Annotated in this window: 56 protein-coding genes (2 of these 56 cut by a window edge); 26 read left to right on the forward strand and 30 right to left on the reverse strand. The window is 70.8% G+C overall.

The features are described from left to right. From ABEA82_RS19700 to ABEA82_RS19720, 5 genes are all read right to left on the reverse strand, one after another. A protein-coding gene (locus ABEA82_RS19700) for a HelD family protein (RefSeq protein ID WP_345662852.1) crosses the window boundary here: on the reverse strand, positions 1-1827 show its 5' portion. 195 nt of this gene lie to the left of the window's left edge; only the first 1827 of its 2022 coding nucleotides appear in the window; its start codon is at positions 1825-1827; its stop codon lies beyond the left edge, outside the window. Between the two features lie 40 nt (positions 1828-1867). After that, positions 1868-2491 carry a TetR family transcriptional regulator gene (locus tag ABEA82_RS19705; protein WP_345662853.1) on the reverse strand — a complete coding sequence of 208 codons (624 nt, stop codon included), beginning with the start codon at positions 2489-2491 and terminating at the stop codon, positions 1868-1870. A 106-nt stretch (positions 2492-2597) separates the two neighbouring features. Continuing rightward, the gene (locus ABEA82_RS19710) at positions 2598-4682 is read right to left on the reverse strand and encodes a phosphotransferase (protein WP_345662854.1); all 2085 of its coding nucleotides are present in this window, start codon (positions 4680-4682) and stop codon (positions 2598-2600) included. Between the two features lie 230 nt (positions 4683-4912). Then, the gene (locus ABEA82_RS19715) at positions 4913-5650 is read right to left on the reverse strand and encodes an HAD family hydrolase (RefSeq protein ID WP_345662855.1); all 738 of its coding nucleotides are present in this window, start codon (positions 5648-5650) and stop codon (positions 4913-4915) included. Then, positions 5650-6501 (reverse strand): FadR/GntR family transcriptional regulator, encoded by an 852-nt coding sequence (locus ABEA82_RS19720; protein WP_345662945.1) that lies wholly within the window; start codon positions 6499-6501, stop codon positions 5650-5652. Before ABEA82_RS19720 ends, ABEA82_RS19715 begins: the two co-directional genes overlap by 1 nt. 197 nt (positions 6502-6698) lie before the next feature. Between ABEA82_RS19720 and ABEA82_RS19725 the strand changes: the two genes are divergently transcribed. Then, positions 6699-6887 (forward strand): hypothetical protein, encoded by a 189-nt coding sequence (locus ABEA82_RS19725; protein ID WP_345662856.1) that lies wholly within the window; start codon positions 6699-6701, stop codon positions 6885-6887. A gap of 1 nt (position 6888) precedes the next feature. Here the strand turns inward: ABEA82_RS19725 and ABEA82_RS19730 are convergent, their stop codons facing one another. From ABEA82_RS19730 to ABEA82_RS19740, 3 genes are all read right to left on the reverse strand, one after another. Further along, positions 6889-7806 (reverse strand): winged helix-turn-helix domain-containing protein, encoded by a 918-nt coding sequence (locus ABEA82_RS19730; protein ID WP_345662857.1) that lies wholly within the window; start codon positions 7804-7806, stop codon positions 6889-6891. Positions 7807-8056: 250 nt separating this feature from the next. Then, positions 8057-9322 (reverse strand): GNAT family N-acetyltransferase, encoded by a 1266-nt coding sequence (locus tag ABEA82_RS19735; protein ID WP_345662858.1) that lies wholly within the window; start codon positions 9320-9322, stop codon positions 8057-8059. A 78-nt stretch (positions 9323-9400) separates the two neighbouring features. Beyond that, positions 9401-10033 (reverse strand): RsiG family protein, encoded by a 633-nt coding sequence (locus ABEA82_RS19740; protein WP_345662859.1) that lies wholly within the window; start codon positions 10031-10033, stop codon positions 9401-9403. Positions 10034-10245: 212 nt separating this feature from the next. Between ABEA82_RS19740 and dtd the strand changes: the two genes are divergently transcribed. After that, on the forward strand, positions 10246-10671 hold the full coding sequence (gene dtd, locus ABEA82_RS19745; RefSeq protein ID WP_003991219.1) for a D-aminoacyl-tRNA deacylase: 426 nt from the start codon (positions 10246-10248) through the stop codon (positions 10669-10671). A gap of 41 nt (positions 10672-10712) precedes the next feature. On the opposite strand, the gene ygfZ is transcribed toward dtd, so the two are convergent. The 3 genes from ygfZ to ABEA82_RS19760 are packed head-to-tail and all read right to left on the reverse strand — an operon-like array spanning position 10713 to position 12718. After that, a complete protein-coding gene (ygfZ, locus tag ABEA82_RS19750; RefSeq protein ID WP_345662860.1) occupies positions 10713-11678 on the reverse strand; it encodes a CAF17-like 4Fe-4S cluster assembly/insertion protein YgfZ in 966 nt (321 codons plus the stop codon). A gap of 10 nt (positions 11679-11688) precedes the next feature. Beyond that, positions 11689-12126: a Fur family transcriptional regulator gene (locus ABEA82_RS19755; RefSeq protein ID WP_345662861.1), complete on the reverse strand. Its 438-nt coding sequence runs from the start codon at positions 12124-12126 to the stop codon at positions 11689-11691. Positions 12127-12142: 16 nt separating this feature from the next. Then, complete coding sequence (locus ABEA82_RS19760) at positions 12143-12718, reverse strand: heme-binding beta-barrel domain-containing protein (RefSeq protein ID WP_345662862.1); 576 nt, start codon at positions 12716-12718, stop codon at positions 12143-12145. A 203-nt stretch (positions 12719-12921) separates the two neighbouring features. Between ABEA82_RS19760 and ABEA82_RS19765 the strand changes: the two genes are divergently transcribed. Further along, positions 12922-13284 (forward strand): DsrE family protein, encoded by a 363-nt coding sequence (locus ABEA82_RS19765; RefSeq protein WP_345662863.1) that lies wholly within the window; start codon positions 12922-12924, stop codon positions 13282-13284. Here ABEA82_RS19765 and ABEA82_RS19770 read toward each other — a convergent pair. The 8 genes from ABEA82_RS19770 to ABEA82_RS19805 form a co-directional block, all read right to left on the reverse strand. Then, the gene (locus ABEA82_RS19770; protein WP_345662864.1) at positions 13278-13664 is read right to left on the reverse strand and encodes a VOC family protein; all 387 of its coding nucleotides are present in this window, start codon (positions 13662-13664) and stop codon (positions 13278-13280) included. The two genes, ABEA82_RS19765 and ABEA82_RS19770, sit on opposite strands and share 7 nt — an antisense overlap. Positions 13665-13701: 37 nt before the next feature. Next, complete coding sequence (locus tag ABEA82_RS19775; protein ID WP_039933016.1) at positions 13702-13962, reverse strand: DUF3099 domain-containing protein; 261 nt, start codon at positions 13960-13962, stop codon at positions 13702-13704. 85 nt (positions 13963-14047) lie between these two features. Beyond that, the gene (locus ABEA82_RS19780) at positions 14048-14335 is read right to left on the reverse strand and encodes a DUF1416 domain-containing protein (RefSeq protein WP_003991226.1); all 288 of its coding nucleotides are present in this window, start codon (positions 14333-14335) and stop codon (positions 14048-14050) included. A gap of 43 nt (positions 14336-14378) precedes the next feature. After that, positions 14379-15224, reverse strand: coding sequence for a sulfurtransferase (locus tag ABEA82_RS19785; protein WP_345662865.1), 846 nt, complete (start codon positions 15222-15224; stop codon positions 14379-14381). 445 nt (positions 15225-15669) lie between these two features. Continuing rightward, on the reverse strand, positions 15670-16413 hold the full coding sequence (locus ABEA82_RS19790) for an LmeA family phospholipid-binding protein (RefSeq protein WP_003991228.1): 744 nt from the start codon (positions 16411-16413) through the stop codon (positions 15670-15672). A gap of 287 nt (positions 16414-16700) precedes the next feature. Beyond that, complete coding sequence (locus ABEA82_RS19795) at positions 16701-17816, reverse strand: hypothetical protein (RefSeq protein ID WP_345662866.1); 1116 nt, start codon at positions 17814-17816, stop codon at positions 16701-16703. Between the two features lie 2 nt (positions 17817-17818). Then, complete coding sequence (locus ABEA82_RS19800) at positions 17819-18073, reverse strand: MoaD/ThiS family protein (RefSeq protein ID WP_003991230.1); 255 nt, start codon at positions 18071-18073, stop codon at positions 17819-17821. Positions 18074-18129: 56 nt separating this feature from the next. Beyond that, on the reverse strand, positions 18130-18981 hold the full coding sequence (locus ABEA82_RS19805) for an alpha/beta hydrolase (protein WP_345662867.1): 852 nt from the start codon (positions 18979-18981) through the stop codon (positions 18130-18132). A 173-nt stretch (positions 18982-19154) separates the two neighbouring features. Here ABEA82_RS19805 and ABEA82_RS19810 point away from each other — a divergent pair, with 173 nt between their 5' ends. From ABEA82_RS19810 to ABEA82_RS19845, 8 genes are all read left to right on the forward strand, one after another. Further along, positions 19155-19934 carry a winged helix-turn-helix transcriptional regulator gene (locus tag ABEA82_RS19810; protein WP_345662868.1) on the forward strand — a complete coding sequence of 260 codons (780 nt, stop codon included), beginning with the start codon at positions 19155-19157 and terminating at the stop codon, positions 19932-19934. Positions 19935-20049: 115 nt separating this feature from the next. Further along, on the forward strand, positions 20050-21072 hold the full coding sequence (locus ABEA82_RS19815) for a LacI family DNA-binding transcriptional regulator (protein WP_345662869.1): 1023 nt from the start codon (positions 20050-20052) through the stop codon (positions 21070-21072). A 100-nt stretch (positions 21073-21172) separates the two neighbouring features. Next, positions 21173-22228 carry a S1C family serine protease gene (locus ABEA82_RS19820; protein WP_345662870.1) on the forward strand — a complete coding sequence of 352 codons (1056 nt, stop codon included), beginning with the start codon at positions 21173-21175 and terminating at the stop codon, positions 22226-22228. A gap of 32 nt (positions 22229-22260) precedes the next feature. Continuing rightward, positions 22261-22446: a hypothetical protein gene (locus ABEA82_RS19825; protein ID WP_345662871.1), complete on the forward strand. Its 186-nt coding sequence runs from the start codon at positions 22261-22263 to the stop codon at positions 22444-22446. An 82-nt stretch (positions 22447-22528) separates the two neighbouring features. Then, complete coding sequence (locus ABEA82_RS19830) at positions 22529-23266, forward strand: response regulator transcription factor (RefSeq protein WP_345662872.1); 738 nt, start codon at positions 22529-22531, stop codon at positions 23264-23266. Next, positions 23263-24735 (forward strand): sensor histidine kinase, encoded by a 1473-nt coding sequence (locus ABEA82_RS19835; RefSeq protein ID WP_345662873.1) that lies wholly within the window; start codon positions 23263-23265, stop codon positions 24733-24735. The genes ABEA82_RS19830 and ABEA82_RS19835 overlap by 4 nt, the downstream gene beginning before the upstream one ends. Positions 24736-24810: 75 nt before the next feature. Then, on the forward strand, positions 24811-25143 hold the full coding sequence (locus tag ABEA82_RS19840; RefSeq protein ID WP_345662874.1) for an ArsR/SmtB family transcription factor: 333 nt from the start codon (positions 24811-24813) through the stop codon (positions 25141-25143). Between the two features lie 56 nt (positions 25144-25199). Continuing rightward, positions 25200-25880, forward strand: a complete 681-nt coding sequence (locus ABEA82_RS19845; RefSeq protein ID WP_345662875.1) for an NAD(P)H-dependent oxidoreductase — start codon at positions 25200-25202, stop codon at positions 25878-25880. Between the two features lie 15 nt (positions 25881-25895). Here ABEA82_RS19845 and mshD read toward each other — a convergent pair whose 3' ends face one another. Next, positions 25896-26834: a mycothiol synthase gene (gene mshD, locus ABEA82_RS19850; protein WP_345662876.1), complete on the reverse strand. Its 939-nt coding sequence runs from the start codon at positions 26832-26834 to the stop codon at positions 25896-25898. Positions 26835-26978: 144 nt separating this feature from the next. On the opposite strand from mshD, the gene ABEA82_RS19855 reads away from it, so the two are divergent. From ABEA82_RS19855 to ABEA82_RS19870, 4 genes are all read left to right on the forward strand, one after another. Next, positions 26979-28808 (forward strand): bifunctional metallophosphatase/5'-nucleotidase, encoded by a 1830-nt coding sequence (locus ABEA82_RS19855; RefSeq protein ID WP_345662877.1) that lies wholly within the window; start codon positions 26979-26981, stop codon positions 28806-28808. A gap of 58 nt (positions 28809-28866) precedes the next feature. After that, positions 28867-30117, forward strand: a complete 1251-nt coding sequence (locus tag ABEA82_RS19860) for a DUF2993 domain-containing protein (protein ID WP_345662878.1) — start codon at positions 28867-28869, stop codon at positions 30115-30117. Positions 30118-30276: 159 nt separating this feature from the next. Then, a complete protein-coding gene (locus ABEA82_RS19865) occupies positions 30277-31077 on the forward strand; it encodes a hypothetical protein (RefSeq protein WP_345662879.1) in 801 nt (266 codons plus the stop codon). A 156-nt stretch (positions 31078-31233) separates the two neighbouring features. Beyond that, the gene (locus tag ABEA82_RS19870; protein ID WP_345662880.1) at positions 31234-32268 is read left to right on the forward strand and encodes a glycoside hydrolase family 5 protein; all 1035 of its coding nucleotides are present in this window, start codon (positions 31234-31236) and stop codon (positions 32266-32268) included. Between the two features lie 63 nt (positions 32269-32331). On the opposite strand, the gene ABEA82_RS19875 is transcribed toward ABEA82_RS19870, so the two are convergent. The 3 genes from ABEA82_RS19875 to ABEA82_RS19885 form a co-directional block, all read right to left on the reverse strand. Further along, positions 32332-34413, reverse strand: coding sequence for a pectinesterase family protein (locus tag ABEA82_RS19875; protein ID WP_345662881.1), 2082 nt, complete (start codon positions 34411-34413; stop codon positions 32332-32334). A gap of 124 nt (positions 34414-34537) precedes the next feature. Further along, positions 34538-34813, reverse strand: coding sequence for a hypothetical protein (locus ABEA82_RS19880; RefSeq protein ID WP_345662882.1), 276 nt, complete (start codon positions 34811-34813; stop codon positions 34538-34540). Beyond that, the gene (locus ABEA82_RS19885; RefSeq protein WP_345662883.1) at positions 34810-35037 is read right to left on the reverse strand and encodes a hypothetical protein; all 228 of its coding nucleotides are present in this window, start codon (positions 35035-35037) and stop codon (positions 34810-34812) included. Before ABEA82_RS19885 ends, ABEA82_RS19880 begins: the two co-directional genes overlap by 4 nt. A 135-nt stretch (positions 35038-35172) precedes the next feature. Between ABEA82_RS19885 and ABEA82_RS19890 the strand changes: the two genes are divergently transcribed. The 3 genes from ABEA82_RS19890 (at position 35173) to ABEA82_RS19900 (ending at position 36605) form a co-directional block, all read left to right on the forward strand. After that, the gene (locus ABEA82_RS19890; protein WP_345662884.1) at positions 35173-36006 is read left to right on the forward strand and encodes a helix-turn-helix domain-containing protein; all 834 of its coding nucleotides are present in this window, start codon (positions 35173-35175) and stop codon (positions 36004-36006) included. Next, positions 36003-36221 carry a DUF397 domain-containing protein gene (locus ABEA82_RS19895; protein WP_345662885.1) on the forward strand — a complete coding sequence of 73 codons (219 nt, stop codon included), beginning with the start codon at positions 36003-36005 and terminating at the stop codon, positions 36219-36221. Before ABEA82_RS19890 ends, ABEA82_RS19895 begins: the two co-directional genes overlap by 4 nt. A gap of 195 nt (positions 36222-36416) precedes the next feature. Beyond that, complete coding sequence (locus tag ABEA82_RS19900) at positions 36417-36605, forward strand: DUF397 domain-containing protein (protein ID WP_345662946.1); 189 nt, start codon at positions 36417-36419, stop codon at positions 36603-36605. Positions 36606-36619: 14 nt separating this feature from the next. Here ABEA82_RS19900 and ABEA82_RS19905 read toward each other — a convergent pair whose 3' ends face one another. Beyond that, the gene (locus ABEA82_RS19905) at positions 36620-37549 is read right to left on the reverse strand and encodes a LysR family transcriptional regulator (protein WP_345662886.1); all 930 of its coding nucleotides are present in this window, start codon (positions 37547-37549) and stop codon (positions 36620-36622) included. Positions 37550-37637: 88 nt separating this feature from the next. Between ABEA82_RS19905 and dnaE the strand changes: the two genes are divergently transcribed. Continuing rightward, entirely contained in the window at positions 37638-41261 is a 3624-nt protein-coding gene (dnaE, locus tag ABEA82_RS19910) for a DNA polymerase III subunit alpha (protein WP_345662887.1), read from the forward strand. A 165-nt stretch (positions 41262-41426) separates the two neighbouring features. On the opposite strand, the gene ABEA82_RS19915 is transcribed toward dnaE, so the two are convergent. Genes ABEA82_RS19915 through ABEA82_RS19935 form a run of 5 tightly spaced genes read right to left on the reverse strand, consistent with a single transcriptional unit; the run spans position 41427 to position 45814 of the window. Continuing rightward, positions 41427-42074, reverse strand: a complete 648-nt coding sequence (locus tag ABEA82_RS19915) for an ABC transporter (RefSeq protein ID WP_345662888.1) — start codon at positions 42072-42074, stop codon at positions 41427-41429. Continuing rightward, positions 42062-43585, reverse strand: coding sequence for an ABC transporter permease (locus ABEA82_RS19920; RefSeq protein ID WP_345662889.1), 1524 nt, complete (start codon positions 43583-43585; stop codon positions 42062-42064). The genes ABEA82_RS19915 and ABEA82_RS19920 overlap by 13 nt, the downstream gene beginning before the upstream one ends. Continuing rightward, positions 43582-44442, reverse strand: coding sequence for an ABC transporter ATP-binding protein (locus tag ABEA82_RS19925; protein ID WP_345662890.1), 861 nt, complete (start codon positions 44440-44442; stop codon positions 43582-43584). The genes ABEA82_RS19920 and ABEA82_RS19925 overlap by 4 nt, the downstream gene beginning before the upstream one ends. Then, entirely contained in the window at positions 44439-45275 is an 837-nt protein-coding gene (locus ABEA82_RS19930; protein ID WP_345662891.1) for an anti-sigma factor, read from the reverse strand. Before ABEA82_RS19930 ends, ABEA82_RS19925 begins: the two co-directional genes overlap by 4 nt. Further along, the gene (locus ABEA82_RS19935; RefSeq protein WP_345662892.1) at positions 45272-45814 is read right to left on the reverse strand and encodes an RNA polymerase sigma factor; all 543 of its coding nucleotides are present in this window, start codon (positions 45812-45814) and stop codon (positions 45272-45274) included. The genes ABEA82_RS19930 and ABEA82_RS19935 overlap by 4 nt, the downstream gene beginning before the upstream one ends. Before the next feature lie 1028 nt (positions 45815-46842). On the opposite strand from ABEA82_RS19935, the gene ABEA82_RS19940 reads away from it, so the two are divergent. The 7 genes from ABEA82_RS19940 to pstB all read left to right on the forward strand — a co-directional run bounded on the left by ABEA82_RS19940 (position 46843) and on the right by pstB (position 55027). Then, positions 46843-49074: an RNA degradosome polyphosphate kinase gene (locus ABEA82_RS19940; protein WP_345662893.1), complete on the forward strand. Its 2232-nt coding sequence runs from the start codon at positions 46843-46845 to the stop codon at positions 49072-49074. Beyond that, positions 49055-50197, forward strand: a complete 1143-nt coding sequence (locus ABEA82_RS19945) for a CHAD domain-containing protein (RefSeq protein ID WP_345662894.1) — start codon at positions 49055-49057, stop codon at positions 50195-50197. The genes ABEA82_RS19940 and ABEA82_RS19945 overlap by 20 nt, the downstream gene beginning before the upstream one ends. After that, complete coding sequence (locus ABEA82_RS19950; RefSeq protein WP_345662895.1) at positions 50194-50643, forward strand: NUDIX hydrolase; 450 nt, start codon at positions 50194-50196, stop codon at positions 50641-50643. The genes ABEA82_RS19945 and ABEA82_RS19950 overlap by 4 nt, the downstream gene beginning before the upstream one ends. A 253-nt stretch (positions 50644-50896) precedes the next feature. Further along, positions 50897-52018, forward strand: coding sequence for a phosphate ABC transporter substrate-binding protein PstS (gene pstS / locus ABEA82_RS19955; RefSeq protein ID WP_345662896.1), 1122 nt, complete (start codon positions 50897-50899; stop codon positions 52016-52018). 106 nt (positions 52019-52124) lie between these two features. Beyond that, a complete protein-coding gene (gene pstC, locus ABEA82_RS19960) occupies positions 52125-53126 on the forward strand; it encodes a phosphate ABC transporter permease subunit PstC (protein WP_345662897.1) in 1002 nt (333 codons plus the stop codon). Then, positions 53123-54181, forward strand: coding sequence for a phosphate ABC transporter permease PstA (gene pstA, locus ABEA82_RS19965; protein WP_345662898.1), 1059 nt, complete (start codon positions 53123-53125; stop codon positions 54179-54181). Before pstC ends, pstA begins: the two co-directional genes overlap by 4 nt. A 69-nt stretch (positions 54182-54250) precedes the next feature. After that, a complete protein-coding gene (gene pstB / locus ABEA82_RS19970; RefSeq protein WP_345662899.1) occupies positions 54251-55027 on the forward strand; it encodes a phosphate ABC transporter ATP-binding protein PstB in 777 nt (258 codons plus the stop codon). Positions 55028-55160: 133 nt separating this feature from the next. Here the strand turns inward: pstB and ABEA82_RS19975 are convergent, their stop codons facing one another. Next, positions 55161-55588 carry the end of an inorganic phosphate transporter gene (locus ABEA82_RS19975; protein WP_345662900.1) on the reverse strand. 571 nt of this gene lie beyond the right edge of the window, so only the last 428 of its 999 coding nucleotides appear in the window; the start codon falls outside the window, past its right edge; it ends in the stop codon at positions 55161-55163.

The raw sequence follows: 55588 nt of genomic DNA on the forward strand, positions 1-55588 counted from the left end.
GCCCGCCGCCTCGATACCGGCGGCGTCCAGTGCGGCCCGCACCCCGGGGACGTCAGCGTCCGCCGCCACGACTCCGACGGACCCCTCGCGCCCGAGGGCGTCCCGTACGGCGGCCACGACCGCCGCGGGCACCCCGTCCGCGGTGGTCTCCCGGATCCGCAACTCCCCGTCGCCGCGCAGCGAACGGGCCGCCGGCACGTCCACGTCCAGCCGCTCCAGCAGCCGGTTGGCGAACCCGACGACCGCCTGCGGCACGCGGAAGCCGGTGGTCAGCGCGATCACGGGCGCGTCCGGCTTCCCCAGGTGCGCGAGGACCGTCCGCCAGGACCGTGCCGCCCACGGCGTCGTCCCCTGGGCCAGGTCGCCCAGCACCGTCAGTGAACCGAAGGAGGCCCGGCGGGCGATGGCGCGGCACTCCATCGGTGACAGGTCCTGCGCCTCGTCGACGACGACGTGCCCGTACCCCTCCGGGTGCTCGATCAGCCCGGCGGCCTCGTCGAGGAGCACCAGATCGGCGGCCGACCAGCGCGCCGACTTCCACGACCGGGGCGGCTTCCGCCACCGCAGCGCCTCCTGCTCGGCGGCGTCCAGCAACCCCTCGGCCGCCTCCGCCAGGGCCCCGTGGTCGCCGAGCAGTCCGGCCACGACCTCCTCGGGCCGCACCCGGGGCCAGACGGCGTCGAGGTACGCGGACACGGGCCGGGCCCGCTCGACCCGGCGCACCCAGGCGTTCGTGGGCGGCCCGGCCCGCCGCTCCACCTGCTCGCGCAGGCACCTCACGATCCGCGCCCGCACGCGCTCCCGCCCGACCCCGTACGGGGGTTCCTCCTCCCGTACGGTCGCGACGATCCGGGCCAGTTCCGTATCCGGGACGCGCCAGCGGTACGACCCGTCCGGCACGGCGAGCGAGCCGGCCCCCTCGGTGCGCACGCGCGCGTACAGCGCCCGCCGCAGCACCTCGGCCATCCGGGCGTCGTGTTTGACGACGGCTGCCGCGGGCTCGTCGACGCCCCTGACCGGATGCCGCGCGATCTCCTCGGCGAGTGTCGACTGCCGTACCCCGCTCTCGCCGAGGGCCGGCAGGACCTCGGCGATGTACGACAGGAAGGTGCGGTTGGGCCCGAGGATCAGCAGACCGCCGCGGCGGATGCGCTGGGGGTGGGTGTAGAGCAGATACGCGGCCCGGTGCAGGCCGACCGCGGTCTTGCCGGTGCCGGGCGCCCCCTGCACGCACACCGACACCGCCAGGTCCTCCCGGACGAGGTCGTCCTGCTCGGGCTGGATGGTCGCGGCGATGTCCCGCATGGGCCCGACACGTGGCCGCTCGATCTCGCGGGCGACGATCTCACTGGCCCGGGCCTCGCCCTGCGCCAGGTGCTCGTCCTCCAGGCCGGTGAGGTCGCCGGAGTCGCCCCGGCTGCCGGGCGCCCAGCCGAACCGGCGGCGCACGGCGACGCCCTGCGGGTCACGCGCGGATGCCTGGTAGAAGGCGCGTGAGACGGGAGCGCGCCAGTCGACGACGAGGGGCGGTTCGGCAGGGTGCTCGCTGATGCGCAGCCGCCCGATGTGCAGCCGCCCACCGGCCCCCTCGAACTCCAGGGCCCCGAAGAACAACGGCCCCTCGGGCAGTTCCCGCAGCTCCTTGGCCCGGCTGCGCAGCCGGTGTCCGAGGACCTCGGCATCGGCACCGGAGGCGGATACGTCTTCCCCGATGACGACCTGTTCACCGGCGCCCTCGACCATCGCGGCGAGGGCGTCCCGGCAGCGCTCGTGATGGGCGCGTTCCCGGTCGAGTACGTGCTGGAGGGCAGGCTCGGTCGACGTCATTCCACCGAGGATAGACGAAAATGTAACCGAGTTAAATTTATTACCGAGTTCCGCCCTGGAGGTTCGGCGGCAGCCCGGCCGCCAGCCACCCGAAGGCCCGCTCGGCCGCGGCCACCGCGTCCGGCCGTACGTCCGCCACCCGCTCCCCCGCCGCGATCCGCCGCCAGTTCTCCATCGCGAGGATCCGCAGCACGGCCATGATCTGCCCGGCCGCGAGCCGCGCGTCCAGATCGCCCCCGAGCACCTCCGCGAGCGCGGCCTCGGACCGCTCCTGGTGCGTGTGCGCCCGGGCGACCAGGGAGGGCGTCTCGTAGAGAAGGCCGTGGAAGGCGAGGACCTGGGGGTGATCGCTGAGCCCGGTCACGGGATCGGACCGTTCGAGTCCGTCCAGGAAGTGCCGCCGCAACGCCTCGACCGGGGGCTCCTCCGCCTCGGCCACCACCCGCGCGGCCTCCCCCTCGTGGTCGGCGATCCGGTGCAGCACCAGATCCTCCTTGGCCGGGAAGTACCGGAACAGCGTCGGCTTCGAGATCTCGGCCGCCGCCGCCACCTCGGCGACGGACACCGCGTCGAACCCCTTCTCCAGGAAGAGCCGGATCGCGATGTCCGACACGACCTGGTACATCCGCTGCCTCTTGCGCTCCCGCAGCCCGATCTCGCTCATGCGGCGAGCCTACGCAGTGCCGCGCCGCGCCCGCCCGGGCCCGGGACCGGCCCCACGCCCAGGCCTGTGCCTGTGCCTATGCCTATGCCTATGCCTATGCCTATGCCTATGCCAGGGTCCGGGCGAGATAGGGACTGGCGGTGGACCGGGCCGGCAGACCGAGGGACGCGGTGGCGGCCGCGAGGGTCATGGCGTAGGAGTCGACGGCCCGCCGGACGTTCGGGGCGTCCAGACCGGCGCCGGTCACCAGCCGGTCGAGGTCGACGTAGGCGGACCGGACGATCTCGACCCAGCGGTAGACCCGCCAGTCCCGCTGCCAGTCCCGGGTGTACGCGCCGGGCAGTGTGTCCTCCCATCGCCGGAGCATGCGTTCCCGGATCTCCGGCCTGGTCGGGGTGAGGTGGAAGTGCCGGACCAGGTCGTACAGCGGGTCGCCGACCATGGCCATCTCCCAGTCGATGATGGTGAGGGCCAGACGGTCACGCTTGGAGTGGCGGACGAGGTTCCAGGGGTTGAGGTCCCCGTGCAGCAGGGCGTGCTTGCGCGGGGTGACGCGGTGCCGGGCGAGGATCTCGCTCAGCCGGTCGGCGTCCGGCAGGCCTAGCGCCTTGGCCACCTGCTGCGACTCCTTCGGCAGTGCCCGGACCAGGGCGACCAGCTGCTGGCTGAGCCAGGTGTAGAAGTCCCACGACCCGGCGAGCGGGTCGAGTCCGGCGTGGTCGACCCGGGTCAGCTCACCGAGCTGGTAGACGAGCCCGTCCGCCTCGTGCGGCAGCAGGCCGTTCACCGGGTGGCTGGGGGGCCGGTCGCTGTGCCGCGGTCCGACGTAGGTGTGGACGGCGAAGTCGTCCCCGCCGTGGCTCCTGCCCAGCGCGAGCACCCTGGGGGCCGTCACGTCGACGTCGGAGCGCGCGATGGCGCGCAGTACGGCGTGCTCGCTGAGGTGGCTCGGCTCCAGGCGGCAGAACGAGGCGATCCTGCGCCGCACCACCACGGGGAAGTCGACGTGCGGGACGCGGACGACGGAGTTGAGGTGCGCGGTGCCCTTGAAGACCCGGCCGGCCGGAGCCGTGCCCTCCGCGACCAGGGCGGCGCGCACCGCCGGGTGCGGGAAGCAGGGGTCCTCCGGGACCCGTTTGTCGGGGAGCCAGGTGAGGGCCGGGACCGGCCGGAAGGCGGTGGGCCGGCGGTGCCGGGAGGTCTGCCGGCGCAGCAGCACCCGCTCGACCTCCGTCTCGCCCGGGACCCGCGCGAGCCCGAGCGGCTCGGCGGCGGTGGTGAGCGCCCGGTGCACGGTGGCGGTGGCCTCCGCGAGGCTCCGGTCGTCGAGCCGGTCGTCCAGCGTCTTGGCGGCACGCATCACGTCCGGGTACACGGACTGGGCCCGTTCGAAGGCCACGTAGTGCCGCAGGTCCTTGGTCAGGCCGTTGACCGCCGAGGGCCGTGACTCCTCCATGGCCACCGCCCAGGCCTGCCGCACCTCGTCCCACTGGGACGCGGGATAGCGCATCCGGACCAGGTGGGTCGCGAGCTCGTGCAGCGGATCGCCGAAGGTCGCGAGTTCCCAGTCGACGCAGGCGATCGACCGGTCGTCCGCGGCGACGATGAGGTTGTCGCGGTGCAGATCGGTGTGGAGCAGGCCGTACGGGCGGCGCGTCATGGCGGGGATGCGCTCGGCCAGTCTGGTCAGGGCGTCGGCCGGGACGCCCAGGGCCTCGAACAGCCCGCCGAACTCGTTCCAGTTGGGCTGCCGGACCTGGCGGTCGGCCTGCTGGACGAGGGTGCGCAGGAAGCCGCGGCTGTCCTTGTCGCCGCCCGTCCGTACGCCCGGCACCGGCGGCAGGGTCTCCTTGCGGACCTGTGCCATGTGGGCGACCGTCCGCATCAGTGACGTGATGAGGGGGCGTTCGACCGGTTCGCCGTCCTTGCTGACGCTGGAGAGCGGAACGCCCTCCACATAGCTGTGGACCGCTGAACCGTTCCGCCTGGCCAGGCATTCCGGTGCCCTGGGCAGCGCGCCGCGGATGGCCCGGAGCACGTCGGGTTCCCTCCAGGTCCGGATCACCACGGGCAGGGCGTCGAGGGTCCGCAGCCGCACTATCGCCGGGGTGCCCGTCTCGCGTCCCACGTACCGGGCCATGGGCTCGGTCAGGGGCAACACGAAGTTCCGGTTGTGATGGCCGTCGTACATCACGCCGTCTGTCGTCGCCCGCCGCACGAACTCCCCGTAAGGATCGTGCGCGGGGGCCCTCCCCGGGGGAGGTGGGGAAACCGGCTGCGGGTGCACCGGCTGCTCCTGGATCAAAGTGCGAGGCTCTGGAAAGTGTTGCAGAGCCTAGCGGCGCGCCGGTGCCCACACGACTCGAGTCCGGTGATCGGTGGTCTCAATGAGGTAACCGTGACAGTCGGGTACTTGTGCGATTACGCCCCCCGCAGGGTGATCAGGACTTCCTCCATGGAGCGGACGATGTGCGACGGCTCCACGCCGACGGCCACCAGCCGGTCCAGTTGGCGCTGGTTGCGGGCGTAGCCGAGGAAGGGGACGCCCAGCTTCTGCGCCGCCTCGTAGTCCGTGCCGGCGTCGCCGAGCATGAGGGCGTGTGACGGGTCCGCTCCGAGCGCCTTGAGGGCCTGGGACAGGCAGTGCGGGTGGGGCTTCATCTGGTCGAGGTCCTTGGTGCGCCCGTAGATGTAGGGGAAGCACGCCTTGAGGCCCCGGCTCTCCACGTAGGCCGCCGCCGCGAGTGCCGAGTTGTTCGTGGTGATGGCGAACCTGGCCCCCAGGGCCGACCAGGTCCTGATGAGCGGGTCCACGTACGGCGTGGGCATCGCGCCGGGCACGGCCGTCAGCTCCTGCTGGGTGAGCCACTCCTCGAGCAGGGTGATCAGGTCGCTCTCCGGATGCCGCTTGTTGACGCCGAGCAGCACGGCCTGCGGATCCGGGTCGAGACGTTCCTCCTCCCTCAGCAGTCCGCCCAGACCGCGCTGCTGTATCAGGTTCACCAGCTCCCGTGCCACACCGGCCGCCGGGTGGCCGGCGAACAGCCGGCAGATCGGCCCGTCGAGATCCCAGAGGACGTATCGAACGGGAGCGAGCAGTTCGCGCAGTTCCCCGGCCGGTGCCGTCACCGCACCAGTCCGCGTCGTATCAGAGGTCACTAGGAGAGTGTCAGGTCCGTCGTGATGGTTTCCCAGAGGGCGTCGAACCACTTCTGGGATTCCTTCACGAACGCCGCGTCCCGCTGACCCGCCCGTTTCACGAAGGAGAACAGCAGGGACTGGGAGCCGAGGACGTCGTACATGTCCAGGGTCTGGCTGCCCCACTCCTCCGCGCGCCTGGTGAGCATGTAGTAGCCGATCAGCGCCTCCTCCTGGTTGAGGAGGTACAGCTTCACCGGCGGGGTGAAGGGCAGCGCGCGGAAGCGGACGCGTACGTCCATGCCGTGGGTGGAGCGCAGGGCCAGCAGGTTGTGCTGGAGGACCTGGCCCTGGGCGTTGCGCATGGACAGCCAGCGCTGGTGGACGGGGTTGTCGTCGCCGTGGGCCTCCACGGGGACGGGGAAGGCCAGCTCGATGTCCCGGGAGGGGACGAGGATGCGGACATCGATCGACTCGGGGTGGAGGCGGCCCTCGTGGATCAGGCGGAGCGGCTCGCCGATGGCGACCATCAGCGTCTCCGCGGTGTGGCAGACGACGTCGACCCGCACGCGCCGGGCCGAGAACGCCTCGGTCAGCCGGGGCGCCAGCCCCACCATCGTCGGCTGCGGCTCCCCCCGCGCCGGCGTCGGTTCCGCGATCCGCGGCGGGCTGCCCTTGCTGACATTGGTGAGGAGGCCGTCCTCCTGGAGTGCCCGCACGGCCTGGCGTACGGTGCCGCGTTCCACACCGAACTCCTCCGCGAGTTCGGCCTGGGTGGGCAGCCGGTCCCCGGGCCTCAGCTCACCGGAGCGGATGCGTTCCCGCAGGCGGTCGGCGATCTCCTGGGGCGTGAGCCTTCTGCTGCCGTTCACTGCCACGTTCTCCGCCACGCTCTCCCCACCGTCTGCTGGGCCACGACCGAACGCTACAACTCTGATCCATCTGACGGGAGTTGTTTGAAAGTTGTTTATAACCAGTAGCCAAGTGGGGACAACTTAATCAGAGTTGGTTGCCAACTTCTCGGAGTTGGCGGAAGTTTTGCTTCCGAACTTCCGAAGGGGGAACCCCGATGCCCACCCTCGCTCTCCTCTCCGCCGCCTTCGTCGTCGCCTTCGAGCAGCTCGTCCAGTGGAAGTACGGCCCGGTCGGCATCGTCGGCCTGCTCCTGCTCACCGTGGGCATCAAGGCCAAGAGCCCGGCGGTCAGCTCCGCCGGAGCGGTCGTGCTCGCCCTGCTGATGACGGGACCCGCCCGCTGAGTCAGCCCGTCAGCACCAGCTCCGAACTGATCGTCTCCCACAGCGCGTTGAACCACAGGTGGGACTGCTCCACGAACGTCGTGTCGCGCAGGCCCGGACCCTGCCGGAAGGAGAACAGCATCGACCGCGTGCCCTGGGCGTCGTACATCTCCAGGTGCTCGTGGTCGATCTCGGTCTCCCTTCGGGCCAGCGTGTAGTAAGCGAACAGCGCCTCCGCGCCGTTGAGGAGGTAGAGCTTCACCGGCGGCGTGAAGGGCAGCGCGCGGAACGTGACCTGTACGTCGATGCCGTGCGTGGCGCGCAGGGCCAGCAGGTTGTGCTCCAGCACCTGCCCCTGGGCGTTGCGCATCGCGACCCATCGCTCGTGCACCCAGTCGTCGCGGCGCCCCTCGACCGGCACCGGGAAGGCGAGGTCGATGTCCCGGCTGGGCAGCAGGACACGGACATCGACCTTGGCCGGTTTCAGCCGCCCGGCGTGGATCTGCCGCAGTGGCTCACCGATGGCGAGCGTGAGGGAGATGGAGGTCAGGCACACGGCGTCGATCTCGACGTGCTCCGCCGCGAACGCCTCCGCGATCCGGGGCGCGAGGGCCACGGTCGTCGGCAGCGGCGGCGCTTCCGGGCCGGTCAGCGCCCGGGTGAGGTCGGCGGCGACGGTCGCCGGGGCACCCTTGGACACATTGGTGAGCAGCCGCTCGGACTGGAGGATGCGCAGCGCCTGACGCACGGCACCGCGCTCGACGCCGAACTCGTGAGCCAGCTGGGCCTGGGTGGGCATGCGTTCACCCGGCCGCAGCGCTCCTGACCTGATCCGGGCGCGCAGCTCTTCGGCCACCTCGCGATGTGTTCTCTGTGGCCGTTGCGACCTCTTCCGTCCAGTGACGGAGGCGTGTTCCGGGTCCACATCTGCACGGTACAACTTCCCGCCATCTTTGGGCAGTTCAGGGCAGGGTGGTTATGAGCCGCTTCCAAGCGGAGATAAGTACAGAGAAGTTGGTCGCCAACTTGAGCGACATGGTCAGCTCTTCAGGAGGTTGGCCATCCACCCACGGGACTCCCTTCCGGAGGGGAGCCGGGAGCCCCGCTCGACCAGAGCAGCACCGCACCACAACCACAACAGAACAGCTCGCTACGGATGCGGGTCCCCGTCGTCGGCAGGAGGGAGCGGTTCAGAACATGTCCGGGCACCAAGGCCGCCTGGACGTACGCAGCAGGGCGTCGGCCTTCCGGGCGGCGCCCGCTCGTTCTTCCCGGACCCTGCCCAGCGCGGCCAGCCGCACCGCCGACTCGTCCCCCAGATACAGCGCCCCCAGGTCGCCCAGTCCCACCGCGACGTCCGCGCTCTCGGTGGTCGGCGTGCAGGACGCCCCGTCGGCAGAGGCGTCCAGGCGGTAGCGCCCGCCGGTCAGCCCGTCCACCCCGGCGACCTCCAGCACCAGCGTGCCCTCCCCCTCGTACGTCCGCGCCTCCAGGGCCCGTTCGACATCCAGGATCCGCACCCACAGCCAGTCCGCCAGCGACGTGATCCTGGCCGCCCTCGGGTCGGGCAGGAGGTGCGGGAGCAGGTCGTCCGGCGCCCGATAGCCGCTCTTCACCTTCACGACCCAGTCGATCGAGCAGAGGTACTGCCACAGGGCCCGCTCCGCGGCCGGTGTCACGCCGGTCAGCCAGTTCACGGTCGCGGTGTTCAACGGCTGCTTGGCGTCACCCCAGTTGTCGTCCACCTTGTACGCGGCCAGGCCCTCGACCTCGCCGGACGCCGAGCGGTACACGGCGAAGAAGGGCTGCTCCCACGACGGGTCGAACCGCACGGCGCCGGTCTCCAGGCGCCACCACAGCTCGTCGCGGTCGATCGCACCCGGCTGGGTACGGCGCAGCCGGTCGTGCAGTTCGGGGCCGAGCTTGCGGACCTCCTCGCCGTCCACCAGGTCGATCCTCCCGCCGTCCGCCGGGCCCGCCCAGCGGGCGTCGAGACCGGTCCGCGGCACGTCGACCGTCCACTCGGCCGTCCAGGTCGCCGGCCCGAAGCCGTACCGGCCGTAGATCGGGTACTCGGCGGCGATCAGCGTCGCGACGACGTCCCCCCGCTCCTTCGCGGCCGCCAGGTCCCGCGCCATCATGCCGCTGAGCAGCCCGCGGCGGCGGTGGGTGGCGTGGACGGTGACGCCCGAGACGGCGTCGGCCGGGACGGTCGCCCCGCCCACGACCGTCAGTTCCTGGTCGAAGGACCGGAACGTCGCCACACACCGTCCCCCGTCGAAGGCTCCGAGGTAGCGGCCCGGCACGAACCTCCGGCGGCGACGCTCCTCGCGCTCCTCCTCGGAGACGGCCGGCGCCCGCAGGAAACCGGTGTTCACGGCACGCAGCCAGTCGCCGAACTCGGCTTCGGTGATCGGGCGTATGCCGATGCCGTCGGCTCGGGGCGTGGGGGTCATGGACTCACGCTAGGCGGAGGGCCGGTCGGTGTCGCGCGGATTTCCGCGCACCGGCCCTCCCCACCCCGGGGGGGCGGCTCACACCAGCAGGTCGTCGACCTGCGCCTCGCCCTCGCGGTACCGGCGGGTGATCTCCGCGCTGCACTCGTCGGCCGTGCGCTGGAGCCGCTGCCGCCGCCGGGAGACCTGCTGCTCGTAGCGCACGAGCCGTCCCATCGCGGTGGTCAGCTCCTCGTCCGTGCGCGCCTGGAGATCGGACAGCTCGACCTCGGAGAGCATCTCCGAGGCCAGCCGCCGGTACTCCTCGCCCTGCGGTGTGCCCAGGGTCACGTGCCGGGCGGAGGAGCGGTTGCGGGCGGGGGCGTCCCGCAGGATCTCCGCCAGCCGCTCGACCACGGACGCCTCCGCGGGCACGTCGACGGAGACCGGTTCCGCCGGGGTACGTCGCGCCAGCTCGGCCCGCAGGATGTCGATCCGTCCCTGGAGCAGCCGCCGTACGTAGCTGAGGTCGGCCTCGTCGCGCTGGGCCTCGCGGCGCAGGGTGCGCAGCTCGGGCAGGCTCCGCGCGGCCGCCCCGTCCCCGGGAGCGTCCGACGGCAGCCGCGGGCTGTCGGTGCGCTGTGTGGGCGGCCGGTGGTACTCCGTCGCCGCGATCCCCGTGTACGCCGACCAGACAGCCCCCGACTGCTGCCCGGTGCTTGATGTGCTCATGTGCCTCAACCGTCCCCTCGACCGGTGCGTGAAAGCATCGTGCCACCCCAAGTGGCCGCTATGGGAACGAGTGCCCCCGATAGACCCCAGATGGGCGGATAGGCAGCAAAATACGTCCCAGCGCGGTCCGTTGGCGCCCGATGCAAACCACCCGTTCGTGCCATGCGCGAACCGCCCGCGGCCCCGCGGTCACCGCCCTGCATGATGGATGTATGCGAGCAGTGGTGCAGAGGGTGGACGGCGCGAGCGTCGTCGTGGACGGCGAGACCGTGGGCGCGATCGAGGGCGAGGGGCTGTGCGTCCTGGTCGGCGTGACCCACGAGGACACCAAGGAGAAGGCGGCCCAGCTGGCCCGCAAGCTCTGGTCGATCCGCATGCTGCACGACGAGAAGTCGTGCAGCGACGTCGACGCCCCGCTCCTGGTGATCAGCCAGTTCACGCTCTACGGCGACGCCCGCAAGGGCCGCCGCCCCACCTGGAACGCCGCCGCCCCCGGTGACGTCGCCGAACCGCTCGTCGACGAGGTGGTTGCCCAACTGCGCTCGCTCGGTGCGACGGTGGCGACGGGCCGCTTCGGCGCGGCGATGAGGGTATCGCTCACGAACGACGGCCCGTTCACCGTGCAGATCGAAATCTGACCCGAAAGGTCTACAAGCGTCAAAGCCCCACGGCGGAGGCTTTACGGCTCGACGACGACTTCCTGGGCGGCGGCCGTGTCGCCGGCGACCAGGGGCGCGTCCACGGCCACGTTCCGCTTCACCAGGGCGAGGGCGACCGGGCCGAGCTCGTGGTGGCGAGCGGAGGTCGTGATGAAGCCGATCTTCCGGCCGTCGGGGCCGTCGTCCGCGAGCCGGACCTCGGTGCCGGCGCCCGGCAGGTGGACCTCGCTGCCGTCCAGGTGCAGGAAGACCAGCCGGCGCGGCGGCTTGCCCAGGTTCTGCACCCGGGCGACCGTCTCCTGGCCCCGGTAGCAGCCCTTCTGCAGGTGCACCGCCGAGCCGATCCAGCCCAGCTCGTGCGGGATCGTGCGGTGGTCGGTCTCGAAACCGAGCCGGGGACGGTGCTGCTCCACGCGCAGCGCCTCGTGGGCCAGGATCCCGGCGGGCGGCCCGGCCTGCTCGGCGAACGCCTCCAGGTCGGCGCGCGGCAGGAACAGGTCACGGCCGTACGGCGTCTCCCGTACGACGACACTCTCCGGGACGTCGGCGATCGAGCCGGCCGGCAGGTGCACCACCGCGGTGTCGGCCGTCCGGTCGGCGACCTCGACCTTGTAGAAGAACTTCATCGACTCCAGGTACGCGATCAGCGCCTCCTGGGTGCCCGGCTCCACATGGGCCCAGACCGTCTCACCGTCGTCGACGAGGTACAGCGCGTGCTCGATGTGGCCGTTCGCGGAGAGGATCAGCGCCTCGGTCGCACGGCCCACCGGGAGCTCGCTGACGTGCTGGGTGAGCAGCAGGTGCAGCCAGGTGAGCCGGTCGTCGCCGGTGACGGCGACGACTCCGCGGTGCGAGAGGTCCACGAAGCCGGTGCCGTCGGCGAGGGCGCGCTGCTCCCGGAACAGGTCGCCGTAGTGGGCCGCGACGCCTTCGTCCGCGCCCTCGGCGGGGACGGCGCCGGGCAGGGTCAGCAGGGGGCTCTTCATACTTCTAAGCCTACGACTCGGTAGTTGAAGCCTTGAGCGCGCAGTCCTCGCACCGGCCGAAGATCGCGAAGTGCTTCATGTCGGTGTCGAAGCCGAACGTCTGGCGCAGCTTGGCGGTGAACTCGGCGGCCACGGAGACGTCCGCCTCGATGACGTTCTGGCAGTCGCGGCACACCAGGTGGAGGTGGTGGTGCCGGTCCGCGAGGTGGTACGTCGGCGCCCCGTGCCCCAGATGCGCGTGGCTGACCAGCCCGAGCTCCTCCAGGAGCTCCAGCGTCCGGTACACCGTGGAAATGTTGACCCCCGACGCCGTCTTCCGCACTTCCGCGAGGATGTCGTCGGGGGTCGCGTGCTCCAGGGTGTCCACGGCTTCGAGCACGAGTTGCCGCTGCGGGGTCAGCCGGTAGCCGCGCTGCCGCAGATCGCTCTTCCAGTCGGTGCTCACCACACCCCTGAGTCTAGGACTACTTGAAGAAAGCGATGCCGTCGTCCGGCATGTCGTCGGGCAGGGCCTTGGCCCAGCGCTCGACGTCCTCCGGGGTGACGACCTTCTTCAGATGGGCCGACATGTAGGGGCGCAGCTCGACCTCGGGGGTCTGCTTCTCGCCGACCCACATCAGGTCGCTCTTGACGTAGCCGTAGAGCCGCTTGCCGCCGCTGTAGGGCTGGGAGGCGGCCGTCCGGGCCACGGCGTCCGTCACCAGGTCGATCTGCGGCTTCTGGTCGGCCAGCTCGCCGTACCAGATCTCGATGACGCCGTCGTCGCGGGTCATCGTCACCTCGACCTTGCGCTCGGCGTCGATCCGCCAGAAGCCGTGCTCGGACTCCAGCGGCCGGACCTTGTTGCCGTCGTTGTCCAGGACCCAGGAGTGGGAGTGGTACTCCAGGAAGTCCCGGCCGTCGTGGGTGAACGTGACCTCCTGCCCGAAGTTGCACTTCTCGGAGCCGGGGAAGTCGTGCACGCCGGCACCCGCCCAGTTGCCGAGCAGGAAGGCGAGCGGGACGAGGTCCTTGTGGAGGTCGGACGGGATCTCGATCATGGGAACTTCCTAGACGTGGGTCAGCGCTGGCCCTGGTACAGCTTCTTCACGGTCAGTCCGGCGAAGGCGATGACGCCGACGGCGACCAGGACCAACAGGATTTCGAAGAAAAGCTCCACGGGGTGCTCCTTGAGCGGGGTGCGGATGTGTGCACAGGGCCGGCCCCAGCTTACGCGGGCGCTTCCGGCACTACGATTCCGGCTATGGCGAAGAAGCTGGTGATCAAGGTGACGGCGGGGGCCGACGCCCCCGAGCGGTGCTCGCAGGCGTTCACGGTGGCGGCGGTGGCCGTGGCCAGTGGTGTCGACGTCTCCCTGTGGCTGACCGGCGAGTCCGCCTGGTTCGCGCTGCCCGGCCGGGCGGCCGAGTTCGAGCTGCCGCACGCGGCCCCGCTGCCCGATCTGATCGAGTCCATCATGGCGGCCGGCCGCATCACCCTGTGCACCCAGTGCGCGGCCCGCCGGGAGATCACGGAGAAGGACGTCATCGAGGGCGTGCGCATCGCGGGCGCGCAGGTCTTCGTCCAGGAGTCCCTGGCGGACGACACCCAGGCGCTCGTCTACTGAGCCTGCCGGTCCCTCTCGGTGTAGAGGCAGAAGGGGTGGCCCGCCGGGTCCAGGAGGACCCGTACGTCGCCCTGTGGCTGGAACGCGGCGAGCCGCGCCCCCTCGGCGACCGCACGGGCCGTCTCCGCCGCCAGGTCGTCGACCTCGATGTCGAGGTGCATCATCATCTGCTGCCGGTCCGGCGCGCTCGGCCAGAGCGGCGGGCGGTAGGCCGGTTCCGTCTGGAAGGACAGCCCCGTGCCTCCGTCGGGCGGCCGGATGTGCACCCAGTCCGGCCCGTCCTCCCCGCGCCACACCCGCCAGCCGGGCAGCAGCCGCAGATAGAAGTCCGCCAGTGCGCGGGCGTCCGGCGCGTCCAGGGTCGCCGCTGTCAGTCTCATGGGGCCGGGATACCCGCCGGACGGGAGAAGACGCCGGTCACCTCGGCCGCTTCTTGCCGTCCAGTTCGTCCCACCACTCGTCGGACTGGGGGTCGCCGGACGGGTCGTCCCACCAGCGGTCGTCGGGGCCCCGGCGGTTCGCGACCATCGCCGCGAGGGGCGGGATGACCATGGCGACGACGCACATCCCGACGGCCACGGGGATCGACCACAGCCGCACGACACCCCAGGCCAGGACGAACAGCCCGATGCAGCCGCCCATCATCGCGAAGTACGTGCGTCGGCGTCGTGCGTACATATGTCCAGCGTAGGTCCGGGCACGCCGAAGGGCCGCACCCCAGGTGTCCAACCCGGGGGGTGCGGCCCCTACTGGTCGCTCGCCGTCAGACGGCGATCGCGACCTCCGCCAGTCCACCCTGCTGGGCGACGACCGTGCGGTCGGCGGTGGCGCCGGGCACGAGGGCACGGACGGTCCAGGTGCCCTCGGCCGCGTAGAAGCGGAACTGTCCGGTCGCCGAGGTCGGCACCTCGGCCGTGAACTCGCCGGTCGAGTCCAGCAGACGGACGTAGCCCACCACGGGCTCGCCGTCCTTGGTCACCTGACCCTGGATCGTGGTCTCACCGGGCTTGATCGTCGAGGCGTCGGGGCCGCCGGCCTTCGCTCCACACATGTCGTTCTCCTGAAGGGGGTGATGAGAGGTCGGTCGGGAGGTCTTACTTGTTGGCGCCGAGCTCGATCGGCACGCCCACCAGGGAGCCGTACTCGGTCCAGGAGCCGTCGTAGTTCTTGACGTTCTCCACGCCGAGCAGCTCGTGCAGCACGAACCAGGTCAGCGCGGAGCGCTCACCGATGCGGCAGTAGGCGATGGTGTCCTTGGCCAGGTCGACGCTCTCCTCGGTGTAGAGCTCCTTGAGCTCGTCGTCCGACTTGAAGGTGCCGTCGTCGTTGGCGTTCTTGGACCACGGGATGTTCCGGGCGCTCGGCACGTGGCCGGGGCGCTGGGACTGCTCCTGCGGCAGGTGGGCCGGGGCGAGCAGCTTGCCGGAGAACTCGTCGGGCGAGCGCACGTCGACGAGGTTCTGCGAACCGATGGCGGCCACGACGTCGTCGCGGAAGGCGCGGATGGACGTGTCCTGGGGCTTGGCCTTGTAGTCCGTCTTCGGGCGCTCCGGCACCTCGTCGCCGTCGACCAGCTCGCGGGCGTCGAGCTCCCACTTCTTGCGGCCGCCGTCGAGGAGCTTGACGTTCTCGTGGCCGTACAGCTTGAAGTACCAGTACGCGTACGAGGCGAACCAGTTGTTGTTACCGCCGTACAGCACCACCGTGTGGTCGTTCGCGATGCCCTTGTCGGACAGGAGCTTCTCGAAGCCCTCCTGGTCGACGAAGTCACGGCGGACCGGGTCCTGGAGGTCCTTGGTCCAGTCGATGCGGATCGCGTTCTTGATGTGGTTCTTGTCGTACGCGGACGTGTCCTCGTCGACCTCGACGATCGCGAGGGTCGGGTCGTCCAGGTGCTCCTGAAGCCAGTCGGCGTCGACCAGGACGTCGCTGCGGCTCATGCTCTTCTCCTCCGGGGCAGTTACGGCGGGGCATACGAGATGTCGATGGCACGCGCCCAGGGCAGGGCGGCGCACGGATGCCCTTGATGCAGGGCGGCGGGGATGCGCGCGGCGACGCGAGGGCCGACGCGGTCGCTCAGAAGGTGCGACAGAGCATGGCGGCGACGCGGCACAGGTCTACTGCCCGCCGCTTCGTGAAGTCCGCCTGTCCCCGCGTACGGAGGACGCTCGTCTGACACTGCATGGTGTCGATCGTAGGGACGGTCAGGCGCACGTGTCACCGTTGTGTCGCATATTGAGACGGGATGATCCGCGATGTGGGATCAGACGGGTATGCGGGGGCTCAGGACGAGGAACGTGACCGAACGCGTCGGCCGTCACATCTGAGCTGCGGACGCCGTTGTCTCGCCCACCGGACACCGCTGGTCCGCCGCCTTGCGCCTTCCTACCCGGCCAGGCGGACGTTGGAACCCTTCACCGTGATCTCCACGCCGTCCGGCGCGGCCTGAACCTTGTCCAGCTCGATGCCGCCGGGCAGCCCGTCGATCTTCTGCTGGAAGTCGGTGATCGCCCGGACGCGGTTCTCGGCGATGTCGACACCGCCGAACTTGGGCAGGCCGTCGGCCTTCACGCGCACGGTGCCGTCGACGACCGTGACCGTGCTGAGCACGGAGACCGGTTCCGGCAGCTTGGTGCCGAGGACCGTGGCCTCGACGGTGACCTTGATCTTGCCGTTTCCGCCGTCGGAGAGGCCGACGACGTTGGCGGTGACGCCCGGGGCGACCTGGGTGGGCTCCGACTTCGCGGTCTTCAGCAGCTCGTCGTAGGCGATGGTCGCGGTGCCGGTGGCGCTGGTGGCGGTGGCGGAGCTGTAGTCGCCGGAGAACTCGACGCCCTTCATGTCGGCGCGGAGGTCGTCGATACGGATCTTCTGGGCGCTGTCGCCGTTGCCCGCGGCGGCCTCGTAGTTCTGGATGCCGACCTGGATGTCGTCGAGGGAACCGCCGGCGACCTGGGTAAGGAACGGGAAGCCCTTGATGGACACGTCCGGGGTGCTGGCCAGGTTCTCGGTGGTCTTCAGGCGGTCCGCGGCCTCGTCCTCGGCGAAGTTGACGGCGACGCGGTCGGCGATGACGAAGAGTCCGCCCAGGATCACGACGACGATCAGCAGTATTCGCAGTGCGCGCATGCGGTGTTTCCCCCACCGGTTCGGTGTTCGACGACCCGGTGGCCGTCCCTTGCGTGAGGGTAACCCTGTGGGGGGTGGGGGGTCGGGATTGTCGATCATCTGTGACAGCGCGGTGCTCGGCGTTGGGGCTGGGGACGGGGGTTGCGCAGCCCGGCGCTGCGGGGTGCCTCCCCCAAGCTCTCGGCTTCGCTCGAGCAGGGGGTACCCCCATCGCCCACCCTCCCCCAAGCTCTCGGCTTCGCTCGAGCAGGGGGCCCCCATCGCCCCAGCGGCACGACTGCCCGCAGCTAGGCCAGTGCCCTGCCCAGGAGGTAGACCGCCGGGGCTGCCGCTGCCAGGGGGAGGGCTACGCCTGCTGTGAAGTGGACGAAGCGGGACGGGTAGTCGTAGCTGGCGACCCGGTGGCCGATCAGGGCGCAGGCCGCGGCGCCCGCGCCGAGGAGGGCGGCCGGGGTGCCCAGGTCCGTCAGGGCGCCGGCCGCGATGCCCGCTCCGGCGCCCGCGAGCAGTGCCACCACCACCGACGCCGGAGTCGGCAGCGGCAGGGCACGGGCCAGGATCGCGACCGCCACGCCGACCGCGCCCACGGTCACCGCGTCCGCGTCCGCCGCCAGGTAGCCGCCCGCGACGATCGCCAGCGCCGACGCCGCGACCGTCGCCATCAGGCCGTACATCCGCTCGTCCGGGTCGGCGTGCGACCGCAGTTGCAGGACCAGCGCCAGCAGCACCCACACCCCGAGCGTGCCCAGGATCGCGGCGGGCGAGCGGCCCGACACCAGCAGCGCCGCGTCCGCGGCCAGCGCCCCGGCGAAGCCCAGCGCGATGCCCTGCCGGGCCGGCCACATCCCGTTCAGCCGGAACCAGCCCGCCGCCGTGACGGCCTGGAGGGCGACGAGCGGCACCAGGAGCGCGTACGTCCCGACCGCCGCCGCGCCCGCGAGCAGCAGGCCCAGCAGCGCCGTGAGCGCGGCAGGCTGCATCCCGGGCTCGATGATCGGCGAGCGCCCCTCCGCGCGCGCCCGCTGAGCGTCCGTGATCCGCGCGTTCCCGCCGACAGTGGCGGGGCCGTACTCGGAATCGGGGGCGGGAGCGGCAGCGGCAGCAGCAGCAGCCGGTTCACCGGCGGGCGGAGCCGCGTATCCCTGCGGCGGCAGGTACGCCGTCTCCTCCGCCGACGTCACCGGTGCGGACACCGGCTGGTGCGTCTGCGTCTCCCAGGTCTGCCCCTGCCACTGCTGCGTGTACTGCTGAGCGGCGTACGGATCCTCGTACGGCTGCTGGTAGCCCTGGTCGGGGTACGCCTGGTTCGGATAAGCCTGGTTCGGATACGCCTGCTGGGGATACGCCTGGTTCGGCCCGTACCCCTCGTGCGGTCCGCCGTTCCCATACGGCTGGTCGGTCATCGTCACCCTCCTGCGAACGGCGGGAGCACCTCGACCGTGCCGCCGTCGGCCAGCCGTACCGTCTCATGTCCACGGGTGCCCACGGGGTCACCGTCGACGAGGAACGAGCAGCGCCGCAGCACACGCTCCAGCTCACCGGGGTGCCGCCCGCGCACCCCGTCGAGCGCCTCGGCGAGCGTGGCCGCCTCGTACGGCTCCTCGGCCACCCCGGCCGCGGCCTTGGCGGCGGCCCAGTAGCGCACCGTGACCTTTGGCATCTGCTTCCTCAATCGCACAGTCACAAGGGACTCACCTGACGGTGGACCCCGTCAGGCTAGCCCGCCCGGCCGACGACCCACGCCGCGATCCGGTCCAGCAGCTCCTCGCTCGCCGCGTGCTCGGCATGCCCCATGCCCGGCTCCAGCCACAGTTCGCCCTGGTCACCGGCGGCCGCGGCCAGCATCCGCGGATGGTCGAGGGGAAAGTAGCCGTCGGCGTCGCCGTGCACGATCAGCAGCGGGGTCGGTGCGATCCTCGGGACCGCCTGCACCGGCGAGAGCGGGACCGGGTCCCAGTCCCGGTGGTGGATCCGCGTACCGAAGCCGTACCGGCCCACCATCCGCCCCTCGGGCCGCGTCACCAGCCAGTGCAGCCGCCGCATGGGGGCGGTGCCGCGGTAGTACCAGCGGGCCGGGGCGCTGACGGAGACCACCGCGTCCGTGTCCTGCGGGTGCAGCGCCGCGTGCCGCAGCGCCACCGAGCCGCCCATGGAGAACCCGACCGTGCCCACGCGCGCGTGCCCCAGTTCCCGCGCCCACCGCACCGCCGCCGCCAGGTCGAGCACCTCCCGGTCCCCGACCGTGGACCGCCCGCCGGACGCCCCGTGCCCCCGGAAGGAGAACGTGACGACGGCCCCGTACCGGGCGAAGGCCTGCGCCACGCGCCGTACGTGCGGCCGGTCCACCGCGCCGGTGAAACCGTGGGCGACGACGAACACGGGGTGATCGGCAGATGTCCGGGAGGCGTCGCGCACGACGGTGCCCGGGTCGTATACGGCGTCGATCGTCACGCCGTCGGAGGCGCGCAGAAAAGTCCGCAAAGGTGTCCGCACAGGCGTTCTCCCAGTCGTCTCACAGTGCGGACGAACCGTGGATCGCGCCACATGACCTGCCGGTCCAGAGCTCATGTGGGCTATTCTGCTGGGCAGAGGACTCGGGCAACGTAGCCCCCGGGTCCTTTTGTGCTTTCGGAAGCGTTGTATACGAAGCGGGAAACCGCAGGTGTACGGGGCCTTCGGGATCGCAGAGCTGTGCTGTTGCCAACAAACGTCCTCGCAGGGACCGAGGAGGAACCAGACGTATGAGTTCTCTGCTGCTCCTGACCAACGCCCTCCAGCCGTCGACGGAGGTGCTCCCCGCTCTCGGCCTGCTCCTGCACAACGTGCGAGTGGCCCCCGCGGAGGGCCCCGCGCTCGTCGACACCCCGGGTGCCGACGTCATCCTCGTCGACGGCAGGCGCGACCTGCCACAGGTCCGCAGCCTGTGCCAGCTGCTGCGCTCGACCGGGCCCGGCTGCCCGCTCGTCCTCGTCGTCACCGAAGGCGGTCTCGCCGCCGTCACTGCGGACTGGGGCATCGACGACGTCCTCCTCGACACCGCGGGACCCGCGGAGGTCGAGGCCCGACTGCGGCTGGCCATGGGCCGGCAGCAGATCGTCAGCGACGACTCCCCCATGGAGATCCGCAACGGCGACCTGTCGGTCGACGAGGCGACGTACTCGGCCAAGCTCAAGGGCCGCGTCCTCGACCTCACCTTCAAGGAGTTCGAACTCCTGAAGTACCTCGCGCAGCACCCCGGCCGTGTCTTCACCCGCGCCCAACTGCTCCAGGAGGTCTGGGGCTATGACTACTTCGGCGGTACGCGCACGGTCGACGTGCACGTACGGCGCCTGCGCGCCAAACTTGGGCCCGAGCACGAGTCGCTGATCGGCACCGTCCGGAACGTCGGTTATCGATTCGTTACGCCGGAGAAGGTGGAGCGCGCCGCCGAGGAGGCGAAGGCCAAGGCCGCCAAGGCGAAGCGGGAGGACGCGGACGAGTCGGCCGCCCCGGACGCCGAGGAATCCCGCCTCAAGGCTTAAGGAGACACGAAAACACGGCATGAGGATCGAACGGTAATCTCAATATCGCCGGGAAATCCTACGGAAGCTCCTTTCCGCCCTGCCCAGAGCCGGTATATCCGCGTAGACTCCGCGCGTGGCAAAGGTGACTCGGGATGATGTGGCAAGACTGGCAGGGACTTCCACTGCCGTGGTCAGTTATGTCATCAACAACGGACCCCGGCCGGTCGCCCCGGCCACGCGCGAGCGTGTCCTCGCCGCGATCAAGGAGCTGGGGTACCGGCCCGACCGGGTCGCCCAGGCGATGGCGTCGCGGCGTACGGACCTCATAGGCCTGATCATCCCGGACGCGCGCCAGCCCTTCTTCGGGGAGATGGCGCACGCGGTCGAACAGGCCGCCTCCGAGCGCGGAAAGATGGTCCTCGTCGGCAACACCGACTACGTGAGCGAGCGCGAGGTCCACTACCTGCGCGCCTTCCTGGGGATGCGGGTCTCGGGCCTGATCCTCGTCAGCCACGCGCTGAACGACCAGGCCGCCGCCGAGATCGAGGCCTGGGACGCCCGGGTGGTGCTGCTGCACGAGCGGCCCGAGGCCATGGACGACGTCGCCGTCGTCACCGACGACCTGGGCGGCGCCCAGGCCGCCGTCCGTCACCTGCTGGAGCACGGCCACGAGTACGTGGCCTGTATGGGCGGCATCGCCGAGACCCCCGCGGTCGGCGACCCGGTCTCCGACCACGTCGAGGGCTGGCGGCGCGCGATGGACGAGGCCGGCGTCTCCACGGAGGGCCGCCTCTTCGAGGCCCTCTACAACCGCTACGACGCCTACCAGACGGCCCTGAAGATCCTCTCCGGCCCCGACCGCCCGCCGGCGATCTTCTGCTCCACCGACGACCAGGCGATCGGCCTGCTGCGCGCGGCGCGCGAACTGCGCATCGACGTGCCCGGCGAGCTGGCGGTGGCCGGCTTCGACGACATCAAGGAGGCGGCGCTGGCCGACCCGCCCATGACGACGATCGCCTCCGACCGCTCGGCGATGGCCCGCGCGGCGGTGGACCTCGTCCTCGACGACGGTCTGCGGGTGGCGGGGGCGCGCCGGGAGCGGCTGAAGGTGTTCCCGTCGCGCCTGGTGGTCCGACAGTCCTGCGGCTGCCCCTAGGGCCCTGCCCGGGCGGCTTTATATCGGGCATACGAGGTTCTGTCGGGCTTCTCAGGGAGCACTCAGGAAGCTCTCATGGTGGGGCGACAAGCTCTGAGACATGACCGAGAGCTTCCACCGCAGTGGCGAGAACCAGAACCCTTACGAGGGTCAGCAGCCGGCCCCGGTGAACCCCGAGTGGCCGCCCCCGCCGGCGTACACCCCGGCACAGGCTCCGACTCCGACCCCCTCGGCTTCGGCTTCGGCTCCGGCTCCGGCTCCGAGGAAGCGGCCCCGGGGCCCGGTCGCCCTGCTCGCCGCCGTGGCGATCGTCGCCGCGGCGATCGGCGGCGGCACCGCCTACGGCATCCAGGAGCTGACCGGCAACGACACCGTCACCTCCAGCTCCACCAGCACCAACGTGGTGCCGTCCAGCCAGAAGGGCACCGTCTCCGGCGTCGCCAAGGCGGTCAGCCCGAGCATCGTCGAGATCAGCGCCGAATCCAACGCCGGTTCCTCCACCGGCTCCGGAGTGATCATCACGAGTGACGGCGAGATCGTCACCAACAACCACGTCGTCTCCGGCGCCTCGCAGATCAAGGTGACGACCAATGACGGCAAGTCGTACACCGCGAAGGTCGTCGGCACCGACAGCAAGAAGGACCTGGCGCTGATCAAGCTGGAGAACGCCTCCGGCATGAAGGCGGCCACGCTCGGCGACTCCTCCGGCCTCCAGGTCGGCGACCAGGTCGTGGCGATCGGCTCCCCCGAGGGACTGTCCGGCACCGTCACCAGCGGCATCATCTCGGCCCTCGACCGTGACGTCACGGTCCCCACCGACGAGGAGCAGGGCCAGCAGCAGTGGGGGCAGGGCCAGGGGCAGGGCGGTGACCAGTGGCCGTTCGAGTTCGGCGGGCGGCAGTTCAACGGCGACACCGGCTCCGACACGACGACGTACAAGGCGCTCCAGACCGACGCGTCCCTCAACCCGGGCAACTCCGGCGGCGCGCTGATCGACATGAACGGCAACATCATCGGGATCAACTCCGCGATGTACGCGCCGTCGGGCACGGCCTCCTCGTCCTCCGCCGCGGGCAGCGTCGGCCTGGGCTTCGCCATACCGGTCAACACCGTGAAGGCCGACCTCGCGAAGCTGCGGGCCGGTGCGACCGACTGAGACCCCAGCAACCAGGAACCAGGAGCAAGGCGATGATCCAGCAGGTCGCGCACGCGGAGCCGGGCGGCGACGCGGCGGGAGTGCGGGTGGCACTGGCGGTGGCGTACGAGCTGCACGCACCGGCCGGGCGGGCCCCGGAGGTGGCGCCCGCCGCGCCCCGGACGGCCCGTAAGGCCGCCACCGCCAAGCGGAACCGGCGCCGCAGCGCACGCGGCTGACACTCCTCCCGGCTCCCCCGCCGCCGTGCGAGGCTGAGAGCGTCAGCCGCCCCTCCCCTTCCCACCCCGAGGACCCCGACCCATGAGCCCCGCAGACGGCGACCGTGACCCCCAGCGCATCCTGATCGTCGACGACGAGCCGGCCGTACGCGAAGCACTCCAGCGCAGCCTCGCCTTCGAGGGGTACGGCACCGAGGTCGCCGTCGACGGCGCGGACGCCCTGGACAAGGCCGCGGCCTACCGGCCCGACCTGGTCGTCCTCGACATCCAGATGCCCCGCATGGACGGCCTGACCGCCGCCCGCCGCATCCGCGCCACCGGCGACACCACACCCATCCTGATGCTCACCGCCCGCGACACGGTCGGGGACCGGGTGACCGGACTGGACGCAGGGGCCGACGACTACCTGGTCAAGCCCTTCGAGCTCGACGAACTCTTCGCCCGGATCCGCGCCCTGCTGCGCCGCAGCTCCTACGCGGCCGCGGTGGGCGCGGGCAGCCCGGCCGACGAGGACGCCCTCACCTTCGCCGACCTGCGCATGGACCTCGCGACGCGTGAGGTCACGCGGGGCGGCCGCCCGGTGGAGCTGACCCGCACGGAGTTCACTCTGCTGGAGATGTTCCTGGCGCACCCGCGTCAGGTGCTGACCCGGGAACAGATCCTCAAGGCGGTCTGGGGCTTCGACTTCGAGCCGTCGTCCAACTCCCTCGACGTCTACGTGATGTACCTGCGCCGCAAGACCGAGGCGGGCGGTGAGCCCCGCCTCGTCCACACGGTGCGGGGCGTCGGCTACGTGTTGCGGCAGGGCGGCGCGGAGTGAACAAGGTCGTACGCCGGTTCCGTTCCCTGCCGATCCGGTCCCGACTGGCGCTGCTGGTGGCGGCGGCGGTGGCGTTCGCGGTGGCGGCGGTGTCGGTGACGTGCTGGTTCATCGTGCAGGGGAAGTTGTACGACCAGGTGGACGGGGACCTGAAGTCGTCGTTCCGCACGATCCAGGCGGACGACTTCGACGCCCTGACGAAGACGTGCCCCCAGAAGCCGTCGAACACCCTCGGCGGGGCGCCGCGGCCGCAGACCTACGCCCAGGTGGTCGGATCCGACGGCAGGGTCTGCCTGTTCAGCAATCTCATGCCCCAGGTGAAGGTCACGAGCAGCGACAAGGACGTGGCCAAGAACCCCGATCCGACGAAGATCAGTCTGCGCAACGGCACCGACAGCGACGGCAACTCGGTGCGGGTGCTGACCACGGCCGTGGTCGTCAAGGACGGTCCGTTCCAGCAGGGCGTGGCCGCCGACTACGCCCTGGTCATCGCCGTGCCCCTGAAGGGAACGGAGTCCACGCTCAACGAACTGGCGCTGATCCTCCTGCTGGTCTCCGGCGTCGGGGTGATGGGCGCCGGGGCGGCCGGTCTGACGGTGGCCCGGGCGGGTCTGCGCCCGGTCGACAAACTCACGGAGGCCGTCGAGCACGTGGCCCGCACGGAGGACCTGGACGTCCGTATCCCCGTGGACGACGCGAGCGAGGACGAGGTGGCCCGCCTGTCCCGCTCCTTCAACTCGATGACCTCGGCCCTGGCCAGCTCCCGTGAGCTCCAGCAGCAGCTCATCGCGGACGCCGGCCATGAACTCCGTACGCCGCTCACCTCGCTCCGTACCAACATCGAACTCCTCACCCGCAGCGAGGAGACGGGCCGCCCGATCCCCGAGGCGGACCGCAAGGCCCTGCTCGCGTCGGTGAAGGCGCAGATGACGGAGCTGGCGGCGCTCATCGGCGACCTCCAGGAGCTGTCGCGTCCGGACACCGGCCAGCACTCGGGCCGGACGCAGATCGTCGCCTGGCACGACACCGTCGAGTCGGCGCTGCGGCGGGCGCGGCTGCGGGGCCCGGAGCTGACGATCAGGGCGGACGTCCAGCCCTGGTTCGTGCGCGCCGAGCCGTCCGCGCTGGAGCGGGCGGTGGTCAACATCCTGGACAACGCGGTGAAGTTCAGCCCGGAGGGCGGCACGGTGGAGGTGCGTCTGTCCCGGGGTGTGCTGACGGTGCGCGACCACGGCCCGGGCATCCCCGCCGACGAACTCCCGCACGTCTTCGACCGCTTCTGGCGCTCGCCGAGCGCACGGGCGCTGCCGGGCTCGGGGCTCGGCCTGTCGATCGTGGCGCGGACGGTGCAGCAGGCCGGGGGCGAGGTGTCGCTGTCCCGGGCCGAGGGCGGGGGCACGGTGGCGACGGTACGACTGCCCGGAGCGCCGCTGCCGCCGCCGGAGGATCCGGCCCTCGCCGCGGAATAGCGCGGATCCGGCATCGAGATATCGTGGTGTGTCGGAATGTCGGGCTCTCCGGCTCCCGGGCGAGAAGGGTGACGCATGGCCGCGACGGCGGGACTGGACCAGGGTGAGCTGATCGAGGTGTTCAAGGCCCTCGGCAACCCCGCTCGCCTGCAGATCATGCAGTGGCTGAAGGACCCCGAGGCGCACTTCGGGGAGTACGAGCCGATCGCGGACCGCCGTTCGGTCGGCGTGTGCGTCACGCACATCCAGGCGAAGGCGGGACTCGCGCAGTCGACGGTCTCCAGCTACATGAGCACGCTCGAGCGTGCCGGACTCGTGCGCCCCACCCGGGTGGGCAAGTGGACCCACTACCGGCGTGACGAGGAGCGGGTGGCGCGGCTGGCACGGGAGATCGGCACCAGCCTCTGAGCCGAGCCACCCCCTACACAGATTGACGAATCGCGATACGTCGATATGATCTCATCATGTCGACCTTCTCCGCCGCGCGTACCGCGCTGATCGTCCACGCCCACCCCGAGCCCCACTCGTTCAGCACCGCCCAGATGACCGCCACGGCCGAGTCCCTGCGCGAGGCCGGATACCGCGTCGACGTCCTCGACCTCTACGCCGACGGCTGGGCCCCGGCCCTCGCCCGCGAGGAGTTCGCGCCGGTGCACGGCCCGTTCAAGCCGCAGGCCGAGCAGCTGCGCGCGGTGCGGGAGGGCACCCTCGACGCGGCCGTCCGGGCCCATCTCGACCGGCTGCTCGCCGCGGACCTGCTCGTGCTGTCGTTCCCGCTGTGGTGGTTCTCGCTGCCCGCCGTCCTCAAGGGGTGGGTGGACCGGGTCTTCGTGATGGGCGGGGTCTTCGGCGGGGACCACGGGCTGTTCGGGGAGGCCGCGCTCGCCGGGAAGCGCGCGATGCTGCTGTTCACGACCGGCGGGCCCGCCGAGTCGTTCCGGCCCGGTGGCGCCTTCGGCCCGATGGACGACTTCCTGTTCCACATCCACCGCGGAATGCTGGAGTTCGTCGGCTTCGAGGTCCTCGACCCGGTGATCACCTACGGCCCGGCCCGCCTGACCGACGAGGAACGAGCGGCGGCGCTGGACACGGTCAGGGAGTCCGTCGCACGGGTCGCTGCGGAGAACCCGGCCCCTGTGGGCTGAGCCGGGCCGGTCCCGTCAGGTCTCCGTCCGGTACATCAGATCCACCTCGTGCGTCACGAACCCCAGCCGTTCGTACACCGACACCGCCGCCAGGTTGTCCGCGTCGACGTAGAGCATCGCCGTCGGCAGCCCGCGCTGCGCCAGGTGCCGCAGGCCGATCGTCGTGAGGGACTTGCCGAGTCCGCCGCCCTGGGCGCCGGGGCCCACACCGAGGACGTACACCTCCCCGAGGCCCTCCTGCGCGTGCACCTTCGTCCAGTGGAAGCCGACGAGCTCGTCGCCGCGGAAGGCGAGGAAGAAGCCCGCCGGGTCGAACCACGGCTCGGCCTTGCGGTCGTCGAGGTCCCGCTGGGTGAGGGAGCCCTGCTCGGGGTGGTGCGAGAAAGCGGCGGCGTTCACCGCGAGCCAGGCAGCGTCGTCCCGGCCGGGGACGAAGGGACGGACCGTGACACCCTCGGGCAGGACCGGCTCGGGCGCGTCGAAGTCGGCCAACGAGCGCCGCATCTGACGCAGTTCACGGAACAGGGTCAGCCCCAGCACCTGGGCGAGATGCCGGGCCGCGGAGTGCCCGCCGTGCGCCCACACCCGCAGCCGCTTGCCGGAGGCGCCCAGCAGCGCGGAGCCCAGGGCCCGCCCGTGCCCCTGCCCCCGGTGCCCGGGGTGCACGACCAGTTCGGCGGCCGGCGGCTCCACCGGGTCGGTGTCCTCCAGCTGGGCGTAGCCCACGAGTTCGCGGCCCTCGCCGCTCTCCACGGTGAGCAGCAGATGGGACACGCCCTCGCGCTCGCCGCCCCGCAACTGCAACCGGCCCTGCTCGGACACCGCTTGCTGACCGTCGGTGGCGGCGGCCTCGTCGAGCAGCCGCAGGACGGCCTCGGTCTGTTCCGCGGAGAGCGCGGCATACGTGTCGATCGAGCGGTTACGGCCGGGCCGTACGGTGTCGTCGCTGGTCATGCGTACGAGGGTACGGGGCTCCAGCGGCAAATCGGCGGCAAAAGGCAACCAGGATGTAACCACGAAACACCTGTCGCGCTACGCGCGTTGACTCTAGGCTGCGCCGGACGATATCACTGTCCCAGCAGTCACCCAGGGGGGCGAATGCCAGCCACTTCACCCGCAGCGGCGTCGGCGCACCAGGAGCGCCGCAGACGTCGTACGACCCGTCTTGTCGCTCTCGCCGCCGGTGTCGCCACCGTCGGCGTCCTGGCCGCGGCGGCGCTGCCGGGCTCGGCTTCCGCCGGCGAGGACCACCGCAAGGGCGGCCACTGGCCCGGCCGCTACCAGGACGTCCAGCTGCTGTCCTTCAACGACCTGCACGGCAACCTGGAGCCGCCCGCCGGCTCCTCCGGCCGGGTCACCGAGAACCAGCCCGACGGCACCACGAAGACCGTCGACGCGGGCGGTGTCGAGTACCTCGCCACGCATCTGCGCGAGGCCCGCAAGGGCCAGAAGTACTCCGTCACCGCGGCCGGCGGCGACATGGTCGGCGCCTCCCCGCTGATCTCCGGGCTCTTCCACGACGAGCCGACCATCGAGGCGCTGAACAAGCTCGACCTCGACGTCACCTCCGTCGGCAACCACGAGTTCGACGAGGGCGCCAAGGAGCTGGCCCGGCTGCAGAACGGCGGCTGCCACCCGAAGGACGGCTGCTACACGGACAAGAAGTTCGAGGGCGCCGACTTCCCCTACCTCGCGGCCAACGTCCTCGACGAGAAGACCAAGAAGCCGATTCTCAAGCCCTACTGGGTGTGGAAGAAGAACGACGTCAAGGTCGGCTTCATCGGCGTGACCCTGGAGGGCACCCCGAACATCGTCTCCGCCGACGGCGTCAAGGGCCTCGCCTTCAAGGACGAGGTCGAGACGATCAACAAGTACGCCAAGGTGCTCCAGAAGCAGGGCGTGAAGTCGATCGTCGCGCTCATCCACGAGGGCGGCTTCCCGGCGTCGACGTCGTACAACTACGACTGCGACTCCCCGGGTGCGGGCGACGGCGTCTCCGGACCGATCGTCGACATCGCCAAGAACGTCACGCCGCAGGTGGACGCGCTGGTCACCGGCCACACCCACAACGCGTACGTGTGCAGCATCGCCGACCCGGCGGGCAAGCCCCGCATGGTCACCTCGGCCGCGTCCTTCGGCCGCCTCTACACCGACACCACGCTCACGTACGACCGGAGGACCGGCGACATCGCCCGTACGGCGGTGAAGTCGGCGAACCGCGTGGTCACCCGGGACGTCCCCAAGGCGCCCGACATGACACAGCTGATCAGCAAGTGGAACACCCTGGCCGCGCCCATCGGCAACCGCGCGATCGGCTGGATCTCCGGCGACATCGGCAACACCGGCACCGAGTCCCCGCTCGGCGACCTCATCGCCGACGCGCAGCTCGCCCACGGCCAGCAGCTCGACCCGGGGACCGACCTGGCGCTGATGAACCCCGGCGGCATCCGGGCACCGCTGACGTACGCGGCGAAGGCCGGTGAGGGCGACGGTGTCGTGACGTACGCCGAGGGCTTCACGGTGCAGCCGTTCGCCAACACCGTGAATCTTCAGGACTTCACGGGCGCGCAGCTGATCCAGGTGCTCAAGGAGCAGGTGAGCGGCGCCAACGCGGCGGCCCCGAAGGTGCTCCAGGTGTCCTCCGGCCTGACCTACACGCTGGACCTCACCAAGTCCGGTGCCGACCGGGTGGTCACCGACAGCATCAAGCTGAACGGCGCGGCCATCGACCCGGCGGCCACCTACCGCGTCGCGACCAACAGCTTCCTCGCGGGCGGCGGCGACGGTTTCCCGACGCTGGGCCAGGGCACCGGAGACGTCGTGGGCGCCGACGACCTGACCGCGCTGGAGCAGTACATGACGGCCAACTCCTCGGCCACGAAGCCGATCGCGCCGCCGAAGGCGGACCGCATCACGATCGTGAAGTAAATCGCATACCTGTGGTTCAGGTTGCGAGCGGGGGCGGTGCGCATGTTCGGATGAGACGATGCGCACCCCCCACCGCATGGACACGCACCACCACCCCGACCAGCCCTCCGACGACCGTTCCGAGGCAGTTCGCAACCCCTACGACGAGCTCGGCGCCCTCGACGACGGCCCCCTGGAGGCGACCCCGCTACAGCAGTTCCTCGGCGAGGACGCCGAGCAGCGCGACGAGCAGGAGCCGGAGTGGTCACCACCCGCCCACCGCCGGGGCGGACGACGTAAGAGGAATCGTTTCGCCGGACTGCCCCTCGCCGTGAAGGCGGTGGTCGCCCTCCTCGTGATCGCCGCCTTCGCCGCCCTCGGCGACCGCTGGGCCCTGCTGTACGCCGAGCACCGGGCCGCGGACACGCTCAAGGACCGCCTCGACCTGGCGGCGGCGCCCGAGGTCGAGATCGGCGGCTTCCCCTTCCTCACCCAACTCGCCGACAAGCGACTGGACTCGGTGAAGGTGACCGTCCCCGACGTCGCCGCCGACCGGGTCTCGCTCGCGAAGGTGTCGGCCACCGCCCACGACATCCGGCTGAACGCCGACGGACTGACCTCCGTGCGCGGCGCGCAGATCCCCCGGTTCGACGGGGACGTCCTGCTGTCCTTCGAGGACCTCAACCGCGAACTCGGGGCCTCCCAGGTGACGTTCACCGGCGAGGGCCGCGACCGGGTGCGCGCCGACGGCACCCTGCCCGTCGCCGGCCACGACCTGCGGCTGCGGGCCGAGGCCCGGATCCAGCGCCAGGGCGAGCGGGGCATCGCCACGGAGATCGGCGGGATGCGGCTCGACATCGGCGACCTGGCCACCTACCGCCCCGGCAAGCGCGCCTCCGAGGGCCTGCACCTGACGCCCAGGGCCAGCGCCGACCTCGCCCGCGAGACCCGGAAGGCCAAGGCGCTGCTGTCGGTCCCGGCCATCGTGGAGCGGATGGGCGTGCCCGAGGCCACCGTGCAGGAGGCCCTCGCCGACGACGGCAAGCTCACCGAGCTGACCGGCACCCCGCGCTTCGCCCGCCAGGCCGAGCGCCTCAACCTCATCGACCTGGCCCTGAGCAACCCCGACGTGATGCGCCGCCTGGGCCTCGACCCCGACCTCCTCGACGAGTTGTCCGGCCTGACCCGCCCGGTCCTCGCCGACCGGCTGTCCCTGGCGTTCGAACTGCCGAAGCCGGAGCAGGGAGACGTGCGGCTACAGGACGTGCGGGTGGGCAAGGACGGCATCCGGGTGCGGGTGTCGGGCTCGGGGCTGTCGGTGGGCGGCTGAGCGCGCCCCGAGCGTGGGCGGCTGAGCCGCACGCCGAGCGTGGACGGCCGTTCGCGCAGCGGACCGTGCCCGAAAGTCTGGCCCCCGGACACTGCCGTGCCCCGCACCCCCCGACGGAGACTGGCGGGGTACGCCCGGACCGAGATGAGGATGATGCGGATGCGCAGGCACGGCCGGTCTCCCGAGTCGGAAGCGGACGCGCACGACCACCGGCCTCTCCTCCGGCCGGGTGCGACCGGCCCCGAGGCGGCCCGGCTGGCAGCCGCGGGACGGATGACGCCGGACGCGGCCATGTCCCTCCAGAACTCCGCCGGGAACGCCGCCTTCGTGGCCGTCCAGCGCAGCCCCCAGGGCGACAACGGCGCGGGCCCTGCCGAGGAGAAGCCCATGGACGGGCTCAGCCGGCTGCGGAGGGCCAACGAGCGGGCGAAGAAACGCGGTCAGGCAGCGCCCACGTACGGCCCCGGACAGAGCCCCTTCGGCCCGTACACCGTGAACAAGGGCCGGGGCGCCGGCCCGTACATCACCTCGAACAAGAAGACCCAGCACCCGGGCAGCGAGGACCTCGGGACCACGTACACCGAGCTCGTCCAGGCGCTGGACGCCGAGCACGAGCCCATGGTCGCGGCCGCCGTGCGCGGCGAAGCCCTGGACGAGGAACTCCTCGCCGGCATGAGCGCCACGCAGAAGCGGGCCGCCGCCATGCTCTACGGGGTCATGAAGGAGTCCGAGGAGCGCAGGTTCCCGGGGGCCGGCAAGGCCATGCGCAGCGCCCTGACCAAGCAGGGCGACCCCTACCACGAGGCGGAGGAGTTCGACGAGGACTTCCCGATGGCCAAGGTCAAAGGCGCGCGCTACTACGAGGACGTGCTCGCCGGGAAGAAGCAGCTCTCGGAGAAGGCCCGCAAGAACCTGGAGGACATGTCGTCGTCGTCCTCGGACGGGGAGAAGTCCTCCTGAGGCCGCGAGATCTGTGAGACCTGGGCCTCGTGGGTCCCTGGGTGAAACTTTGTGTGCAGAAGTGTTGACCTCTGTTCGAGTCCCCTTCTAGTTTCGTGCTCCACTGAGCGGTCCGCCCGTGACCGCTCGCCTTCGCACTGCTCAGAAGGGGATGTCGTGTCTCAAAGGAACCATCGTGGGACAGCTTGCGTGGGGGCGCTGCTGGCCTGCGTCACGGCATTCGGCGGAGCACTCGCTTCCCCCGCTGCCGCCTCGCCAGCCTCCCGTCCCACCACACCGCCGCCCGTCAGCGACTTCAAGGGCGTCAACTGGGCCGACCCGCGCGACAACTACGCGCATGACGCGGTCGTGCCCTCGGGCCTGTCCACCTCCGACAGCTACGCCACGACCTACGCCAAGTCCAGCGCCATCATCGGCGGCTTCGCCAAGCTCGGCGCCAACACGGTCCGCCTCCCGGTCAACCCGACCTCCGTGAACGGACCCTTCTGGAAGTCGTACCGGGGCGCGATCGACGCCGCCACCGCCAAGGGCTTCAAGGTCATCCTGGGCTACTGGGAGGCCGACAACGCCAAGGACGGCAAGATCGACGACCAGGCCTCCTGGAACCAGATGTGGGCGCGGATCACCTCCGCCTACAACGGCGACTCCAAGGTGTACTTCGAGCCGATGAACGAGCCCTTCGGCTACACCGCCCAGGAGTGGACCGACATCGCCGCGAAGTGGGTCAGCACCCACGGCAACGTGCCGCGCGACCGGATCCTCATCGGCGGCTACAAGTACAGCGAGGACGTCAAGCCCGTCTGCGCCGACCCGCGCCTCAAGGGCGTCCGCCTCGCCCTGCACAACTACGGCTTCTGGCACACCGACTGGACCAGCGTCGACCAGTGGAAGGCGGACTTCAAGTCCCGTATCGGCGACTGCGCCTCGCGCACGATCCTCGACGAGTTCGGCGCCTCGATGACCACCGGCCTCGACTACAACGGCCCGGTCGGCAGCTCCAACGAGATCGCCTACATACAGGCCGCGACCGACATCATCCGGGAGCTGGGCCTCGGCTCGGTCTACTGGCCCGGCCTGCGCAACGGTGACACCTACTCCCTCACCACGCTCCAGGGCACGGGCACGAACCTCAGCCTGACCGTGAACAACCAGAGCGGCCTGGACCGGCTGCACTACGCCTGGAAGCAGTGACAGCAAGGATGGTGGCCCTTCCGGGTTCGGCGCCGCTCGTCAGCCGAACCCGGAAGGGAGCCGTCAGGACGCCGAAGGCGTCCAGCCCGCGAGCCAGTCCGCGACCTCCTGGTCGGCGGCCTGCGCGTCGCTCAGATGCGGACGGTTGCTGCTCGCACTCCCCGCCCCCGCACCGGTGTTCTTGTACTCGGCGAACCGGTCGTCCTTCCACGAGAAACCGCTCATGTCGGTCCACGGCGTGGACTTGACCGCGGCACTGAGGCTCGTGTTGCGGACCGTGGTCTGCGGGTCGAGCGAGGCGTCACCGCCCGCGTGCCAGGGCCGGCCGAGGTAGAAGCTGCCGTTCGACACATCCCCGTTCACCGTGGAGTTGGCGATCAGGATGCCCTTGCGGTTGGCGGCGGTGCTCGGAGCGGTGACGTACCCGGCCGAGGTGCCGTCCCAGCGCTTCTTCAGCGTGATGACGGACTTGTCGACGACGGCCGTGGCCCGCCCGAAGATGAAGTCGACGTTCCCGACGACGTAGGAGTTGCTGACGTAGACCCGCCCCAGCTTGTCCTTGGCGGCGGTGTCGACGAGCAGCGTGTCCTGGTCACCGCTGACGATGACCCCGTCCAGGAACACCTTGTCGGCGGCGGTCCGCAGCGCGACGGCCTGGTGCCCGTCGATGCTCTGGTTGGCCTTCTCGTCGAAGTCGTTGGAGATGGTCAGGTTCCGGGCCTGGAAGTCGTCGGCCTCGACGGCGACGGTGGCGCTGCCGCCGGTGCCGTAGGTACCGCCACCGGGCTTGGGCGTACCGGACGCGTTGTTGTAGACGATCGTCGTGTCCTTGCGGCTCCCGCCGGTGCCCTGGATGGTGACGTGCGGCTTGTTGGACGGGACCTTCACCAGCTCCCGGTAGGTCCCCGGCTTGACGGCGATCACGACCCGCGACGGATTGTTCGCCGGTACGGCGTTCACGGCGGCCTGCACGGTGCGGTACTGCCCGCTGCCGTCGGCGGCGACGGTGAGGGTGGTGGCGGCAGCGGCCTTGGTGGAGGCGGCAGGCGCCTTGCCGGCGGCGGCCGTTGTACCGATGTCGGCACGAGGCCCGGCGCCGGACCTGAGGACCGAGGGCACGTCGGCGGCCTTGTCGAGGCTGTACGGGTAGTAGACCTTCGGGTCGAAGGCGGTCCCGCCGCTCTCGTTCCTTCCGCTGGTCCCGGAGAAGACGCTGCCGCGCTGCACGACGGCGGCGCCGCTGTCCTTGATGACCGGGTTCTTGATGCCCTGGAAGTAGGAGTTCTCCAGGACCATCTTCGTCGCGCCGCGCGAGTAGTTGCCGTAGGAGGAGCCGATGTCCGTGTTCGGGGCGTCCTCGAGGAAGTTGTTGTAGAGGTGCGCGTGGGCGGCGTTGTCGGTGGACGGGTTGCGCTGCTCGGTCTCGCGGATCCAGTTGTGGTGGATCGTGATGTCCGTCTTGACGTTCTCGGTCCAGCCGATGCCGAACGTCTTGTTGTTGTCGCTCAGCTTGTTCCAGGAGACGGTCACGTTCGTGCTGTCCTTGCGGACGTCGATGAGCCCGTCGGCCATGTGCCGCAGATCGTTGTGATCGATCCACACATGGTGCGCGCCATCCATCTGGATGGCGTCGAAGTCGTGATCCTTGTCGTTCCAGATCCCTTGGTACGAGTCCCGGATGGTCAGGTTCCTGATGATCACGTTGTGCACGCCCTGGCCGAGGAAGAACCCGCCACCCACGATGTGCCCGGAGGTCCCCTGACCCACGATGGTCTTGTCGGACTGCACCTTGATCTCTTTGCCGACCGGGTTCATGTTGATGGTCCCGGCGACGACGATGACGTACGGCTCGGCGGCGGTGGCGTACTTCTCCAGGTCGGCGAGCGTCTTCACCGTGACGGTCTTGCCGCCCCGGCCGCCGTACGTCCCGTTCTGCCCGAGGGAGTTGACGGAGGCGAAACCGTCGGCGGTGTCGGCGGCCCAGGTGGGGACGGCTTCCGCCGCCGAGGCCTGTCCGAGGACGCCGAGATCGGTGATGCCGTAGGCGAGGGTGCCGGCTGCGGTCAGGGCCAGGGGGACCCCGACCGCCAGGCCGGTGCGGGTTCTGCGGTGACGGTGGCGGGACGTGCTGCGCGGCTCACTCATACGGCGATCCGTTCCGTGTGGGGGAATGACCGCAGACCAGTCGCCGCCCCATGCGGAAAGGTTGCCGGGGTATCTCGCCCACTTGGCGCAGGACTTCGGATCGAGCTTCTCCTCGACTTAGTCCTCACGGCCGTCGGGCCGGCCGCACGCCCCCACGACTGACAGCGACCCGCAGCACGTCACCCAGGGACTCCACGGCCCTGGTGAGCGCGAAACGCACGGCGCGCTCCCCGGCCCTGGGGTCGTGGAGTACGGCCTTGGCTCCGGCGAGTACGTGTTCCGCGGAGGCCAGTTGAGCGGCTTCGACGTCGTCGGCGAGCCGGGAGAGCAGGCTGTCGGGGTCGTCGCTGCTGAGGTAGCAGGGCTTGCCGTCGGCGCCGGTCCAGGGGAGGAGCCTCATGCGTGGATCTCCAGGGGGTGGAGGTAGGGGCGGACGAGCGGGGTGTCCATGACGAGGGGCTCGGTGGCGAGGAAACGGCGAGTGGGAGGGGGCGGTGGATCAGTGACCGACAACGGCGGCCGGCCCGGGGCGGCTCGGTGGCGCCCTTGGGCGGGGAGCAGGAGCCGCACGAGGGCGAGGAGCAGTGACTCGCAGAGTTCGGCGGCATGCAGGCGTAAGCGCACGGGGGTTCCTTCCGGGAGGGAGGCAGGGGTTTGACGAGCGGTGATTACCGTTCGTGCCTAGATGGTTACGTCTCGCGCGTACGCTCTGGAAGAGGGCTGGCGTTGTCTGGGCGCCAGGCAACGGGGAGGGGTGACATGGGCGAATTCGTTGACGAGAAGCAGGAGTCGAGGCGCGCCGAGCTCGGACGGACGCTGCGGTTCCTGCGGGAGAAGGCGGGCAAGACGCTTGCGCAGTTGTCGGCGGAGACGGCGTACGACAAGAGCTATCTCTTCCGCCTGGAAAAGGGAGAGCGGCTTTCCAAGCGGTCGGTCATGGAGGACCTCGACAGCTACTACGAGTCCGGTGACCTGCTTCTTCGCCTGTGGCGGGACGCGCGCAGGGAGGTCATCAAGGACAAGTACAAGGCGTTCATGGAGCTGGAGGCGACGGCTCGGGTCATGTGGATGTTCCAGCTGGCGGTGCCTGGGCTGTTGCAGACCGAGGACTATGCCCGCACGGTGTTGTCAGGGTTGTCCAGAGCCCAGACAACGGCTGGCAACAGCGAGGAGATCGAGGAACAGGTGGCCTTGCGTATGGGGCGGCAGGAGTTGCTGTATCGCGACCCGACGCCCAGCATTCGCGTAATCCTGGACGAGGGGGCACTTCGCCGTCCCGTGCCCGATGCGAACGTGTGGGCCGACCAGTTGTCGCGCTTGTTGGACGCGGCTGAGCTGCCGTCGGTCGCACTTCAGGTACTGCCTCACACGGCAGGCGTGCACGACCTCATGAACAGCCACCTCTCGCTGTTGTGGCAACGAGTCGGAGATCCCGTTGCCTACGTGGAAGGCAACAGCTTCGGCGAGTTGATCGACGACCCGGACAAGGTCTTGTCCTTCCGTTGGTCCTACGATCTCGTCAGGGACGCGGCGCTGACTCCGGAGGAGTCGACAGCGTTCATCAAGCGTCTCTTGGAGGAGTGCAGATCATGAACCGAACCCTCGACCTCAGCACCGCCGTATGGCGCAAGTCGTCCTACAGCGATGGGGGACAGACAAACTGTGTCGAGGTCGCCAACTGCTCCGGCACAGTCCCTGTCCGCGACAGCAAGCTGCGGCACGGCCCGGTACTCGTTTTCGGAGCGAGCCCTTGGGCGTCGTTCCTGGCCGGCGTCAAGGAGGAGAGCTCGGAGCACATCTCCGGGTGACCTGGGTGGCAAACGGCCCGACTGGGACTGTGATGCGGCCATGGTGAAGCCATGACAGAGCACGTGACAGCAGACCGGAAAGTCGCCCGTGAGGTGATCGGTGCCGACATCAGCGACGAGGAGTTCGAAAACGGGCCGGACGTGCTCGGCAACCTCTACAGGATCGCCGCCGAGAAGGCCCGCACGCTCCAGGGCGTGAGCGCGTCGGCCACCGCTCCATGGCGCAAGTCGAGCTACAGCGACGGGGGAGCCAACAACTGCCTCGAGGTCGCCGACAACTGCCCCGGCCTGGTCCCCGTCCGCGACAGCAAGCTCCAGCACAGCCCCGTGCTCGTGTTCCGGTCGGGCTCCTGGGCGTCGTTCCTCACGTACGTCACGAAGTAACTGTCGACTCAACCTCACTGCGCCCAAGCCGGCTTCCACACCTCCCCCTCCGTCAGCCGGGGGCGTGTAGCGACCAGGTGGTCGCGAAGTGCTGCCAAGCCCGGATGCGGGTTGTCCGTGCGCCAGAGGAGGGAGTGGGGGTAGACCGGGGTCGGGTCGCGTACGGGGACGAGGCGGAGGTCGTGGTCGGCCGGCCAGACCAGGGGGGTGCGTTCGCTGAGGAACGTCGCCAGGTTCGGGGAGCCCGCGATGGTGTCGAGGAGGGCTTCGACGCCGAAGTTGGGGCCTATCGCGTCGATGGTCGGGCCGAAGGTCGCGGCGAGGTCGTCGTAGTACGCCGACCATTCCGTCCCTGGCGTGTTGCCGGGCATCCATATCCGGTGTCCGGCCAGTTGCGCCGGTGTGATCCAGGGTTCCCGGGCGAACTCGTGGTCGGGGCCTACGCACAGGCGGAGTGGTTCGTCCAGGACGGAGACGGCCGATATGCCGTCCGGGCGCCGGTGCCCGGGCATCGTCATCGCGCGGAACGTGGCGTCCACCGCCCCGTCGCGCACAGCCGTCACCGCCGCGTCAGCACCGAACAGCGCGACGATGTCCAGTGCGATCTCCGGGTGCGCGCGGTGGAAGTCCCGTACCAGACCGGCCGTGGCGGCCCTGCGCCCCACGACGTCCACCCGTAGCGCACGGTCCCCGGGGCGTACGGCGGCGAGCGCGCGCTCCTCCGCCTGGAGCAGGGCCCGGGCGTGGGGCAGGAGGGCCTGTCCGTCGATGGTGAGGTCCGCTCCTCGCGGGGTACGGACCAGCAGCCGCACCCCGAGGTCCTTCTCCAGAGCGGCGATCCGCTTGGACACCGCCTGCTGAGTGAGCGACAGGTCCACGGCGGCCTTCTGGAACTGCCCGGCGTCGGCGATCGCGACGAATGCCCGTACTGCTTTGAGGTCCACGTCGGCAGCCTAGTAGTACAAACAGTAGTTGTAGCAACCACGTCGAGGTTGTTTGATCGGCCGAGGTCAGACCGATTACATATCGTGGATGTCGAGTTCCTTCGTTCATCTGCACAACCACACGGAATACTCCATGCTCGACGGCGCACAGAAGCTGAAGCCGATGTTCGCCGAGGTGGAGCGGCAGGGCATGCCCGCGATCGCGATGAGCGACCACGGGAACATGTTCGGGGCCCATGAGTTCGCGCAGACCGCGAAGGAGCACCCCACGGTCAAGCCCGTCATCGGGATCGAGGCCTACGTCGCTCCCTCCTCCCGGCTCTCCAGGAAGCAGGAGTTCTGGGGGCCGGGCGGTCGTCGTGCCGTCGGGGAGGACGGGGAGGGGTCGAAGGACGTCTCCGGGGGTGGGCGGTTCACGCACATGACCCTGTGGGCCGCCGGCGTGACGGGGCTGCGGAATCTGTTCCGGCTGAGTACACAGGCCAGTTACGAGGGGCAGTTTCCGGCCGGGAAGCCCCGGATGGACCGGGAGCTGATCAGCCGGTGGCCCGAGGACATCATCGCCACCACCGGGTGTCCCTCCGGGGAGGTGCAGACCCGGCTGCGGCTCGGTCAGTACGAGGAGGCCAGGGCGGCCGCCGGCGCCTACCAGGAGATCTTCGGGCGGGAGAACTACTTCCTGGAGCTGATGGACCACGGGCTGGCCATCGAGCGCGACGTCCGTGACGGGCTGCTCCGCCTCGCCCGGGACCTGCACCTTCCCCTGCTGGCCACGAACGACGCGCACTACGTCACCGAGGACCAGGCCGACGCCCACGACAACCTGCTGTGCATCGGCGTCGGCAAGAACAAGGACGATCCGCGCCGCTTCCGGTTCAGCGGGACCGGCTACTACCTGAAGTCGGCCGCCGAGATGCGCGCCCTCTTCGCCGAGCTGCCCGAGGCCTGCGACAACACCCTGCTGATCGCCGAGCGCGTCGGGTCGTACGACGAGGTCTTCGACCATGTCGATGAGATGCCCCGGTTCCCGGATGTTCCGGAGGGGGAGACGCAGGAGTCGTGGCTGCGGAAGGAGGTCCGCGCCGGGCTCGCCCTCCGCTACGGGGACCCGGTCCCCGCGCACGTCCTGGAGCGGTTCGAGACCGAGATGGCGGTCATCGGGCCGATGGGGTTCAGTTCCTACTTCCTGGTCGTGGCGGACATCTGCCGGTACGCCCGGGACAACGGCATCCCGCTCGGCCCGGGGCGCGGCTCGGCCACCGGGTCGCTCGTCGCGTACGCGACCCGCATCACCGAGCTGTGCCCACTGGAACACGGGCTGCTCTTCGAACGGTTCCTGAACCCCGAGCGCATCAACCCGCCCGACGTCGACCTCGACTTCGACGACCGGCAGCGCGACCGCATGGTGCGGTACGTCATCGACAAGTACGGCGACGAGTACACCGCCCTGGTCAACACCTTCGGCAAGATCAAGGCCAAGAACGCCATCAAGGACTCGGCGCGGATCCTGGGCTATCCGTTCGCGCACGGTGAGCGGATCACCAAGGTCCTGCCGCCCGACCAGAACGGCAAGTCCGCCCCGCTGGACGCGATCTTCGACCCCTCCCATCCGCGGTATCCGGAGGCCGGTGAGATCCGGCAGCTGTACGGGAGCGACCCGGATGTCGCCCGGGTGATCGACACCGCCCGGGGTGTGGAGGGGCTGACGCGCGGGACGGGTGTGCACGCGGCAGCCGTGATCCTGTCCAAGACGCGGCTGACCGACCGGATCCCGCTGCATCTGCGGGCCTCCGACGGGGCCAGGATCACCGGGTTCGACTATCCGTCGTGCGAGGCGATGGGCCTGGTGAAGATGGACTTCCTGGGCTTGCGGAACCTGGGCGTCATCGACCAGGCCATCGAGAACGTCCGGGAGAACCGGGGCGTCCGGCTGGCCACCGTCGACCCCGGCGACGGTGCCGGAGGCGATCCGGGTGGCGACCCCGGCGAGACCGTCGTCATCCCGCTGGACGACGCCCGCACCTACCGGCTGCTGGCCGAGGCCAACACCCTCGGCGTCTTCCAGCTCGACGGCGGCGGCATGCGCGCCCTGCTCAAGCTGATGGCTCCCACCCGGTTCGAGGACATCGCCGCGGCCAACGCCCTGTACCGGCCCGGCCCGATGGCCGCCAACGCGCACACCAACTACGCCCTGCGCCAGAACGGCAAGCAGGCCGCCACGCCCGTCCACCCGGAGCTGCGGGAAGCCCTGGAACCGATCCTCGGCCCCACCCACCACCTGCTGGTGTACCAGGAGCAGATCATGGCCATCGCCCGGCAGCTCGCCGGCTACACCCTGGGCGGCGCCGACATGCTGCGCCGGGCGATGGGCAAGAAGAAACCCGAGGTGCTGGCCGCCGAGTGGGAGAAGTTCCACGGCGGCATGACGGCGAACGGCTACTCCGACGAGGCGGTCAGGGCCCTCTGGGACGTGATGCTGCCGTTCTCCGGCTACGCCTTCAACAAGTCCCACACGGCCGGCTACGGCCTCGTCTCCTACTGGACGGCCTACCTCAAGGCCAACTACCCCGCCGAGTACATGGCCGCCCTGCTCACCTCGGTCGGCGACGACAAGGACAAGGCCGCGCTGTACCTCGCCGACGCCCGCGCCAACGGCGTCCGGGTGCTGCCGCCCGACATCAACGAGTCGGTCGCGGAGTTCACGGCGGTCGGCGACGACGTGCGGTTCGGGCTGCGGTCCGTGCGCAACGTCGGGGACGGTGTCATCGAGGCCGTGATCGACGCCCGTCGCCGCGAGGGACGGTTCACCTCGTTCTCCGACTTCCTGCACAAGGCCGGCCTGCCCGCACTGAACAAACGGGCGGTGGAGTCACTGATCAAGGCGGGCGCCTTCGACTCGCTCGGGCACTCCCGCAAGGGCCTGACCGCCGTGCACGAGGCCGCCGTGGACGCGGTGATCCCGGTGAAGAAGGCGGCGAGCTTCGGTCAGGACGATCTCTTCGCCGGGCTGGGAGGCGCGGAGGCGGACGCCGCCCCGGTCTTCGGCCTGGACTTCGCCGTGGCCGAGGAGGAGTGGCCGCGCCGTCAACTGCTGGCGACCGAGCGGGAGATGCTCGGACTCTACGTCTCCGCCCACCCGCTGGACGGTGCCGAGCGGATCCTCGCCGCCGCCCGCGACTGCTCCGTCGCCGAGCTCCTCGCCTCCGGCCGCACGTCCGGGGAGGTACGGCTGTCGGGGCTGATCACGGGCGTCCAGCGCAAGGTCACCAAGCAGGGCAACGCCTGGGCGGTCGTCCAGCTCACGGACCGGGACGCCGGCATCGAGGTGCTGTTCTTCCCGGCCGTGTACCAGCTCGTCCAGCACGCGCTGACCGAGGACGACGTCGTCTCCGTACGGGGCCGGATCGAGGACCGGGACGGCACGCTGAACCTGTTCGGCAGGGAGCTCGCCGTCCTGGACGTCGCCTCGGCCGATCAGGGAAGCAGGCCGCCCGTCCATCTCGCCCTGCCCGCGCACCGGATCACCCGGCAGTCCGTGAGCGAGCTGAAGCGGATCCTCGCCGACCATCCCGGTGACACTCCGGTGCAGCTCCGGGTCCGGGGCTCCCGCACGACAACCGTGTACGCCCTGGACACCACGGTGAACCCCACCACCGTCGCCTCCGACGTCAAGGGCACCTTCGGCGCAGACGCCTGGCTGGGCCTCACGTGACCCCAGCTGCGGGCAGTCGTGCCGCTGGGGCGATGGGGGTCCCCCCTGCTCGAGCGAAGCCGAGAGCTTGGGGGAGGGTGGGCGCAGCGGCACCCCGCTACGCCGGGCTGCGAAACCCCCCGCCCCGGGCACCAACGCCCCGCACCCGACAACCCACAGCGCCCGTCACCGCCCCCGCCCCACCCCCCACGCCCTCCGCCGCAACGGCTCCACCACACACACCCCACCCACGAGCACCGCAACGCCCAACACCACTACCCACCGCTCATGCGCCACCCCCCACCGCCCATCCCGCACCGGCACGAACAACGCCCACCGCTCCGGCCAGAACAACAGGGCCACCACCGCCGAGGTCAGCAGACCGGAGGCGACCCGCGGCCCGGGCCGGACCGCCTCGCTGAAGCGCACCGCGGCCGCCGCCCCCGCCACCGCCAGGGCGAGCGCCGCCCCGGCCTCCAGCGTGATGTCGCCGACCGGCGGCCTCAGTTCCCCCGGCACGAGCAGCAGCGCGACCGTCCACCAGGCAGCCGCGGCCGGGACGACGAGGGCGACCCGGATTCCGATGCGCACCGGGCGCGGGGTCGGGACCGTGGCGGTGGTGTGCCGGGCCGGGTCGTCCAGCAGGAACACCAGGCCCATCGCGAAGGCCAGGACCGCCGCCCGCAGCAGCGGCAGCGCGAGCCACTCCCCCGCCTCGCCGGTCGCCCGTGACAGTCCGGCGATCAGCAGCCCCGTCGCGCCGGCGGCCCCCACCAGACCCAGGGGCAGGGTCCGGCAGACGGCGACGATCAACTCCCCGCTCAGTCGAGGCACTTGTCGTCTCCCTCGGGTGCCTTGACGCCCAGCAGCCCGGCCGCCCGGGCCGCCGTCACCTTCGGCGCGGTCAGTTCGGCCCAGTGGTCCTTCACGCGGGCCGTGACCTCGCCCCGGGGCCGCTCCAGCAGCTCGCGCAGCACCTCGGTCTGGGCGTCCGTCATGTACATCCCGTCCGTGGGATGGAGCACGAGGGCGGAGCCGGTCACGCTGTCGTCGAGGCGGACGCGGCGCAGCGCCGACACCGGGTCGGACTCCCATCCGAGGGCCAGCCACATCACGGTGACCATGCGCCCGTCGCACATCGAGGTCGACGCCTTCTCGTTCCCCGCGACCAGCACTCCGGCCACGGCCACCGAGAACTCGGGGACCCGGTTGCCGCCCCACCGGGTGCCCACGGTCACCTCGTGCGGGCGCTCCAGCGGCGTCAGCGCACCGTCGCCGGAGAGGCCGTAACGGGCCTCGATCCGCTGCCGTACGACGACGTCCTGCTCGTGCGCGCCGCCTCCGGCCAGGGACCGCACCCGGTCCACCACCCCGGCCCAGTCGTCGACCCGCGGCCCCCACTCGGGGAACGCGCAGTACGTCGATCCGTCCCGGCGGACGCAGGACTGCACCTGCTCGGGGTGCACGGTGGCGCGTTCCCGGGCCCGGACCAGTTCGGGGTCGTCGTCGCCCGTCTGCGCCTGGGCCACGCCGCCCACCAGGGTCATGGCCACGGCCCCGGCGACCCCGGCCATGACGACCGGTTTGCGGCCACCGGCGACCAGGACCGCCGTCAGGCCCAGGGACAGTGCCAGTCCGGCGAGGTAGAGGGCGTGCCAGCCGGCGGGCCGGCCCATCAGGTCGGACGGGAAGGTGTTGGAGGTGGCCTCGACGACGACCGGCATCAGCCAGCGGCTGGCGTCGTCGCTCGTGCCCCAGAAGAAGAGGAACAGGAAGAGGGAGAAGACGACCAGCAGCGGGGCCGCGAGCGCCGACCGCACCAGTCCGGCCAGGAGCAGTCCCAGCAGCCCCGCCAGCAGCACGGTCAGCGGTCCGACGAGCAGTTCGCCCACCGAGCCCTGGCCGATCGCGTCGGGCCTGAGCGCCTCCCGGCCGAACTGCACGGCCACGCACACGGCGACGAGCAGGGCCCCGGCGACGGCCGACAGCGCGTGGGCGACCGTACGCCGCCACGGCGGGAGCACCAGCACCGCGAAGTGCGGCTCGGTGCCGTGCCGTCGGGAGCGCAGCGCGGCGTGGTTGACGGACAGCAGGACCGCGAGGCCGACCAGCATCGGCGCGCTCTGGGTGGCGCGGTCGACGTCCTGGAGGGCCGGGAAGCCGTCCGAGTCCCGGCCGGTGCGCCACACGGTCCAGGCGATGTACAGGAGGAAGGCGATGATCACCGGCACCCTGGTCAGCAGCCGGCGCGTCTCGAAGAGGGCCAGGGCCAACACGGCGGACCACGAGCCTCCCGACTCGGCCCGCGCGGATGTCGGGACCGGCTTCTCCACCACGGCGGTCATGCGGCCACCTCCGCTCCGGCACCGTCGAGGGTGAGCAGGTAGCCGTCCTCCAGGGTCGGTTCGAGCAGCTCCGCCCCGTCCGGCGGATCCCCGACGTTGCGGAAGGTTCCGGTCCCCGTACGCCACCCCGCCTTGGCCCCGGGGTCGCGCTCCGCGCTGCTCCACACCCGCCCCGCGGCCCGGGCCGTCAGCTCGGCCGGTGTGCCCTCGAAGCGGACCCGGCCGCCGGCCATGACCAGCACCCGGTTGCAGAGCATGGCCACGTCCTCGGTCTGATGGGTGGAGAGCAGCACCGTGCGCCCCTCCCCGGCCCCCGCGATCAGCTCCCGGAACCGCATGCGCTGTTCGGGGTCCAGCCCGACGGTCGGCTCGTCCAGCACCAGGAACCCCGGATCGCCGACCAGGGCGGCCCCGAGGGCGACGCGCTGCCGCATGCCCCCGGACAGCTTGCGGATGCGCTTGCCCCGCACCTCGGCCAGTCCCACCTCGTCGAGCACCCGCCGCACCTCGCGGTGCCGGGCGGCCCGGTCGGTCATCTCCTTGAGGATCGCCACGTAGTCGACGAACTCGAAGGCGGTGAAGTCCGGGTGGAACCCGGGTGTCTGCGGCAGGTAGCCCAGACGCCGTCGTACCTCCTGCCGTCCGCGCGCGGTGCCCGGGTCGTGCCCGAGCACGGTGAAGGCGCCCCGGTCGGCGGGCAGGGCCGTGGCGAGCACCCGCAGCAGTGTGGTCTTGCCGGCGCCGTTGGGGCCGAGCAGCCCGGTGACGCCGCCGGTCAGCCGCAGCGACACGTCGTCGAGGGCGCGGGTGCCGCCGTAGCGGAGGCTGAGCCCGGAGGCGGACACGGTCGGAGTCATACGGCACGTCCCTGGAAGAGATCGAAACGGTCACGGAGGAGGAAGAGCAGCCCGGCCCCGAGCGCGGTGACCACCGCCGCCACGCCCTGCCCGGCCGGGGTGAACGGCGCGAGCGGCACCTCGGCCCCGGCCCGCAGCTCGTCGGCCGTGATCAGCAGCCCGACCCAGGCCACGCCGACCAGCGACGGCGCGAGCACGGGCCCGAGCCGGGGCGTCAGCGCCAGCCCGGCCGCGGTGAGCGCGAGGGCGGGCAGCAGCCAGGCCAGGGCCCGCAGCCCGTACCCGGGCAGCGCCAGCGTGGCCAGCCCGTTCAGCCCCAGCACCACGCCCAGCACGGCCACCGTCCGGATCATCAGCAGCCGGAACCCGTGCAGCGGCGCCACGACGGCCATCTCGTACGTCGGATCCAGCGCGGGGCCGTACGACAGCGCCACCCCGGCCAGCGGCAGCAGCGGCGCGAGGGCGAGGAACAGCGTCGGCCACTCCCCGCCCTGGACGGCGTGCGCCGCCCCGACGGTCAGCAGCAGCACCGCGACGACGGCCCCCAGCCAGGACCGCCGCAGCACCGGCGCCGCCGCCAGCAACCGCGCGGTGTGCCCGGCCACCCCGGCCCGCACCAGCAGCGCCTCCAGCATCCCCACGCGGGGCGCGTCGAGTTCGGCGTCGAGCCGCTCCCAGCCCGCGTCGAGCACGACGGGGTCACTCACCTCGGCCAGCGCCTCCCGGCACCGCGCGCACGAGGTCAGATGGGCATCGGCGGACCACACCGCGGGCGCGGCCAACTCCCCCCGCGCATAGGCGCGCAGGTCCTCCTCAGGCACGTGCCAACTCATGCCAACGCCTCCCGCAACTGCTTCCGGGCGCGCATCGCCCGTGTCTTGACCGTCCCCGGCGGAATTCCGAGCAGCACGGCCGCCTCCCGGGTCGTCAGCCCGTCGATCACGGTCGCCTGCAACACCGCCCGCAGCTCCGGCGACAGCCGGACCAGGGCGCCGGCGAGGTCCCCGTGCTCCACCCCCGCGAGCACGCGTTCCTCCGCCGACGCCTCGTCCCGGTGCCGCAGCCGTGCCAGCGCCTGCCGCAGCCGCCCCCGCGCCCCATCTCCGCGCAGCGCGTCCACCAGCCGCCGCGACCCGATGCGCCACAGCCACCCGGCCACATCGCCGTCCTCCCGGTAGCGGGCCTTGCCCCGCCACACCGCGAGGAACGTCTCCTGTACGACGTCGTCGACGACGCCCACGTCGGCGCACCGACCCCGCAGCCGGGCACGGAGCCACGGCGCGTACCGCCGGTACAGCTCCTCGAAGGCACGCCGGTCGGCGTCCGCGGCAACGGCCCGCAGCAGCTCCCCGTCGCTTCTCGTTTCGCTCACGCCACCTCATCGAACCGCCCGCTGCGAACGGTTCACGGAACCACGCCCGACTTTCCGGCCCACCACGGACCGACTCGGGGCCGCCTCTGGGAGCCACCGGGCCCCCGAGGCGCCGGGCCGCCGGGTCGCCGAGGCGCCGGGCCGCCGGGCCGCCGGGTCGCCGAGTCGCCGAGTCGCCGAGTCGCCGAGTCGCCGGGCTACCGGGCCGCAAGGCCGCCGGGCCACCGAGGCGCCGAGTCGCCGGGCTACCGGGCCGCAAGGCCGCCGAGTCACGGACAACTGGGCAACAGGCCACGGGGCCGCCAGGCCAAGAGGCCACCAGGCCGCAAGGCCGCAAGGCCGCAAGGCCGCAAGGCCGCAAGGCCGCAAGGCCGCAAGGCTGGCCGGCCACACGGCCGGTGTGGCGGCGGGCGGTCAGGCGCCATCGGGCCGCCAGGCCGAGTCACCGAGTCACGGACCACTGGGCAACAGGCCGCGAGGCCGCCAGGCCACAGGGCTGACCGGCCACACGGCCGGTGGTGGCGGCGGGCGGTCCGCGCCGCAAGACCACGAGGCCACCGGGCCACCGGGCCACCGGGCCACCAGGCCGAGTCACGCAGTCACGCAGTCACGGACCACTGGGCAACAGGCCACGAGGCCGCCAGGCCACAGGGCTGACCGGCCACACGGCCGGGTGGCAGCGGGCGGTCAGGCGCCACCGCGCCGCGAGTCCACCAGGCCACCGCGCCGCGAGGCCGCAAGGCCACGGCCCCGAGAAAGTTCATCCACACCCTGTGGGCAACCACCCAGCGACCGCCACCCCCACCGGCACACCCCCCGCGAGCCGCCCCCCGCTATCCCACACGTCATGTCTCCGTAACCATCGATTCAGACGAGCTTGCGACGCTCGGCCAATGAATCCCGCCGTGCCAGAGCCTTCACCGCCCCGAGAGGGGCACGGGAGGAACGGGAACACTCATGTGACGCCCCCGCTCCCGCCCGCGCTTTCCGACGCGCCCGTGATGCTCGCGGCGCGGAAGAATGGGTCCATGAACCAGCCGAACGCCCAGGCGCAGGTCCAGCACGCACAGCCCTCCGTGGGCTCCATCGCGGCCCACCGCCCGCACACCGTCGCGGCAGCGGTCTCCGATCTGGAACCCGACATCGATGCCGACCTCGACGCGTACGAGGAATCGCCGTACGACGGGCCCCAGCTGCCGCAGGGCAGGTTCCTCGACCGGGAACGCAGCTGGCTCGCGTTCAACGAGCGCGTTCTCGAACTCGCCGAGGACCCGAACACGCCCCTGCTGGAGCGGGCCAACTTCCTCGCGATCTTCGCCAGCAACCTGGACGAGTTCTTCATGGTCCGGGTCGCCGGTCTGAAGCGCCGTATCGCCACCGGCGTGGCCACCCGCTCCGCCTCCGGCCTCCAGCCGCGCGAGGTGCTGGAGATGATCTGGGCCCGCTCCCGCGAGCTCATGGCCCGGCACGCCGCCTGCTACCACGAGGACGTCGCCCCCGCACTCGCGGAGGAGGGCATCCACCTGGTCCGCTGGAGCGAGCTGGAGGAGAAGGAGCAGGCCCGCCTGTTCACCCTGTTCCGGCACCAGATCTTCCCCGTGCTGACGCCGCTGGCGGTCGACCCGGCCCACCCCTTCCCGTACATCTCCGGCCTCTCCCTGAACCTGGCCGTCGTCGTACGGAACCCGGTCACCGGCCACAAGCACTTCGCCCGGGTGAAGGTGCCGCCGCTGCTGTCGAGGTTCCTGGAGAGCTCCCCGGGCCGCTACGTCCCCATCGAGGACGTCATCGCCGCCCACCTGGAGGAGCTGTTCCCGGGCATGGAGGTCCTGGAGCACCACGCCTTCCGCCTGACCAGGAACGAGGACCTGGAGGTCGAGGAGGACGACGCCGAGAACCTGCTCCAGGCCCTGGAGAAGGAGCTCATGCGGCGCCGCTTCGGCCCGCCGGTGCGCCTGGAGGTCGAGGAGTCCATCGACCGCGAGGTCCTGGACCTGCTGGTGCGCGAGCTGAAGATCAGCGAGGCCGAGGTGTACCCGCTGCCGGGCCCGCTGGACCTCACCGGCCTGTTCCGGATCGCCTCCCTGGACCGGCCGGAGCTCAAGTACCGCAAGTTCGTCGCCGGCACCCACCGTGACCTGGCCGAGGTCGAGTCGGCGTCCGCGCCGGACATATTCGCCGCGCTGCGCGAGCGGGACGTCCTGCTGCACCACCCGTACGACTCGTTCTCCACCTCCGTCCAGGCCTTCCTGGAGCAGGCGGCCGGCGACCCGGACGTCCTCGCGATCAAGCAGACCCTGTACCGGACCTCGGGCGACTCCCCCATAGTCGACGCCCTCATCGAGGCCGCCGAGTCCGGCAAGCAGGTCCTGGTCCTGGTGGAGATCAAGGCCCGCTTCGACGAGCACGCCAACATCAAGTGGGCCCGCAAGCTGGAGGAGGCCGGCTGCCACGTGGTCTACGGCCTGGTCGGGCTGAAGACCCACTGCAAGCTGTCGTTGGTGGTCCGCCAGGAGGGCGAGACGCTCCGCCGCTACAGCCACGTCGGCACCGGCAACTACCACCCGAAGACGGCCCGCCTCTACGAGGACCTCGGCCTGCTCACGGCCGACCCCCAGGTCGGCGCGGACCTCTCGGACCTCTTCAACCGCCTCTCCGGCTACTCGCGCCGGGAGACCTACCGCCGTCTCCTCGTCGCCCCCAAGTCGCTGCGCGACGGTCTGGTCTCGCGGATCACCAAGGAGATCCAGCACCACCGCGCCGGGAGGCCCGCGCACGTCCGCATCAAGGTCAACTCGATGGTCGACGAGGCCGTCATCGACGCCTGCTACCGGGCGTCCCAGGCGGGCGTGCCGGTGGACATCTGGGTGCGCGGCATCTGCGCGGTGCGCCCGGGCGTGGAGGGCCTGTCGGAGAACATCCGGGTCCGCTCGATCCTCGGCCGCTTCCTGGAGCACTCCCGGGTGTTCGGCTTCGGCAACGGCGGCGAGCCCGAGGTGTGGATCGGCAGCGCCGACATGATGCACCGCAACCTCGACCGCCGGATAGAGGCCCTGGTCCGGGTCACCGACCCGGCTCACCGGGCGGCCCTGAACCGGCTGCTGGAGACCGGCATGTCCGACTCCACCGCCTCCTGGCACCTCGGCCCGGACGGCGACTGGACCCGGCATGCGACCGACGCGGACGGCCAGCCCCTGCGCAACGTCCAGGAGATGCTCATAGACGCCCGGAGGCGCCGGCGTGGCACAGCGACACCTTGACCCGACGGACCACGTGGCCGGTCCCGCCCCCACCGGGGACGCCCTCGCGGACTACCTGCGGGGCCAGGCCACGGAGTTCCTCCGAGCGCTGCGTCTGCACCGGGAGAACGGTTCGGGCGCGAACGGCTCGGAGGGGCCCGTCGACGCGGCCCTGGCCCTGCGCCGCGCCGCCCGCCGCATCAGCGCCACCCTGCACACGTTCCAGCCCCTCCTCGACACGGACTGGTCCGAGGGCATGCGCCCGGAACTGGCCTGGGTCTCGGGAACCCTGGCGATGGAACACGCGTACACCTCCCGCCTGGAACGCCTCCTGACCGCCCTGCACCGCCTCTCAGGCACCGACGCAACCGCCTCAACCGCCTCATCCGCGGGCGCACGTGCCAACGCAGCCGCCCCAGCCGCGGGCAGTCGTGCCGCTGGGGCGGCGCCCGTCCCACAGAGAGCGGCACCCCGCGACGCCGGGCTGCGCAACCCCCCGCCGGCAACACAGGAACGCGGCAACCTGACAGTCGGCGCGGCAAAAGCAGGCGCCCTCCTGGACCGCCAGCTCACCCTCGCCCGCACCCGAGCCCACTCCACAGCCCTCCAGGCCATGGGCTCCAGCCGCTTCCACGCCATCGCCGACAAGGTCGCCGTCCTCGCCAGCGAGGTCCCCCTCACCAAGACCGCCACCAGCACCGACCTCCGCCCCCTGGCGACCGCGGCCCACGACCGCCTCACCGACGCCGTGACCACCCTCCCCCTCGTCACCGCGGGCCACCCCTACAACGCCGCAGCGCTCATCCACGGCCTGTCCCCGGACACGGTCCCGCACCCGCAGGACGCCCCGTGGCACCAGGTCCGCCTGCTCCTGCGCCTGCACCGCTACGCCCGCGAGGTCGTCCTCGGCGAACCCGACGGCACCTCCGACCTGCGCCTGCTCGCCGCCGGCCAGGCCCTCAACCAGCACCGGGACGCCTCGGAGGCGGCGGCGGCCGCGGCCCAGGCGGCCCGCACCCCCCGCATCGCCCCGGCCACGGCCTACGCCCTCGGCGTGCTCCACGCCGACCAGCGGCACGAGGTGGAGGCGGCGCGCTTCACCTTCCAGCAGTGCTGGCAGAAGGAGGCGGTGACCGCCCGATGAGCCCGCGCCCCTCCGACGACACCACCGTGCTGGCGGCGGGCTGCGTCCTGTGGCGCCGCTCCCCCGCCACCGGCGAGCTGGAACTCTGCCTCGTCCACCGGCCGAAATACGACGACTGGTCCTTGCCGAAAGGCAAGCTGAAACGTGACGAGGAGGCCCTCGCCGGCGCGCTGCGCGAGGTCGCGGAGGAGACGGGCTGCCGGGCCGTGCCGGGACCCGAGCTGCACACCCTGCGTTATCTGGCGAACGGCCGCCCCAAACAGGTCCGCTACTGGGCCGCCGAGGCGACGACCTGTGCCTTCTCCCCTACGGACGAGGTGGACCGGGTCCTGTGGCTGACTCCGGCCGCCGCCCGCGCCCGCCTCACCCAGCCCCACGACCGTCCCTTGGTCGACGCGCTGCTCGCCGTACTGAACCGGCCACAGCCGGCCGGGAGAGCGGACTGACGCCGTCCGCCGTCACGGGAGCGACACGCGAGCAAAACGGAATCCTCACGTGCCCTCCCCGTGAGCATTCCGTGACCTAACCACACCGTCGGCAGGGGTTCACCCCGCGTTCATTTGCGCCCATCGGCGGCTTCACCTGATCTGCCTAATTTCAGCCTTACGCGACGCGAGCCGCGCCCACCGTGCGCGCTCCGTGTCACCCCGCTTTCGCACGCCGCCGAATTCAGGACGGCGGCTCTCGGAAGGAACTCAAGTGAAGCTTCAGCGCATGAACCGGCGGGCCCTCGCTCTCGGTGCTCTCGCCGTCTCCGGCGCCCTGACCCTCACGGCGTGCGGCTCGGACGAAACCGGCACCGGCAGCGGTGGCGCCTCCTCCGCCGCCGACGCCAGCAACATCAAGTGCGACGACGCCTCGGGCCAGGTACTCGCCGACGGCTCCTCCGCGCAGAAGAACGCGGTCGACGCCTGGGTCAAGCAGTTCTCGGCGGCGTGCAAGGTGGAGATCAACTACAAGGCCGGCGGTTCCGGTGCCGGTGTCACCGCGTTCACGCAGGGCCAGGTCCCCTGGGCCGGTTCGGACTCGGCACTGAAGCCCGAAGAGGTCAAGGCCTCCAAGAACGTCTGCAAGGGCGGCCAGGGCATCGACCTGCCGATGGTCGGCGGCCCGATCGCCGTCGGCTACAACGTCCCGGGTGTCGACAACCTCGTCCTGGACGCCCCGACGATCGCCAAGATCTTCGACAGCAAGATCACCAACTGGAACGACCCGGCGATCGCGAAGCTGAACCCCGACGCGAAGCTGCCCAACCTCAAGATCCAGGCGTTCCACCGCTCGGACGAGTCCGGCACCACGGACAACTTCACCAAGTACCTGATCGCCACCGCCAAGAAGGACTTCCCCTACGAGGGCGGCAAGGCCTGGCAGGCCAAGGGCGGCCAGTCCGCTCCGCAGTCCTCCGGGGTCGCCGCGCAGGTCAAGCAGACCGCCGGCGCGATCGGCTACTTCGAGCTGTCCTACGCCAAGGACGGCATCAAGACCGTCGCCATCGACACCGGCGCCAGCAAGCCGGTCCAGGCGACCGTCGAGAACGCCACCAAGGCCATCTCGGACGCCAAGGTCGTCGGCACCGGCAAGGACCTCTCCCTGGAGCTGAACTACGGCACCACGGCCGACGGCGCCTACCCGATGGTCCTGGTGACGTACGAGATCGTCTGCGACAAGGGCAACAAGGCCGAGACCCTGCCCGCCGTCAAGGCGTTCCTGCGCTACGCGGCCTCGGAGGACGGCCAGAAGATCCTCGCCGAGAACGACTACGCGCCCATGCCCGACGACATCATCGCCAAGGTCCGCACGACCGTCGAGAGCCTGGGCTGACCTCAGTGTGCGGTCCGGTCCCCCCAGCGGGAACCGGACCGCACCGTCCGGTGCACCGCCGCCAAGAGCCGCACAGCACGTGCGGTTCCGCAGACCGGAGAACCCGATGGACACACAACAGATAGCTGACGCACCTCCCCCCACCCAGCCGTCCGCGGCCGAGCAGAAGCGCGCGGCCCGTGGAGCCACCCGGCCCGGAGACCGGATCTTCCTCGGTCTCTCCCGTGGTTCGGGCATCCTGCTGCTGGTGATCATGGCCGCGATCGCGGGCTTCCTCACCTACCGCGCCGTGCTCGCCATCAGCAAGGACCACGGCAACTTCCTGACCACCTTCGAGTGGAACACCGGTGCCAACCCGCCGGTCTTCGGCATCGCGGTCCTGGCCTACGGCACGGTCGTCTCCTCGATCATCGCCATGATCATCGCGGTCCCGGTAGCGGTCGCCATCGCGCTGTTCCTCACTCACTACGCCCCGCGCCGGCTGCGCGGCCCGATCGCCTACGTGATCGACCTGCTCGCGGCCGTGCCGTCCATCGTCTACGGCCTGTGGGGCGCCCTGATCCTCGTACCGCACCTGAACGGCCTGTTCGGCTGGCTGAACGACTACCTCGGCTGGACCGGCATCTTCTCCTGGCAGGGCGGCGCCGCGCGCTCCATGCTCACCGTGGGCATCCTGCTCGCGATCATGATCCTGCCGATCATCACCAACGTGAGCCGTGAAGTCTTCCGGCAGGTCCCGCAGATGCACGAGGAGGCGGCCCTGGCGCTCGGCGCCACCCGCTGGGAAGTGATCCGCATGGCGGTCCTGCCCTTCGGCCGCTCCGGCGTGATCTCCGCGTCGATGCTCGGCCTCGGCCGCGCCCTCGGCGAGACCATGGCCGTGGCGACCGTCCTCTCCCCGGACTTCCTCATCCACGGCAGCCTGCTCAACCCGGGCGGCGGCACCTTCGCCCAGAACATCGCCAGCAAGTTCAGTGAGGCCACCGAGTTCGGCCGTGACGCGCTGATCGCCTCCGGCCTGGTCCTGTTCGTCATCACCCTGCTGGTCAACGGCGCGGCCCGCGCGATCATCGCCCGCCGCAAGGAGTACTCGGGGGCCAACGCATGAGCACCGCACCCTCCCTCACCGCCAAGCACCCCAGTAGCCTGCGCGGCGCCCGTCTGCCCAAGTGGGCTCCGTGGGCCATCGCCGCCGGATCCGTCGCCGTCGGAGTCGGCATCAGCGCCGCCGCCGGTCTGCACAGCAGCATCCAGTGGGCACTGATCGCCGCGATCCTCCACATCCTCGGGACGTACGTCATCGCGGCCCGGGTCGAGAACCGCCGCCAGGCCAAGGACCGCGTGGTCACCTCACTGGTGTGGGTCGCGTTCCTGCTCGCCGTGGTGCCGCTGGCCTCTCTGGTGTGGTCGACCGTCCAGCGTGGTGTGAAGGTCCTCGACGTCTACTTCCTGAGCCACTCGATGGGTGTGGTCGCCGACTCGGAGACGGGCGGCGGCATCTACCACGCCATTCTCGGCACGCTGGAGCAGGTCGGCCTCGCCACGCTGATCGCCGCGCCGGTCGGCGTGCTCACCGCGATCTACCTGGTGGAGTACGGACGCGGCAGCCTCGCCCGGGCCGTCACCTTCTTCGTCGACGTCATGACGGGCATCCCGTCGATCGTCGCCGGCCTGTTCATCCTCAGCCTCATGCTGATGTTCGACCTGGAGCCCTTCGGCTTCGCCGGCTCGCTCGCCCTCGCGATCCTGATGATGCCGGTCGTCGTCCGCTCCACGGAGGAGATGCTCAAGCTCGTCCCGAACGAGCTGCGCGAAGCCTCGCTGGCGCTCGGCGTGCCCAAGTGGCGCACCATCCTGAAGGTGGTCCTGCCGACGTCCATCGGCGGCATCACCACGGGCATCATGCTGTCCATCGCCCGTATCGCCGGTGAGACCGCGCCCGTGCTGCTGCTGGTGTTCGGCAGCAAGTTCATCAACGCCAACCCCTTCGAAGGTGCGCAGGCATCGCTCCCGCTGTACATCTACCAGCAGTACGGATCGGGCGAGGCCACGGCGTACGACCGCGCGTGGGCTGCGTCCCTCACGCTGATCGCCTTCGTGATGATCCTCAACCTGGTGGCCCGCGGGATCGCCCGCTGGAAGGCCCCGAAGACCGGTCGCTAAGACGTCAATATGCGGCTACCGCCGCCCGGGGCCCCACAGCGACCCCCAGACTCTGGAAGTGAAGTACTAATGGCCAAGCGAATCGACGTAAGCGGACTCACCGCCTACTACGGCTCCCACAAGGCGATCGAGGACATCTCGATGACCGTCGAGCCGCGCTCGGTGACGGCGTTCATCGGCCCGTCCGGCTGCGGCAAGTCGACGTTCCTGCGCACGCTGAACCGGATGCACGAGGTGACGTCCGGCGGCCGGGTCGAGGGCAAGGTGCTGCTGGACGACGAGGACCTCTACGGCGCGGGCATCGACCCGGTGTCGGTACGCCGTGAGGTCGGCATGGTGTTCCAGCGGCCGAACCCGTTCCCCACCATGTCGATCTTCGACAACGTGGCGGCGGGTCTGCGGCTGAACGGCAGCTACAAGAAGAGCGAGCTGGCGGACGTCGTCGAGCGCTCCCTCAAGGGCGCGAACCTCTGGAACGAGGTCAAGGACCGTCTGAACAAGCCCGGCTCGGGCCTCTCCGGCGGCCAGCAGCAGCGTCTGTGCATCGCGCGGGCGATCGCGGTCGAGCCGAACGTCCTGCTCATGGACGAGCCCTGCTCCGCCCTCGACCCGATCTCCACCCTCGCGATCGAGGACCTGATCGGGGAGCTGAAGGAGCGCTTCACGATCGTCATCGTGACGCACAACATGCAGCAGGCGGCGCGGGTCTCCGACCGCACGGCGTTCTTCAACCTCGCGGCGGTCGGCCAGCCCGGCAAGCTCATAGAGATCGACGACACGGAGCGGATCTTCTCCAACCCGTCGGTCCAGGCCACGGAGGACTACATCTCCGGCCGCTTCGGCTGATCAGCCGAGGGACATCCGAGACTCCTCGCGGTGCTGCATGGCGGTGCCACCGCGAGGCCGAAAAAGGGCCCGCCCCTCTCCCAGGGGCGGGCCTTTTCGTGTGCTCGGCTTCTGTCGTCCTCGGTACCAGTGACTAGAGGAACGCCAGATTCACGATCCAGAACGACGCGGCGGCGACGATCGCCGCGGCCGGCATCGTGATGAACCACCCCAGGATGATGTTCTTGGCGACACCCCACCGCACGGCGTTGACACGCTTGGTGGCCCCCACGCCCATGATCGCCGACGTGATGACGTGCGTCGTCGAGATCGGCGCCTTGAAAAGGAACGCCGTGGTGAACATGATCGACGCGCCCGTGGTCTCCGCGGCGAACCCCTGCGGCGGGTCGAGCTCGATGATCTTCCGCCCCAGCGTCCGCATGATCCGCCATCCACCGGCGTACGTGCCCAGCGACAGCATCACGGCACAGGCGATCTTCACCCACACCGGAATGGGATCGCCGTAGTCCTCGACATCCGCGATGACGAGAGCCATCACCACGATGCCCATGGTCTTCTGCG

The organism is Streptomyces venetus (assembly GCF_039540295.1).
Taxonomy (GTDB): domain Bacteria; phylum Actinomycetota; class Actinomycetes; order Streptomycetales; family Streptomycetaceae; genus Streptomyces; species Streptomyces venetus.

Bases quoted from the DNA above. Each gene is read 5' to 3' on its own strand.
- ABEA82_RS19800 (WP_003991230.1), bottom strand. From the start codon at position 18,073: ATGCCAAAGGTCACGGTGCGCTACTGGGCCGCCGCCAAGGCCGCGGCC.
- ABEA82_RS19710 (WP_345662854.1), bottom strand. From the start codon at position 4,682: ATGTACGACGGCCATCACAACCGGAACTTCGTGTTGCCCCTGACCGAG.
- ABEA82_RS19725 (WP_345662856.1), top strand. From the start codon at position 6,699: ATGCCCACCCTCGCTCTCCTCTCCGCCGCCTTCGTCGTCGCCTTCGAG.
- pstA (WP_345662898.1), top strand. From the start codon at position 53,123: ATGAGCACCGCACCCTCCCTCACCGCCAAGCACCCCAGTAGCCTGCGC.
- ABEA82_RS19845 (WP_345662875.1), top strand. From the start codon at position 25,200: ATGTCGACCTTCTCCGCCGCGCGTACCGCGCTGATCGTCCACGCCCAC.
- ABEA82_RS19925 (WP_345662890.1), bottom strand. From the start codon at position 44,442: ATGACTCCGACCGTGTCCGCCTCCGGGCTCAGCCTCCGCTACGGCGGC.
- ABEA82_RS19770 (WP_345662864.1), bottom strand. From the start codon at position 13,664: ATGAGACTGACAGCGGCGACCCTGGACGCGCCGGACGCCCGCGCACTG.
- mshD (WP_345662876.1), bottom strand. From the start codon at position 26,834: ATGACCAGCGACGACACCGTACGGCCCGGCCGTAACCGCTCGATCGAC.
- ABEA82_RS19780 (WP_003991226.1), bottom strand. From the start codon at position 14,335: ATGTGTGGAGCGAAGGCCGGCGGCCCCGACGCCTCGACGATCAAGCCC.
- ABEA82_RS19855 (WP_345662877.1), top strand. From the start codon at position 26,979: ATGCCAGCCACTTCACCCGCAGCGGCGTCGGCGCACCAGGAGCGCCGC.
- ABEA82_RS19810 (WP_345662868.1), top strand. From the start codon at position 19,155: ATGAGTTCTCTGCTGCTCCTGACCAACGCCCTCCAGCCGTCGACGGAG.
- ABEA82_RS19825 (WP_345662871.1), top strand. From the start codon at position 22,261: ATGATCCAGCAGGTCGCGCACGCGGAGCCGGGCGGCGACGCGGCGGGA.
- ABEA82_RS19820 (WP_345662870.1), top strand. From the start codon at position 21,173: ATGACCGAGAGCTTCCACCGCAGTGGCGAGAACCAGAACCCTTACGAG.
- ABEA82_RS19775 (WP_039933016.1), bottom strand. From the start codon at position 13,962: ATGTACGCACGACGCCGACGCACGTACTTCGCGATGATGGGCGGCTGC.
- ABEA82_RS19875 (WP_345662881.1), bottom strand. From the start codon at position 34,413: ATGAGTGAGCCGCGCAGCACGTCCCGCCACCGTCACCGCAGAACCCGC.
- ABEA82_RS19830 (WP_345662872.1), top strand. From the start codon at position 22,529: ATGAGCCCCGCAGACGGCGACCGTGACCCCCAGCGCATCCTGATCGTC.
- ABEA82_RS19950 (WP_345662895.1), top strand. From the start codon at position 50,194: ATGAGCCCGCGCCCCTCCGACGACACCACCGTGCTGGCGGCGGGCTGC.
- ABEA82_RS19940 (WP_345662893.1), top strand. From the start codon at position 46,843: ATGAACCAGCCGAACGCCCAGGCGCAGGTCCAGCACGCACAGCCCTCC.
- pstC (WP_345662897.1), top strand. From the start codon at position 52,125: ATGGACACACAACAGATAGCTGACGCACCTCCCCCCACCCAGCCGTCC.
- ABEA82_RS19790 (WP_003991228.1), bottom strand. From the start codon at position 16,413: ATGCGCGCACTGCGAATACTGCTGATCGTCGTCGTGATCCTGGGCGGA.
- ABEA82_RS19880 (WP_345662882.1), bottom strand. From the start codon at position 34,813: ATGAGGCTCCTCCCCTGGACCGGCGCCGACGGCAAGCCCTGCTACCTC.
- ABEA82_RS19920 (WP_345662889.1), bottom strand. From the start codon at position 43,585: ATGACCGCCGTGGTGGAGAAGCCGGTCCCGACATCCGCGCGGGCCGAG.
- ABEA82_RS19930 (WP_345662891.1), bottom strand. From the start codon at position 45,275: ATGAGTTGGCACGTGCCTGAGGAGGACCTGCGCGCCTATGCGCGGGGG.
- ABEA82_RS19705 (WP_345662853.1), bottom strand. From the start codon at position 2,491: ATGAGCGAGATCGGGCTGCGGGAGCGCAAGAGGCAGCGGATGTACCAG.
- ABEA82_RS19860 (WP_345662878.1), top strand. From the start codon at position 28,867: ATGCGCACCCCCCACCGCATGGACACGCACCACCACCCCGACCAGCCC.
- ABEA82_RS19785 (WP_345662865.1), bottom strand. From the start codon at position 15,224: ATGAGCCGCAGCGACGTCCTGGTCGACGCCGACTGGCTTCAGGAGCAC.
- ABEA82_RS19735 (WP_345662858.1), bottom strand. From the start codon at position 9,322: ATGACCCCCACGCCCCGAGCCGACGGCATCGGCATACGCCCGATCACC.
- ABEA82_RS19805 (WP_345662867.1), bottom strand. From the start codon at position 18,981: ATGAGCTCTGGACCGGCAGGTCATGTGGCGCGATCCACGGTTCGTCCG.
- ABEA82_RS19765 (WP_345662863.1), top strand. From the start codon at position 12,922: ATGGCGAAGAAGCTGGTGATCAAGGTGACGGCGGGGGCCGACGCCCCC.
- ABEA82_RS19760 (WP_345662862.1), bottom strand. From the start codon at position 12,718: ATGATCGAGATCCCGTCCGACCTCCACAAGGACCTCGTCCCGCTCGCC.
- ABEA82_RS19865 (WP_345662879.1), top strand. From the start codon at position 30,277: ATGCGCAGGCACGGCCGGTCTCCCGAGTCGGAAGCGGACGCGCACGAC.
- ygfZ (WP_345662860.1), bottom strand. From the start codon at position 11,678: ATGAAGAGCCCCCTGCTGACCCTGCCCGGCGCCGTCCCCGCCGAGGGC.
- dtd (WP_003991219.1), top strand. From the start codon at position 10,246: ATGCGAGCAGTGGTGCAGAGGGTGGACGGCGCGAGCGTCGTCGTGGAC.
- pstB (WP_345662899.1), top strand. From the start codon at position 54,251: ATGGCCAAGCGAATCGACGTAAGCGGACTCACCGCCTACTACGGCTCC.
- ABEA82_RS19740 (WP_345662859.1), bottom strand. From the start codon at position 10,033: ATGAGCACATCAAGCACCGGGCAGCAGTCGGGGGCTGTCTGGTCGGCG.
- ABEA82_RS19895 (WP_345662885.1), top strand. From the start codon at position 36,003: ATGAACCGAACCCTCGACCTCAGCACCGCCGTATGGCGCAAGTCGTCC.
- ABEA82_RS19795 (WP_345662866.1), bottom strand. From the start codon at position 17,816: ATGACCGACCAGCCGTATGGGAACGGCGGACCGCACGAGGGGTACGGG.
- ABEA82_RS19840 (WP_345662874.1), top strand. From the start codon at position 24,811: ATGGCCGCGACGGCGGGACTGGACCAGGGTGAGCTGATCGAGGTGTTC.
- dnaE (WP_345662887.1), top strand. From the start codon at position 37,638: ATGTCGAGTTCCTTCGTTCATCTGCACAACCACACGGAATACTCCATG.
- ABEA82_RS19890 (WP_345662884.1), top strand. From the start codon at position 35,173: ATGGGCGAATTCGTTGACGAGAAGCAGGAGTCGAGGCGCGCCGAGCTC.